General features: G+C 58.2%; 46 protein-coding genes (1 of these 46 only partly in view). 19 read left to right on the plus strand and 27 right to left on the minus strand.

Annotation, left to right across the window (positions count from 1 at the left end; genetic code table 11):
- The first annotated feature begins 82 nt into the window (after positions 1-82).
- Positions 83-280, plus strand: a complete 198-nt coding sequence (locus JAO29_RS11340) for a hypothetical protein (RefSeq protein ID WP_334268331.1) — start codon at positions 83-85, stop codon at positions 278-280.
- 34 nt (positions 281-314) lie between these two features.
- Complete coding sequence (locus JAO29_RS11345) at positions 315-707, plus strand: carboxypeptidase-like regulatory domain-containing protein (RefSeq protein ID WP_334268332.1); 393 nt, start codon at positions 315-317, stop codon at positions 705-707.
- An 85-nt stretch (positions 708-792) separates the two neighbouring features.
- Here JAO29_RS11345 and JAO29_RS11350 read toward each other — a convergent pair whose 3' ends face one another.
- The 5 genes from JAO29_RS11350 to JAO29_RS11370 all read right to left on the minus strand — a co-directional run bounded on the left by JAO29_RS11350 (position 793) and on the right by JAO29_RS11370 (position 9,771).
- Complete coding sequence (locus tag JAO29_RS11350; RefSeq protein ID WP_334268333.1) at positions 793-4,257, minus strand: carboxypeptidase regulatory-like domain-containing protein; 3,465 nt, start codon at positions 4,255-4,257, stop codon at positions 793-795.
- Between the two features lie 317 nt (positions 4,258-4,574).
- Complete coding sequence (locus JAO29_RS11355; protein ID WP_334268334.1) at positions 4,575-4,928, minus strand: cupin domain-containing protein; 354 nt, start codon at positions 4,926-4,928, stop codon at positions 4,575-4,577.
- A 41-nt stretch (positions 4,929-4,969) separates the two neighbouring features.
- The gene (locus JAO29_RS11360) at positions 4,970-6,622 is read right to left on the minus strand and encodes an acyl-CoA carboxylase subunit beta (protein ID WP_334268335.1); all 1,653 of its coding nucleotides are present in this window, start codon (positions 6,620-6,622) and stop codon (positions 4,970-4,972) included.
- An 88-nt stretch (positions 6,623-6,710) separates the two neighbouring features.
- Positions 6,711-8,462, minus strand: coding sequence for a L,D-transpeptidase family protein (locus tag JAO29_RS11365; protein WP_334268336.1), 1,752 nt, complete (start codon positions 8,460-8,462; stop codon positions 6,711-6,713).
- Between the two features lie 121 nt (positions 8,463-8,583).
- A complete protein-coding gene (locus JAO29_RS11370) occupies positions 8,584-9,771 on the minus strand; it encodes a hypothetical protein (protein WP_334268337.1) in 1,188 nt (395 codons plus the stop codon).
- An 89-nt stretch (positions 9,772-9,860) separates the two neighbouring features.
- Between JAO29_RS11370 and JAO29_RS11375 the strand changes: the two genes are divergently transcribed.
- Together JAO29_RS11375 and JAO29_RS11380 are read left to right on the plus strand one after the other, a co-directional pair.
- Complete coding sequence (locus tag JAO29_RS11375) at positions 9,861-10,325, plus strand: DUF2251 domain-containing protein (protein WP_334268338.1); 465 nt, start codon at positions 9,861-9,863, stop codon at positions 10,323-10,325.
- 251 nt (positions 10,326-10,576) lie between these two features.
- Complete coding sequence (locus JAO29_RS11380) at positions 10,577-11,773, plus strand: acyltransferase family protein (RefSeq protein ID WP_334268339.1); 1,197 nt, start codon at positions 10,577-10,579, stop codon at positions 11,771-11,773.
- A 33-nt stretch (positions 11,774-11,806) separates the two neighbouring features.
- Here the strand turns inward: JAO29_RS11380 and JAO29_RS11385 are convergent, their stop codons facing one another.
- Positions 11,807-12,322, minus strand: a complete 516-nt coding sequence (locus JAO29_RS11385) for a GNAT family N-acetyltransferase (RefSeq protein ID WP_334268340.1) — start codon at positions 12,320-12,322, stop codon at positions 11,807-11,809.
- A gap of 82 nt (positions 12,323-12,404) precedes the next feature.
- Here JAO29_RS11385 and JAO29_RS11390 point away from each other — a divergent pair, with 82 nt between their 5' ends.
- Positions 12,405-13,376, plus strand: a complete 972-nt coding sequence (locus JAO29_RS11390) for a LysR substrate-binding domain-containing protein (protein ID WP_334268341.1) — start codon at positions 12,405-12,407, stop codon at positions 13,374-13,376.
- Here JAO29_RS11390 and JAO29_RS11395 read toward each other — a convergent pair.
- The gene (locus JAO29_RS11395; protein ID WP_334268342.1) at positions 13,336-13,863 is read right to left on the minus strand and encodes a 5' nucleotidase, NT5C type; all 528 of its coding nucleotides are present in this window, start codon (positions 13,861-13,863) and stop codon (positions 13,336-13,338) included. The genes JAO29_RS11390 and JAO29_RS11395 overlap by 41 nt on opposite strands.
- Positions 13,860-14,618, minus strand: a complete 759-nt coding sequence (locus JAO29_RS11400; protein WP_334268343.1) for a zinc ribbon domain-containing protein — start codon at positions 14,616-14,618, stop codon at positions 13,860-13,862. Before JAO29_RS11400 ends, JAO29_RS11395 begins: the two co-directional genes overlap by 4 nt.
- Positions 14,619-14,954: 336 nt before the next feature.
- Here JAO29_RS11400 and JAO29_RS11405 point away from each other — a divergent pair, with 336 nt between their 5' ends.
- Positions 14,955-16,331 carry a protein kinase domain-containing protein gene (locus tag JAO29_RS11405; RefSeq protein ID WP_334268344.1) on the plus strand — a complete coding sequence of 459 codons (1,377 nt, stop codon included), beginning with the start codon at positions 14,955-14,957 and terminating at the stop codon, positions 16,329-16,331.
- Between the two features lie 225 nt (positions 16,332-16,556).
- Entirely contained in the window at positions 16,557-18,110 is a 1,554-nt protein-coding gene (locus JAO29_RS11410; protein ID WP_334268345.1) for a DHA2 family efflux MFS transporter permease subunit, read from the plus strand.
- A 56-nt stretch (positions 18,111-18,166) separates the two neighbouring features.
- Here the strand turns inward: JAO29_RS11410 and JAO29_RS11415 are convergent, their stop codons facing one another.
- The 6 genes from JAO29_RS11415 to JAO29_RS11440 form a co-directional block, all read right to left on the minus strand.
- Complete coding sequence (locus JAO29_RS11415) at positions 18,167-18,694, minus strand: YybH family protein (protein ID WP_334268346.1); 528 nt, start codon at positions 18,692-18,694, stop codon at positions 18,167-18,169.
- Positions 18,695-18,877: 183 nt separating this feature from the next.
- Positions 18,878-20,701: a glycoside hydrolase family 35 protein gene (locus tag JAO29_RS11420; protein ID WP_334268347.1), complete on the minus strand. Its 1,824-nt coding sequence runs from the start codon at positions 20,699-20,701 to the stop codon at positions 18,878-18,880.
- A 99-nt stretch (positions 20,702-20,800) separates the two neighbouring features.
- Positions 20,801-22,309: an outer membrane beta-barrel protein gene (locus JAO29_RS11425; protein WP_334268348.1), complete on the minus strand. Its 1,509-nt coding sequence runs from the start codon at positions 22,307-22,309 to the stop codon at positions 20,801-20,803.
- Between the two features lie 204 nt (positions 22,310-22,513).
- A complete protein-coding gene (locus JAO29_RS11430) occupies positions 22,514-23,551 on the minus strand; it encodes an aldo/keto reductase (protein ID WP_334268349.1) in 1,038 nt (345 codons plus the stop codon).
- 135 nt (positions 23,552-23,686) lie between these two features.
- Positions 23,687-25,330 carry an ATP-dependent DNA ligase gene (locus tag JAO29_RS11435; protein ID WP_334268350.1) on the minus strand — a complete coding sequence of 548 codons (1,644 nt, stop codon included), beginning with the start codon at positions 25,328-25,330 and terminating at the stop codon, positions 23,687-23,689.
- A 52-nt stretch (positions 25,331-25,382) separates the two neighbouring features.
- Complete coding sequence (locus JAO29_RS11440) at positions 25,383-25,754, minus strand: hypothetical protein (RefSeq protein WP_334268351.1); 372 nt, start codon at positions 25,752-25,754, stop codon at positions 25,383-25,385.
- Between the two features lie 118 nt (positions 25,755-25,872).
- Here JAO29_RS11440 and JAO29_RS11445 point away from each other — a divergent pair, with 118 nt between their 5' ends.
- Positions 25,873-26,931, plus strand: a complete 1,059-nt coding sequence (locus tag JAO29_RS11445) for a PLP-dependent cysteine synthase family protein (RefSeq protein WP_334268352.1) — start codon at positions 25,873-25,875, stop codon at positions 26,929-26,931.
- A gap of 102 nt (positions 26,932-27,033) precedes the next feature.
- On the opposite strand, the gene JAO29_RS11450 is transcribed toward JAO29_RS11445, so the two are convergent.
- Entirely contained in the window at positions 27,034-27,354 is a 321-nt protein-coding gene (locus JAO29_RS11450; protein ID WP_334268353.1) for a hypothetical protein, read from the minus strand.
- Positions 27,355-28,038: 684 nt separating this feature from the next.
- Here JAO29_RS11450 and prfA point away from each other — a divergent pair.
- The gene (gene prfA, locus JAO29_RS11455; protein ID WP_334268354.1) at positions 28,039-29,112 is read left to right on the plus strand and encodes a peptide chain release factor 1; all 1,074 of its coding nucleotides are present in this window, start codon (positions 28,039-28,041) and stop codon (positions 29,110-29,112) included.
- A 5-nt stretch (positions 29,113-29,117) separates the two neighbouring features.
- Here prfA and JAO29_RS11460 read toward each other — a convergent pair whose 3' ends face one another.
- A complete protein-coding gene (locus JAO29_RS11460) occupies positions 29,118-29,891 on the minus strand; it encodes a class I SAM-dependent methyltransferase (RefSeq protein WP_334268355.1) in 774 nt (257 codons plus the stop codon).
- A 68-nt stretch (positions 29,892-29,959) separates the two neighbouring features.
- On the opposite strand from JAO29_RS11460, the gene JAO29_RS11465 reads away from it, so the two are divergent.
- The 6 genes from JAO29_RS11465 (at position 29,960) to JAO29_RS11490 (ending at position 37,996) form a co-directional block, all read left to right on the plus strand.
- Positions 29,960-30,865 (plus strand): hypothetical protein, encoded by a 906-nt coding sequence (locus JAO29_RS11465; RefSeq protein ID WP_334268356.1) that lies wholly within the window; start codon positions 29,960-29,962, stop codon positions 30,863-30,865.
- Positions 30,866-30,970: 105 nt separating this feature from the next.
- A complete protein-coding gene (locus JAO29_RS11470; RefSeq protein WP_334268357.1) occupies positions 30,971-32,152 on the plus strand; it encodes a glycoside hydrolase family 27 protein in 1,182 nt (393 codons plus the stop codon).
- Between the two features lie 69 nt (positions 32,153-32,221).
- Positions 32,222-33,073, plus strand: coding sequence for a VOC family protein (locus tag JAO29_RS11475; protein ID WP_334268358.1), 852 nt, complete (start codon positions 32,222-32,224; stop codon positions 33,071-33,073).
- Between the two features lie 16 nt (positions 33,074-33,089).
- Positions 33,090-33,944 (plus strand): peptide chain release factor N(5)-glutamine methyltransferase, encoded by an 855-nt coding sequence (prmC, locus tag JAO29_RS11480; protein WP_334268359.1) that lies wholly within the window; start codon positions 33,090-33,092, stop codon positions 33,942-33,944.
- 195 nt (positions 33,945-34,139) lie between these two features.
- The gene (locus JAO29_RS11485) at positions 34,140-37,535 is read left to right on the plus strand and encodes a TonB-dependent receptor (RefSeq protein ID WP_334268360.1); all 3,396 of its coding nucleotides are present in this window, start codon (positions 34,140-34,142) and stop codon (positions 37,533-37,535) included.
- A gap of 110 nt (positions 37,536-37,645) precedes the next feature.
- The gene (locus tag JAO29_RS11490) at positions 37,646-37,996 is read left to right on the plus strand and encodes a nuclear transport factor 2 family protein (protein ID WP_334268361.1); all 351 of its coding nucleotides are present in this window, start codon (positions 37,646-37,648) and stop codon (positions 37,994-37,996) included.
- Between the two features lie 3 nt (positions 37,997-37,999).
- Here JAO29_RS11490 and JAO29_RS11495 read toward each other — a convergent pair whose 3' ends face one another.
- Genes JAO29_RS11495 through JAO29_RS11510 form a run of 4 tightly spaced genes read right to left on the minus strand, consistent with a single transcriptional unit; the run spans position 38,000 to position 41,105 of the window.
- Positions 38,000-38,134, minus strand: coding sequence for a hypothetical protein (locus JAO29_RS11495; protein WP_334268362.1), 135 nt, complete (start codon positions 38,132-38,134; stop codon positions 38,000-38,002).
- Between the two features lie 23 nt (positions 38,135-38,157).
- Positions 38,158-38,547, minus strand: a complete 390-nt coding sequence (locus JAO29_RS11500) for a hypothetical protein (protein WP_334268363.1) — start codon at positions 38,545-38,547, stop codon at positions 38,158-38,160.
- Between the two features lie 53 nt (positions 38,548-38,600).
- Positions 38,601-39,401 carry a DUF6454 family protein gene (locus JAO29_RS11505; protein ID WP_334268364.1) on the minus strand — a complete coding sequence of 267 codons (801 nt, stop codon included), beginning with the start codon at positions 39,399-39,401 and terminating at the stop codon, positions 38,601-38,603.
- 21 nt (positions 39,402-39,422) lie between these two features.
- Complete coding sequence (locus JAO29_RS11510; protein ID WP_334268365.1) at positions 39,423-41,105, minus strand: NAD(P)/FAD-dependent oxidoreductase; 1,683 nt, start codon at positions 41,103-41,105, stop codon at positions 39,423-39,425.
- Positions 41,106-41,258: 153 nt separating this feature from the next.
- Between JAO29_RS11510 and JAO29_RS11515 the strand changes: the two genes are divergently transcribed.
- Together JAO29_RS11515 and JAO29_RS11520 are read left to right on the plus strand one after the other, a co-directional pair.
- A complete protein-coding gene (locus tag JAO29_RS11515) occupies positions 41,259-42,302 on the plus strand; it encodes an NAD-dependent epimerase/dehydratase family protein (protein ID WP_334268366.1) in 1,044 nt (347 codons plus the stop codon).
- A gap of 205 nt (positions 42,303-42,507) precedes the next feature.
- On the plus strand, positions 42,508-44,277 hold the full coding sequence (locus tag JAO29_RS11520) for a glycosyltransferase family 39 protein (RefSeq protein WP_334268367.1): 1,770 nt from the start codon (positions 42,508-42,510) through the stop codon (positions 44,275-44,277).
- A gap of 75 nt (positions 44,278-44,352) precedes the next feature.
- Here JAO29_RS11520 and clpB read toward each other — a convergent pair whose 3' ends face one another.
- From clpB to JAO29_RS11535, 3 genes are all read right to left on the minus strand, one after another.
- Complete coding sequence (gene clpB / locus JAO29_RS11525) at positions 44,353-47,004, minus strand: ATP-dependent chaperone ClpB (protein ID WP_334268368.1); 2,652 nt, start codon at positions 47,002-47,004, stop codon at positions 44,353-44,355.
- 142 nt (positions 47,005-47,146) lie between these two features.
- Positions 47,147-47,674: an Hsp20/alpha crystallin family protein gene (locus JAO29_RS11530; RefSeq protein WP_334268369.1), complete on the minus strand. Its 528-nt coding sequence runs from the start codon at positions 47,672-47,674 to the stop codon at positions 47,147-47,149.
- 194 nt (positions 47,675-47,868) lie between these two features.
- Positions 47,869-49,053 carry a PP2C family protein-serine/threonine phosphatase gene (locus JAO29_RS11535; RefSeq protein ID WP_334268370.1) on the minus strand — a complete coding sequence of 395 codons (1,185 nt, stop codon included), beginning with the start codon at positions 49,051-49,053 and terminating at the stop codon, positions 47,869-47,871.
- A gap of 159 nt (positions 49,054-49,212) precedes the next feature.
- Here JAO29_RS11535 and JAO29_RS11540 point away from each other — a divergent pair, with 159 nt between their 5' ends.
- Positions 49,213-50,343 (plus strand): glycosyltransferase family 4 protein, encoded by a 1,131-nt coding sequence (locus tag JAO29_RS11540; RefSeq protein WP_334268371.1) that lies wholly within the window; start codon positions 49,213-49,215, stop codon positions 50,341-50,343.
- A gap of 48 nt (positions 50,344-50,391) precedes the next feature.
- On the opposite strand, the gene JAO29_RS11545 is transcribed toward JAO29_RS11540, so the two are convergent.
- The 3 genes from JAO29_RS11545 to JAO29_RS11555 all read right to left on the minus strand — a co-directional run bounded on the left by JAO29_RS11545 (position 50,392) and on the right by JAO29_RS11555 (position 55,433).
- Positions 50,392-50,913: a PEP-CTERM sorting domain-containing protein gene (locus tag JAO29_RS11545; protein ID WP_334268372.1), complete on the minus strand. Its 522-nt coding sequence runs from the start codon at positions 50,911-50,913 to the stop codon at positions 50,392-50,394.
- A gap of 56 nt (positions 50,914-50,969) precedes the next feature.
- Complete coding sequence (locus JAO29_RS11550; RefSeq protein WP_334268373.1) at positions 50,970-54,041, minus strand: lamin tail domain-containing protein; 3,072 nt, start codon at positions 54,039-54,041, stop codon at positions 50,970-50,972.
- 111 nt (positions 54,042-54,152) lie between these two features.
- Positions 54,153-55,433 carry a class I SAM-dependent rRNA methyltransferase gene (locus JAO29_RS11555; protein WP_334268374.1) on the minus strand — a complete coding sequence of 427 codons (1,281 nt, stop codon included), beginning with the start codon at positions 55,431-55,433 and terminating at the stop codon, positions 54,153-54,155.
- 130 nt (positions 55,434-55,563) lie between these two features.
- Between JAO29_RS11555 and JAO29_RS11560 the strand changes: the two genes are divergently transcribed.
- Positions 55,564-56,706 carry an NAD(P)/FAD-dependent oxidoreductase gene (locus JAO29_RS11560; RefSeq protein ID WP_442886375.1) on the plus strand — a complete coding sequence of 381 codons (1,143 nt, stop codon included), beginning with the start codon at positions 55,564-55,566 and terminating at the stop codon, positions 56,704-56,706.
- A 23-nt stretch (positions 56,707-56,729) separates the two neighbouring features.
- Here JAO29_RS11560 and JAO29_RS11565 read toward each other — a convergent pair whose 3' ends face one another.
- Positions 56,730-57,671, minus strand: the final stretch of a protein-coding gene (locus JAO29_RS11565; protein WP_334268376.1) for a choice-of-anchor D domain-containing protein. The gene runs 3,438 nt beyond the window's last position; the window shows 942 of its 4,380 coding nt (coding positions 3,439-4,380); its start codon lies off the right edge, out of view; its stop codon occupies positions 56,730-56,732.

Below are 57,671 nucleotides of genomic sequence, written 5' to 3' on the forward strand. Positions count from 1 at the left end.
GCGGTCGATAAATAAATGGATTGGCGGAATGGCCTGGGTTCATGCAATGCCCCGGACTTCCGAAACATGGGGGAGGCTTGTCATGGCTGTACTGTGTCCGGAATGCGATAACCCGATCGAGATTGACAACGAACTCGACGCAGGAGAGACGGTTGAATGTGGGGAGTGCGGTGCGGAGCTCGAGGTGGTTTCTACGGAGCCACTGGAGCTGGCTCTCGTCGAGCCCGCCGGCTACGATGACGAAGATTTAGCGAGTTTACCGGGCGAAGAGGATGAATGACTTCGCCTCGAGTAAAGGCGATCCGTATACTAGGATGATGAAAGGTTTTAAGCTGCTTCCCTCTTCGTTTGGCAAAGCTGCCCTCGCCTTCTCGCTGGTCTGCGCCTCCGGGATTGTTCCCACCACCTTTACCCTTTCCGCTGTCGCGCAGCAACGCGGCCCCGTGCAGCGAATTGTCGAGGGGAAGGTTACGAACGGTTCCTCCGGAGTTGTAAAGGGAGCAGTCGTTTATCTGAAGAACGGCCAGTCGGTAAAGAGCTTCATCGCGAATGATCAAGGGCAGTATCGCTTTGGCCAGCTGGCTCAGAATACCGACTACGAGATATGGGCTGAAGAAGACGGTAAAAAGAGCAGCGTAAAAACCATCAGCTCCTTCGACAGTAAAAATCACTTCTATATCGACCTGAAGATCGATACCGGTAAGTAACACTTCTGTCCAGATTTGCCCCATCGCTGAAAAGGAAACGAGGACTGCGTTTGCAGTCCTCGTTTTGTCTCTGGGGGAGTCCAATTTAGAAGACATAGGACACCTTGAGCTGAATCTGCCGGGCAGATTGGAAGAGCGCGGGCAAGCCATATCTGTTCGATAAGGTCTTTAGTTGAGGCACTGCATTGCCAGGGCCTCCTCCTGCGCTGTTGCTGACGGCTATGTAGTCCCAGCCTGATGTGAGGGACTTGTAGTCGTACGTGGTGGGATTAGACCGGTCGGTTGGAAATGTAGCAGTGGTGATGGGCAGGTTATAGATGGAAGTGACCGCATGCTGGTTGAGCAGGTTGAAGAAGTTGACTTCGCCTCCCAGCCTGCGGTTTTCGTGATCCCGGCTGATCTTTACATAGTGGGTGAGGTTGAGACTGGTTTGCGTATAGGCGGGAGTGCGTTTGTCATGCGTGATGCTGTCCAGAACCAGGTCACCACCGGAGGCTCGATGCAGATTGACGAAGTTGCCCTGATCCTCCACGAACTGGCAGCTGGAGGTTGAGGTTAGAGTTGGCCAGCAGGTTGAGACAGGAGTTCCCTGGAAGATGGACTGCGAGAGGCCGACGGTGGATTCGCCATGGAACCAGCTCTGCCGGTAGGCGCCAAAGAGCTGGAAGGCATTGGGGCGATCGGTTGGGAGAGGACCGCTGAATGGCTTGCCATGCGATGTGAACTGCATCTGAGGCTGATCGAAGGAGCGGTTGTTGTTGGGGCTTTGACGACCGCCGTTGCCGTCGGTGATGTTGGTGCTGGTGAGGCCGGGATAGTTCCCCCGGAGCCTGCTGTAGGTGTAAAAGGCATTAACGAACCACTTGCTGCCTAGTGTCTTCGTGACCCGTAGCTCGAGACCGTCATAGTTACGAGTTGCTTTGGGCTGGATGGGGCAGGACGAGCAGAGAGGCGTGGTGAGGCCGTCAGCATAGAGCGGACGGTGCAGCAGATCGCCGTACCCGGGGCCGGGATTTCCGATATAGAAGCCGAGAGCATCACTCGCGCCGATGTCTTCGATCGTGTTGTCGAGACGATTGCGTGCATAGCGAGCACTGAACGATAGGGATGGTGTGATGGCCCAATCGGTTCCCACAATTACTTCGTGCTTCTTCATGGGTTTTACGTTGGGATCGACGCCTGGGTCCTGCGGGTTGATGACGCTCTTGCGAAGGTCCAGATTCTCGATGAAGGTGCCCACGTTGACGCCGGGCGCGGGCCCGGAGGAGGGACAGCCATGTTTGTCGGGGGACGTGGGGAGAATCTTGTTGTAGTCATAGTCGTCCCAGGCGTACGCGCACTGGTGCCAGTACTGTCCGCCGAAGGAGCCTGAGGGCAGGGAGTATTTGATGATGTCGTAGAACCAGCCAAAGCTGGCGTAGGCCTTCAGTTTTCCGTTGTGGAGGACATCGTAGGCGCCTCCGATACGGGGAGCCACCTTATCGCCGAAGCCGAAGCGAATGCTGGATGCGCCGGGATTGTAGGGCGGCAGATACTCTGAATCGAAACGAACGCCCGCGTTGATCGTAAGGCCGGTGTGGGCCACCTGCCAGCCATCCTGGAAGTAGAAGGCTGAGTTGTTGCCTCGGGCGATTCCGGCGTTCTCCACACCATCATTGACGATGAAGTAGCCGTAGTTGCCGCGGCAGTGATTGCCGTTGGTCGGCCCATACTTTGCCACGTTGGCGGCGATGACGGCGTCGCAGGCAGAAGCACTGGTTCCGACGGGATAATCGGCGCCGTAGTAGAGCTGTACCTGTGCCGTGTTGTATCCGCTGAGGACGTCATTGATGACGTTGACGCGGGAGTATCCTCCTTTGAAGCTGTGGGACCCAACCCAGCCATTCTTCAGATACGAGGCGTCAACATTGAGCTGTTTACGGCTGAATTTGTTGTAGAGATTCTGCAGATTGCTCTGAATGTTCGAGAAGGGTGTGGACTGGAAGAACGCCGCGGGCACACCTGCCTGTGAGAAGGTCTGACCGGAGAGGGTTGTGGTTCCGGCCTTGCTCGGCGTATCGGCGACGGCGCTGGTCTGGTAGAGATACTGAATTCCTGTGGGTTTGCCGCGACCTCCTGAGTTGGAATACGTGTAACCGTACCGGGCGGACAGGAGCAGATTCGACGTAATGACGTAGTCACCGCCGAAGACGTATACGGAGGCTGGATTTACTGTTCCTGTGTCTGCACGGAAGCTCGTAGGATCGCTACCGGCGCTTGCGTTCACCTGGCCATTCTTGCTGTCCGGTTGAGGGAGCGTGTTGCCGATCACGCGAGCGAAGGAGTTCTCCCATCCCGCGAAGAGTGTGAGTTTGCTGAAAGGTGCATAGTCAAGCCGAGCGAACGCATAGTCCGTATCCTGCGTCGTATAAAAGTCCCTCGGGCCGGGACTGACCTTGGTGAAGTTTACGGTGCGCCGAGCGCGGTAGTACTGGGGAACGAAGCTGGCGAAGAGCGAGAGCTTGTCGGCGAGGAGAGGACCGCCAAGGGTGAAGCCAGGTTCGACGATCTTGTAGTGGTCCTGTTTCGCTATGTAGTACTGAGCGGCTCCATCGGTACGCTTCCCGGAGTTTGCGGGCGTGTTGGGATCGAGACGAAGGCCGCACATGGCCGTATAGCTAAAGGCGCACTGATCATTGGCATTCAACGCGCTGGAGCGGTAGTAGGTGAAGATGCTGCCGTGCCAGTTATTGAGGCCGCGTTGGCTGATGACATTGATAACGCCTCCCATCGCGCCACCGAATTCGGCTTCGAAGCTCGAACTCTTGACTGAGACCTCCTGAACAAATTCGGTTGGCACGTTGAAACCACCTGTACCTCCCGGCCCTGTGCCGGAGCCGCCACCCTGGATCCCGGTGATGTTGACGCCTTCCAGCAAATAGATATTTTCGGCATCGCTGGCTCCGTCGATCTGATAGCCGTTGGTGCGTGCACCATTCAGCAAGGGAGAGATAGTTGCGCCCGTGGCGTTCGGAGCCAGACTCTGCAAGGGCTCCTGCCGGGCGCCTGGCGCAAAGGCAATCACGGACTGGAAGGACCGGCCCTTGGGTATCTCCTGAAGGACTTCGTTGCTGATGGTGGTTTCGACCTTGCTCTGCGTGACGTCGACCATCGCGACCGACGAGCTGACGTCGATCACAGCCTCGGTGCCTGCAGCGGTCAGGGTGATGTTCAGCGTAGGCAGATCGCCGGCAGCTAATGTCAGGTTTGTCGCCTTTGCCGTCATTCCGGCACCGCTGACGGTGAGGACATAGGTTCCAGGGGGGAGCGCGTTGACACGATAGACACCGTGCGAATCGGTCCTGGTGACCACCGGCCGCATAAGGCTGGTGCCAGTAGCGGTAACTGTGGCGTTCGGTACGATGGCGCCTATCGGGTCCGTAACCACTCCCTGAACTGCTGCGGTGGTTTCCTGGGCCGGAGCCTTGATAAGGGATGCGGGGAAGAGAAACAGTGACAGACAAACGATTGTCGAGAATCGTCGACGCAGTCCTGCTAAAGTTTTCATCATTTCGTATGGCCTCTCGGAGTCGATCTACAAAGCGAAAAGTTTGTACGACCGGGTACTTCCTGGTCCCGATTTACAGGGGCACGCCTTCACCGCAGAGATGAGCGGGGGCATACAGACACAGCGAGGTGTCTGCCGGACGGGAGTCCGCGCGCAATTTTTGTAACGGGTGAAGCGATGGATATGCAGGAAAACGTATAAGCATACAAACGAAGGGTCAACACAAAAATGTGATGAGCCCCCGTTTTTGCGTGATGAATTCCCACGCTTGAGACGAAAGATAATCGGGAGTGCAGGAAACCAGCGAACCGTCTGGGGATTTACAGCTTCTCGTCGATGCGGTCCCCGTGGCTTGGCGGCTGACTGGTCACCATAATGCGGAGCGGGGCTTGGCTGCGATTCATCGCCTGATGCGATTGGCCGGGAGCGATCTCAACTCCCTCGCCTGAGCGGACGGTGAACTCGTGATGCTCGATCTCCATCGTCAACTCGCCTTCGAGCACGAAGAAGAACTGACGGGCGTGAACGTGGTGGTGTCGTGCCTCGCTTGTGCCGGGAGGCATTCGCTCTTCGATGATGTTGACCTGTGGCGTTCGCACGAGGAACCAACCATCGCACTGGTTCCCCCAGGTGTAGTGCTCCGCAGATGCGGTGGAGATAACTTTGGCAGGCATCTATCTACGATGTCGGGAGAAGTGCCGCCGATGCAGGAATTTCAGAGAGGGATATTTCCATGTTTCCGCGGGGGATTTTTTTCCCGCTTTGTGGCAAGCATGTCGAGTGCGGTATTCAGTCGTCGTCGAGTCTCGCTGGGGCGTATGACCGCGTCGATATATCCGCGCTCTGCAGCGATGTAGGGATTGGCAAATCTCTCACGGAACTCGTCCACCCTGGCAGTCCGCGCCTCGGCGAGCGCTTCGAGCTTTTGTTCCTCTGTCAGTGACACTCCCTGGGGCATGACTGCCTGGGCACGACGCACGACCGTATCCAGTTCGCGTTTGTAGACGATATTGACGGCACCCTCCGGCCCCATCACTGCGATCTCCGCGGTTGGCCACGCGAGGTTGACGTCTGTCCTGAGATGCTTGGAACTCATCACGCAATAGGCTCCGCCATATGCCTTGCGAGTGATGACGGTAAGTTTAGGCACGGTGGCTTCGGCGAAGGCATACAGCAGCTTTGCACCGTGGCGAATGATGCCGCCATGTTCCTGCCGCGTGCCGGGCATGAAGCCGGGAACATCCTCGAAGGTGATGAGTGGAATATTGAAGGCATCGCAGAAACGGACAAACCGCGCGCCCTTAACGCTGGCATCAATATCGAGGACACCGGCGAGAACTGCTGGCTGATTGGCGACGATTCCCGCGGGACGGCCGTTCATTCGAGCGAAGCCGACGACAAGATTGCGGGCAAAGTGTTCGTGCACCTGGAAGAGATACCCATCGTCGACGATGCGCGTGATGACATCAACCATGTCATAGGGTTGATTGCTCTCGTCGGGGATGATGGTGTCGAGAGAAGCGTCCGCGCGGGCCGCGTCATCATTCGTCGGGCGGAGTGGAGGATCGTCAAGGTTGTTCGAGGGGATGAAGCCGACCAACTCCCGGACCATGGCCAGGCACTCTCGATCATCGTGCGCCATGAAGTGCGCCACGCCTGAGATCTCGTTGTGAGTGGTAGCGCCGCCCAGGGCATCCTTGGTCACGTCTTCGTGCAGCACCGTCTTGATAACGTCTGGCCCGGTGACAAACATGTAACTTGTGCGCTCGGTCATGAGCGTGAAATCCGTGATGGCCGGCGAGTAGACAGCACCGCCTGCGCAAGGGCCAAGGATGGCGGAGATCTGGGGTATGACTCCGCTGGACAGTGTATTCCGGAGAAATATATCGGTATAGCCTGCCAGCGAGAGCACTCCCTCCTGGATGCGCGCACCGCCCGAATCGTTGAGCCCGATCATGGGGGCACCCACTTTGATGGCGAGGTCCATGATCTTTACGATCTTGGCTGCGTTTGCCTCAGACAGGGAGCCACCAAAGACTGTGAAGTCCTGCGCGAAGACGAAGACGACTCGTCCATCGATACGCCCGTGCCCTGTGATGAAGCCGTCTCCGGGGACACGCTGCTGATCCATGCCGAAGTCGCTGGCGCGATGAGTTACGAACTTGTCTGTCTCCTCGAAGGTCCCCTCATCGAGCAGCAACTCGATTCGCTCTCGCGCGGAGAGCTTGCCTGCGGCGGTCTCTCTCGCGCGGCGCTCGGGTCCGCCACCCTCTTCAGCGATGGCGTTGCGCGCTGCCAGTTCAGCCAGCCGAACCTGTTGGCGGTTAGGTTTCGCTTGCGAGGTACTACCCTGTTCCGTTGGCGTCATAGGCAGCGATTTTAGCAGTGTGGCAGGCGTTTCGCAGTGTGAGCGGAGAGGCGAGACAGGCTCGACCCGCACCTTGTTTGGAGTTCGCTCAGACTGTATCGCCGGGCTTCGGCTTAGGAACTGCGGGATCTGGACGCACGGGGTATGGAGGTCCCTTGGCGAGGACCTTCTGAAGGCTGTCATCGTATCCGTAGATATCGTCGAAGAAGTGGACGCGACCATCCTCTTCGACCTCCGCAGTGACGTAGAAGATAACGATCGGGACAGGAGACTTGAGGTTGACCTGGTGGTTGTCGGGGCCCGAGTTCATTGCCTCGTTGACCTTATCGAGATCCCATTCCTGGCCATCCTTGTCCTTCTGATCCTGCAGCAGCCAGGCCGCCAATTCAGCAGGTTGCTGCACCCGAACGCAGCCGTGGCTGAAGTCCCGCCGTGTGCGATTGAAGAGGCTGACCGCGGGGGTTGAGTGCAGATAGATGTCGTACTGGTTGGGAAACATGAACTTGACCAGCCCAAGAGAGTTTTTGGGTCCGGGCTTCTCACGAACGATCACACCGCCCTGTGCGACCTGCTTGACCGTGTAGTTTGGGACCAGCTTCCCCTTGCCATCGATGACCTCAAAGTTCTTTGTCTCCAGATACCCATGGTTCGTCTCCATATGGGGAACCAGTTCCTTGCGGGCGATATCTGTCGGCACATTCCAGAACGGCCTGAAGACGAGATAGCGCATCATGCGCGCGAAGACGGGGGTCTGATGGTCGCCAACGACCTTACCCACCACGACCTTCATCGTGAATTGGAGCTTATGGTCCGGGTCATATCCGCGAAGAACAAATTCAGGAAGATTAACGATCAGCCGGGGATTGAGATAGGGCTCGGGCAGCCAACGCCAGCGTTCGAGAGCATCCTGAAGCTGAGCGACGCGCTTTGACATGGGCACGTTGAGGCTCTTGACTGTATCGGGCGTCAGCTTGCCGTCGACCGTCAGACCGTGCCTCTCCTGGTAGTTTCGAAGACCTTTGCTGATCTCCTTGGTGATGACATGCGGCGTTGTTTGTTCGCTCTCAGTTGGTGCTTCGATGTCTTCTTCGAGAGCGAGTCTCTGTATAAGCTGACCAGCCTCCGGATAGGGATCACCTGCCGCAAGAGGCTTGGAGACCATCGGCAGAGGCTGTTCCGCAGTGTCGCCAGCCTGACGGCGAGCCAACTCTACATAGCGGGCGAGAGCCGCTTCGGTTTGGCGGTACTGTTCGGAGTCGGGCTGCACGGTTGAGAGAAGCTTGGACACATCGGTGACATCGACCGCTTTGTCTGAGACAAACTCGGCGAGATCATATTTCTTATCGGCCACGTTGAGGCCGAAGTTGAAGTGTTGAGGATTGACCCGCCCGATGCGCAGGTCGGAGATGAAGCGCATCACCGAGACAGTCATGGCGACGTCGAACTGGGCGATAGCGTCTTCATGCCGGCTGGACAGAGAACTGATACGCGCAGGCCAGCGGGAACTGTCATAGTCCTGGGGGTTAAGACCCTTGCTGTCTGCCGTGGTGAAGGCCTGGATGAAACCCAAAGCTGCGGGAGTGGGTTTGCTGTCGCGCGTCCACGCGATCTCGTAGTTGCGATCTTCGTAGAAGGTCTTCACGAAGGGCTGGTAGTCGGATACGTTGGGCCAGCGGAGGAAGGAAAGGCTCTTTGAAGCGACCAATGGCTGGAGGTCGTCGGAGTAGTCCGTCGTATTTGGAGCCGAGGTAGTTTTGCGATGTCGATGGCATCCAGAGAGTGAAACCAGGAGAGCCAGAATAGAGACAGCACCGGCAGAACGAAGAGCAGACTTATTCAATGAGGACCCGTCCCGAAGAGAGTTTCTTCTAACAGCTATTCGCTAAGTGGTGCAGGGTGGATGATCGAACGGTTTGTTTCCAGGTACGAACGCAACGAGAGAACGGCCGCACAGACGATTCCTAGGATTGACGAGAGATCGAGTTTAAAACTGTGATGCACAATGCGGCCTGTGTGACGAGGATGAGGCCGGTGAGAGTGAGAAACAGTTTACGGTAACGCGTCTCCAGGATATCGGCGAAGACTCCTCCGAGGAATGTGAACAGGAAGGGCAGTGCCCAGAGCCAGGGGCGAGCCACGGTCTGGGTTGTGACCAGCGGGAACAGGGCCATGGCCATCAGCAACGGAGCCGTGTTTCCGAAGTAGCGGCAACGAGGCACACCGACGAAGAGAACTGCCGCGACAAAAAACGCGATCGTAATGGCGGCATTGGCAGGTTGGGTGAAAAAGATCTTCATCGGGAGAAGCGAGAACCAGAAACGGGCGCTTCCGCCGGTAAAGACATAACTGAAGGCCTGGAGGCGGAATGCGTAAAACGCAAACAGGACGAAGAGCGAGCCGACAGCAGAGAAGATGAGGGTCTGCATCACATAGCTCCGCCGGCGCTCAGCCAGATACATCATGAATATGACCGCCGCGACGAAACCTACCATGGCCGCGAGCAGATGGGCAGCGGCGGTGAGCCCGAGCGCAATAATCAGCAGCGCAATGCGCGGCCGCCACTTATGCCTCGGCCCCTGCATGGCATGGGCGACCCCCATCGCCGTGTAGACGAGACCATAGAGACCCCACATGGCCAGCACATCGTTGTTCGGAGAGACAGAGTAGCGGACGATCTCGGGACAGAAACAGTAGAGTGCGAGGGCAAAAAACCCACCTTCGTTTCCGAACAGACGCCGGGCGACCCACCAAAGTCCTGCGCCCAGCCAGAGGGCAAAGAGAACAAAAGGAAGGTGCAGCAGAAACTTGACGCTCGAGAGCTCATGCCGGGCTTCCCAGGTCGAGCCATTCAAGCTTCCGGAGGCGTAGAGCCGGTTTTCGGGGCTGCGCAGCTTGTCGACCGCCAGCAGAACCAGTCGTTGTGCGGTCAGGGGCAGGCCTGCAACCCGATAGCCGAAGGTCCCGTCGCCGTTCAGATTCCCGCAGGATGTGAAGTATCCGGCTAAAGGGGAGGGATTCTCCCACATCTCGCGTCCGCATCGGGCAAAGCGATAGTCGTCCGTGGAAAGCTGCTGGCGCGAGATGACCCACGTACATTGTGCGAGGAAGAGTAAGAGCAGCAGCGCGGCGAGCCGCTGAGGCCAACCCATTTTAAATTCAGCAAGTTTCAACCGCGATCCGCCCTCTACTTCTTCGACCAGCTGCCCTAAGACCTTATTTCTATCGTATCGTGAGAGAGATGCAGTCGCTTACTTTTACCCCCGGTCTGGCCTTCCTCTCTGCCGATTCTCCGTCGCCGCCATGGACGGTAGTCTTCGAAGATGAGGGAATCGCGGGATATTTCTACGCCTGCGATCGGTCTCAGACAACGCACGAGGAGAGCATTCTGGACGCAATGCTCATCTATAACGTCGAGGCACTAGCCAGGAGCGACGAAGAGCACAAGCGTCCGGAACCGGAACGTATCGCAGCCGTCGAGTGGTCACGGGATGGCATGCAGGCGGTCCTTTATCTCGATGGGATCCCGCAGGCTCTTTACGACTTTCGCGAGAAGGCCGGCTACTGCCGTCTTAACTTCCCGAATTTCCTCGAAGAGCAGGGCGAAACCTGGCGCAAATCTTCGCATGCCTGGTCGGAGCCTGCGATCCAGCGATTCGAGGCGGAACTGTACGGAATGGCCGGATCGCAGGATCCAAACAGCTGATCTCTGGCGAGGCGAAACAATTGCCTCCGGTATCGACCGCACTCCCGCAAAGTGGGATTGCTATAAAATGAGGATGCGGTACCCTGAATCTCCAGTACAGGCGCGCACTCCCAATTTAGACTCGCGCACGATCAGCCAGATTATTTTTGTGTCGCACCGTTTCCGCAGGACGAAGGAATCAAAGGGTTGTCCTCTTTGGCTGGCGCAGAACCAGGCAGCATCAACTATCGCGGAATCTTCGGAGCGCAGATTTGAAGGCCCCTACCCTCCATAAACACTACACTGCTCTCGACGGTCTTCGCGGTCTGGCCATCCTGCTTGTCTTTATTCGCCACTCCTTCCTTACTACCCACCTCAACTCGCTGCCTGCGCAGATCCTGGCTTGGCTGGGAAGCGGCGGATGGTTGGGCGTCGACCTGTTTTTTGTGCTCTCCGGGTTTCTGATTACGGGCATTCTGATTGATTCACTCAATAAGCCCCGGTATTTCAAAGATTTTTACATTCGACGCTCGCTGAGGATCTTTCCTCTCTTTTATGGGGTTCTGCTGCTTTGCTGGATTCTGACGCCGGTGCTGCATCTGCAGTGGCAGCTCGGTCACCTGTCCTACCTTTTCTACTGCCAGAATATTGCGGTTGACCTCAATCCGAGTTTGAGCCATGTGCCTCCGGCATTGAACCTCGAACATTTCTGGTCGCTGGCCGTTGAAGAGCAGTTTTACATGCTGTGGCCACTCACGATCTTCCTTCTGCGGGATCCGAGAAAGATCATTCGCTCCAGTCTCTCGACGATCGCCGTCGGCCTGCTGGCGCGCTGCATCCTGTTGCTGGTCTTCCCCTCCGAGAAGATCATGGAGTGGATCTACAACGGACTTCCGACCCATGCCGACGGGCTGCTGATGGGAGCCGTCTTTGCCGCCTCTATCCGAATCTGGAGTCTCGACGAGATACTTCGGCGGATGCGCTGGCCCGTCTACTTCTGCGCCGCCATCGCGGTTGCGATCGTTGCCATCTCACACCGCCTGGACTTTCACACTTACTTGATGTCTTCCGTCGGTTATACCGTCTCGGCTATCCTCTTCGGCGGTCTTCTGCTGCGGTGCCTGGCACCCGGCAGTTCAGCCCAGGCGTTCTTCAGCACGAAGATCATGCGATTCTTCGGAAAATACAGCTACGGAATCTACGTCTATCACCTGCTCTTTACGCCTGTGCTGTCTCGTCTGCTTTACCGGCTGCAAGCGCTGCTGCACTCGCGCCTGCTGGGCGCCATGGCGTACCTGGTTCTCTGGTTTGCCCTCTCTATCGCCGTTGCGGTGGTGAGCTATAAGTTCTTCGAGTCACCCTTCCTGCGACTGAAAGATCGGTTCGCACCCCCTAAAGATAAAGACCCCGACGTGATCGCGAACGATCTTACAACCGTGACTTTGGTTGGGCAGTCGGCTGTTCGCTAACCATCGATCTTTGCCGCCACGCCGAGCCTCCAACTAGAACCGCATCTCCATAAACACGTCGGCACGAACATAGGGAGATTGCTTGGGTGGAAGGTGCTGGAAGCCTAGCGACTCATAAAGGTGAATCGCGTTGGATAGCTTCTTGTTCGTCTCCAGATACAGCGAAGCTGCCCCGAGTGAGCGAGCCTGCTGAATGGTATAGGCCAAAAGGCGCCGGCCGATGCCGCGGCCCTGCCAGGTTTCGGAGATAGCCATTTTGGCGACTTCATAGACGTCCGGCGACATGGCAATCAGCGCGCAGCATCCGATCGGCTTTTCGTCAGCGACAGCAAAAAAGATGTGGCCGCCTTTGGCCAGAACGTAGCCCTCCGGGTCTCCGAGCATCTCGTTGTCGTGATCCTCAAGCCCGAAGAACTTCCGGATCCAGGCCTCGTTGAGGAGGCGGAATGCCTCGGCGTCTCCGGGCTGGAAGGCACGCAGTTGAATGGAAGCTGTGATCCCGGAGTCCTCATTGGACGGTATATCGGCAAGGCAAAGAGTCGATGACATAACCAGCTCCTTAGAGAAGAGGCTAGAGCGAGCCAAACCATACGTCCAATATATTGTTCGTTTGGATTAGGATGTTCTAGATATGGATGACCGTGACCTTGAGCTTCGTCATCTGCGCTACTTCGTTGCTGTCGCGGAAGAGCTGCACTTCGGACGGGCTGCTGCGCGGCTCCATCTCGCTCAGCCACCCCTGTCCCAACAGATTCGCAGACTTGAGGAGATCCTCGGATATCCGCTGTTTCTACGGACTTCACGCGCGGTCAGGCTGACCGCGGCCGGAGAGGTTCTGCTGGAACGGGCACGGCGAACCCTGGGAAACGTGCGCGAGGACATGGAAGAGGCTCGGAGCGTCGGGCGCGGAGATGAAGGTTTACTGAGGGTCGGGTTTATCGGGTCGGGGATGTTGACTCCGCTGCCCGCGATGCTGGGAAGTTATCGCGGCCTCTACCCGAAGGTACAGTTGCGTCTTTCCGAGTCGTACACGGCGGGGATAGCCCAGTCTCTCAGCCGCGGCACACTCGATGCGGGATTTCTGCGGGACGGCGGCCCGATAGAGGGGCTGCACGTGGAAGCGTTATTCTCTGAGCCGTTTGTGGCCGTGTTGCCGGTCACCCACAGGCTTGCCGAACGGAGCGTGATCTCCCCCGCTGATCTCCGCGATGAACCGTTCGTCTTCTTCGCTCAGGCTGCCGGAGCGCTGGCTTACGAGAAGCCGATCTCGGTGTGCGAAGAAAATGGATTCAGGCCGCGCATCGTCCAGGAAGCGCCGCAGTGGCTGACCATTCTGCGGCTGGTGGGCGCCGGACTCGGGGTTTCGATCGCACCGGCCTGTGTTCGCCAGATTGCAGGGACGGATGTCTCCTGCCCCGGTCTGCAGGGCGCGAAGGTGGTGAGCGACATCGAGCTCTCCTTCCGAAGAGGCGAAGACCGCGCGGTCGTCAATGCATTTGCCTCGGTTGCGAGAGAGAGCTTCCGAACATCCGCGCGTGCGCGGATGGATGCATCCGCCGAAATCAGCCGAGAAAAAGCTTTTCGACGTCGAGCCAGTCGTTGACGCGGCGAAAGCCCTTGACCGAGATGTTGTGCGGCGAGGTAAAGAGAATGCCCTCGCCCTGGAAGCGTCGCAGCTGCCGCGGATTGTCGTCAATCAGATAGTCAGCACGGATGATGCTCTTGTCGCCGCAATAGACGATGCGCGATGGCGGGATGAAGGGGAAGTGACGCTCAAGCCACCGGTACTTCTGGTGGAAGGAGGTCGGTACTTCCATGGCGGCCGTCGCGATGAAGATCTCGTAGCCTTGCTGCAGGCGACGCATGACGCGCTGCGCCTCCGGCATCACGGTGAGACCTTCGAAGAAGTCTTCGGAGCGAAGATACCTCTCCAGAGCGTTGTGACGATCGATGGAGACGACATCCCACAGCTTCTTGCCGTGAAGATCCTTAACTGTGAGGTTTTCGTTGTGGTCGCGGTTATAGCGCAGCAGATGCTCTGCCAGTGCATCTGCCATCACCTCATCCATGTCGACTGCGATTCGTTTCACAGCGCTCTCACGATGGAAGCGGCGATACTCTCGTTTTTGCTCGGCTTCTTCTGAGGAGCATCGCGTGCCGGGTCCCAATAGAGCAGCCGCCCGCAGGTTTCGCACGTCAGCATGGTCTCATCGTTGCTTCGATCCCGTAGATCGTTCCAACGCTGTGGCCGAACGACCATCTGGCAGGCTGAGCACTTATGGTCCACGCCTTCGGCCAGCGCTGTCCCGCGCGACTTCGCAATCCTGTCATACATTGAGAGAGCACTCTCTTCGATGGTGGAGCGCAGCTCGTTGCGCCGTGCATTTACATCCACAAGCAGAGCGCGGTGGCTCTCGGTAACCTCAGCGGCCCGGGCTTTGTCGGCGGCGTGTGCGCGAGCGAGATTTGCTACCGTCTCTTCCGCTTCGGCCTTCTGAGCTTCCAGTTGCTCGCTGCGCTCCATGCTTTCGAGCTCCGCATCTTCCAGCCTGGTGATTTCGGCCTCGGCAAAGTTGATCTCGTGCTCGAGCGCGGAGGCCTGGGTGGTAGTAGTCACCACATCCATCTGCTTGCGGAGACGAGCTGCCTTCTGCTGGTGATCTTTTACATCGAGTTCCTGCCGTCGACGGAGCGCCTCTTCTTTGCCAAGACTCTCGGTGATGGAAGCAAGGTGCTTCTGGGCCTTCTCAAGGTCTGCGGCCCGGTTTGCGACCCGCTTGGGCCACTCAGCGATCTCTTCCGTCAGCCGGCGCACCTCGAGATCAAGGCTCTGGAGAGAAATCATTTTTTCAAGATCCGGATGCATGACACCTCCCGTTTTTCGGGCCCCGGGATGTGCAGCAGACACGAAGGCCGAAAAATCGCAGTCTAGCACGCTCAGAGGAGCCGAACCAATTCAGGAACATGCAAAGCTCTGCGCCGTTGAGATGCCTGGGCGCATTGGAGGATAATTGGAGACGTTGCGAGCCGCCGCCAGCCGTGTGCACGTCCCGGGCCTTTCGGCGGCCGATGTTTCACTTGCCCTTTGGGCATCCTCCTGCACACATCCCTCTCAGGACCGGTCAGTTATATGCAACTCTGGAATGATTACGAAGGAAGAACGATTGCTGAAGCGTACCCGTTGAAGAAACTGGTTCGCCCTGAGGGAAGAAGTGCCTTCTTCCTGACTACGAACGGTACTGGCACACCGTCGATGGTCCGGCTGATTGAAGCGCACTATGACGAACCTGAGATTCTTGCCCGCTGGCGGATGGTCTCGGAGATCAACCAGGAAAATCTTGTCGCTATGCGGAAGTATGGCGAGACCGAGCTGGATGGTACGCCGTTGGTCTACGCCGTCATGGAACCGACGGAGATGAGCCTGGCGGAGCTCCTGCAGAACCGCACTCTCACGGTGGACGAGGCAAAACAGCTGGCCTCCAGCCTGATCCGGGCGCTTACCGCGCTTCACGCCCACGGTCTGGTGCATGAGCACGTTGAACCGGCAAATATTCTGGCTGCGGGGGAGACGATCAAGCTGCGGAGCGATTGTGTCCGAGAGGCCAATTCTCCGGATGATGAAGCCGAATCGAATCGCCGCAAGGCGGCGGACGCGCAAAATGTGGCCGCCGTGTTGCTGGAGGCGATGACCGGACGCCGCACGCTTCAGGGGTCGGCGACCCTTCTGCCGGCGCCCTTTGACGGCATCATTCGCAATGGCTTGAGCGGGAAATGGGGGCTCAGCGAGATGGCCGCAGCCCTCGGCCCTGTCGCCTCGCCTCAGCCTCCCGCAGCGACTCCGCGACCGATTGCCACGAAAGAGGAGCCCAAGAAGGCGGATATCGCCGCTCCGACGACTGGGTCATCAGAGACCGTAAAGGCCGCGGCCACGGCCGCAGGACCGCTGTTTGAGAGTGCGGAAAAAGCAAGGATTCCAGCAGCGCCCACGGCTTCAGAGCCGAGAGCCCCCGCGGCAGCGATTCCGGCCAGTCGGGTGGTTCCGCCTGCGCAGGCTCCAGATGTCAGGCACCGGATCGTGAAGCCTGTCGAGAAGGATCCGCGAAAGATTCAGCTCGTGGTGGTCGCGGGGCTCGTGGCTTTGTTGCTCATCTTTGTGGGATGGCGGATGATGCGAAGCTCGGAAGCCCCAAGTCCGGCAGAAAAGACGCACACGACAACAAGCGCATCCCAGCCTGCACCTGCACCAAGGGCAGCTACACCTGCCGCGACTGCTCCTGCAGGGGCGGCAAGTGCAGCTGAAGCGCCTCTCTCCGGCCGAACCCAATGGCATGTGGTCGCCTACACCTATAACCATCAGGACCAGGCGCAACAGAAGGCTGCGGAGCTGAAGCAGAGACATCCTTCGTTCAATCCGGAGGTCTTTTCTCCAACGGGGCGCGCACCCTACCTGGTTACCGTGGGGGGAGCCATGACCCGGGATCAGGCAATCGCGCTCAGGCGCAAGGCGAGGGCCGCCGGTTTGCCCCGTGACATTTACGCGCGGAACTATTCTCGCTAGACCTGCATGGGTGGGGTGCAGGCAGTTGGTCAGGCCTGCACCATGCATGAGGCAACTGCCACAAAAAAGGCGAAAAACTGAATCTCATGGCTTTGAGCGGGAATCGAACAGTCACCCATGGCGTCGAGCACCTTAGATCTACCTAACTCTCAGATAGGCAAGCAGAAGCAGAACCGGACCTCAGCTCAAGCCTGGCGGCCGAGCGTGAATCCGTGGATCGTCGCGATGACCGTTACGCTCGCGACCTTCATGGAGGTTCTCGACTCCTCGATCGCAAACGTCGCATTGCCCCATATCGCGGGAGGCCTGGGATCGACCCAGGACGAAGCGACATGGGTCCTGACGGCCTATCTGGTTGCAAATGCTGTGATTCTGCCGGCCGGCGCGTACATGACGACCTTCATAGGGCGCAAGAAGTTCTACATGATCTGCGTCGTCCTATTTGGCATCAGTTCGGCTTTGTGCGGCCTTGCCCCTTCACTCCCACTGCTTGTGTTCTTCCGCATTCTGCAGGGCATCGGCGGTGGCGGATTGGCGCCGTCGGAGCAGGCCATCCTGGCGGACACCTTCCCGCCGGAGAAGCGTGGTCAGGCATTCGCCATGTACGGTCTTGCCGTGGTGGTTGCCCCGGCTATCGGCCCTACTCTTGGCGGCTGGATCACCGATAACTACGACTGGCGCTGGATCTTCTTCCTAAACGTTCCGATCTGCCTGCTGTCCCTGTTCCTGACGTCGCGTATTGTGGAAGATCCGCCGTGGGTTTCGGAACAGGTGAAGGAGTCGCAGAAGGGTGGGATTCGTCTCGACCTGCTGGGTTTTGCGCTGCTGGGTCTTACCTTCGGCTCGCTTGAGTTCATTCTCGACAAGGGGCAGGAAGATGACTGGTTCGCCTCGAAGCTGATCACCTTCTTCATCGTCACGATGGTGGTTGCTTTCGTGGTAATGATCTGGTGGGAGCTACGGCAGCTGCGAATAGGCAATCGGCCCATCCTCAACCTGACACTATTCAAGCGACGAAACTTCGCAATCTCGTTTGGGCTGATGTTCGTTCTCGGTTTCTCTCTATATGGCACAACGATTTTAATTCCGCAGTTTGTGCAGACGCTGCTGGGTTATACGGCCGAGCTCGCGGGCATGGTGCTGTCTCCAGCGGGCTTTATGATGATGGCGATGATGCCGGTGGTGGGTATTCTTTCGAGCAAGGTGGACCCACGCAAGCTGATCGGCTACGGTTTCGCGATGCTCACGCTCTCGCTGGTGACGATGCACACGATGGACCTGGGCATAAGCTACCATCGGCTGGTCTTCCTGCGTGTCTTCCAGGCTTCCGGACTGGCGTTCCTGTTCATTCCGATCAATACGATCGCTTATATCGGGGTTAAGCAGTCGGAGAATAACGATGTCTCCGGCCTGACCAACCTGGCACGAAATATCGGAGGGTCGTGCGGTACGGCCTTCATTGCGACCATGCTGACGCGCCTGACGGCGGCCCATGAGACGAACATGGTGCGTAACCTTACGTCTGGAAATCAAGCCTTTGTCGAACAGGTGAAGCGATTGAAAGGGATGTTCGGCGGACATGCGGGTGGAAATCCCATGGTCGGACAGGCCTCACATACCGCGCAAGCATACATCTATAACCAGATGCACCGGCAGGCAGGCATGCTTGCGTACCTCGACATCATTCAGTACCTAGCGATCTTCTGCGCCTGCATGCTTCCGCTGCTCTTCTTTATCCCGAAGCCGCCGAAGCATCTGGACCCCGGGGCGGGTCACTAGATTGCGACATCAACCTACAAGGCCCGGCACATTGCCGGGCCTTCTTCTTTGCACGATCATCGCGCAGCAGGCAGGGGAAGATCGGAGTTCCAGGTGTCGACGATGCACTTCCACTTGCCGTCCGGCTGTCTCTTCCAGATCTCGAGAATCTTGCCGATATCGTGTACCGGCTGGCCCTTATCGTCGTTCATCGACATCTGGTAGGTGCCGTAGAGATAGCCAAGGTCGCTGGATTTCGCGACTTCGACCCGGGTGGGGTGCCAGGTCAGGGAGAGACCGGGGAGAGCTAGCAGACCCGCGATGCTACGGCGGATAGCAGCACTATCGTTGGCGATTGGCTGGTTGGGCGGCAGCAAGACTGCGTTGTTGGCGTAGAAGGCGTCCCAGCTGTCAATGTTCTTCGCCGCAGCGGTTTTAACCCAGTCGGCATCGAGCTGACGAATCGTTGCCTCGTCCTCGGCCCGCGCCTTAGCGATCGCGCTGGCATCGGGCGCGGCTGGCTGGCAGCCAGCAATGGTGAACAACAGCGTCATGCTCAGAAATAGAGGTCCCGTTGGTAAGGCCGTCTTGGAAGGCTTCCGCATGAAGATCCTCCGACTGGTATTTGTTCCAGTCGGAGGACTATATCGCACGAACTGAGATTGCAACACGCCTTTTCCTTGAGTTGGTCTACTTCCTCCTGCTGAGATCTGATCGGTCGGGGTAGTCAATGTCGACCCATTTCGATCCGTGAGTTAGGCCAGTCGCACGGAGTGTTAGCGAACCCGTTATTTCGATGAACCAAGTTCCAGGTGGTCGACACCTTTGAGCGTTGCTCCCATCTTGCCCTGCACGTCAAAGACGATCACCTGATTCTGTCCTTTGGAGAGCCACGGTGCAGGAGCATAGAGCGCCTTTTGAGGGCCGATGTTCCAGATTCTCCCCAGCGCGTGGTCGTTCAGCCACAGCTGCCCTTTCGTGAACGCGGAGGTGTCGAGGAACGTATCTGCCGTGTTCGTAAGATCGAAGTTGCCGCGATAGAAGCACGGTCCCTCGCAGGGCTTCTTCATAAACGGAAGCTTGTCAACATGGGTTATGGTCAGCGGGTAGATCTCCCAGTCAAGAAGCGGCTTACCGGCGAGAGTAACCTGATGGGTGATACCTGCGCTCTCTCCGCCGATCGTCTTGCCGAAGTTCACGCGGCCAGTGTTCTCCACGAGGATATCGAGCTGGGCACCCGCACTCGCATGCACTGAGACACGGTCCTGTTTCAGGCGGCGGTCGATTGTTCCCTGCAGCTTCTTATTCACGTAGATCTGTGCGTAGCTGTGCAACTGATCGAGCACCAACTCGCCCGCAGCATCTCCGGTGAGATGTGTGCGATAGAGGATGTAGCCGTAAGCTTGCCCGATCTCTTCCATGCTCTTAATCTGTTCTGACGAGATGGCGAGGGGCAGGTTGTCCCACAGCGATGCCGTTTCGGGCATGTCAATCGCAGGCACCGTCATCGCAGGCGCGACGTTGGGAACAGGCGGAGGTGTAATGCCGGTCGCCTTCGCAATGACGTCGCGCATGGCGAAGTACTTCGGAGTAGGACGCCCGCTCTCGTCCAGCGCAGAATCGTAGTCGTAGCTGGTTACGTCAGGCTCGTAGCTTCCCTTGCCATCGGTGTTAGCCCCGTTCATCCAGCCGAAGCTGGTCCCCCCATGGAACATATAGATACTTAATGAATATCCCTGGTCGAGCGTCCACTTCAGATTGGCGAGCTGCGCGTCGGTGTTGGTATGAGCGTGCTTGCCTCCCCAGTGATCGAACCATCCTGCCCAGTACTCGCTGTTGAAAAAAGGTCCATTGGGGCGATACTTCTTCAAGGTCGCAAACGCATCCTTCGCGTCTCCATCTTTCTCGCCACCGAAGTTAATGCCAACCGGCAGGTCGGGCAAGGAACCATCGGGAACCTGAACCGGCCCGTCGGCTGTATAGAGCTGTGACTTCGTGAATCCCGCATGCACCAGCATTTCGTGTATCTGCTGCATGTATTGATGGTCATCTCCGAACGATCCATACTCGTTCTCGACCTGCGTGAGGATGATAGGTCCCCCATTGCCGATCTGCAACGGAGCCAGCTCATTTCCGAGACGCTCAATCCATCGAGCAGCAGGCTTCATAAACTTCGGGTCAGTAGTACGTACGACTGTTGACGGATCCTTCAGCAGCCATGCAGGATAGCCTCCCCATTCCCACTCTGCGCATGCATATGGTCCCGGGCGGAGGATTACATAAAGGCCCTCCTGCTGGGCTTCGCGAACGAATTCAGCGACATCATTGTTGCCGGTGAAGTCGTAGACTCCCGGCTGCGGCTCGTGAACGTTCCAGAAGACGTAGGTCGTGATTGTGTTCAGGCCCATCGCCTTCGCCATGCGAAGCCGATCGCGCCAGTAAGCACGCGGAATCCGTGGATAGTGCATCTCGCCTGAGATGACACGAAAGGGCTTTCCATCAAGATTGAATTGCCCATTGCTGACAGCGAAAGAATGACCGGTCGCCGGTTGCGCCGCGGCGACGGAAACAAATCCGAGAAGAAGAACTAAAGCGAGAAGTTGCTGACGCAAAACGATCACCCCATAACGAGGCTTGCATCCATGGCGTTCGCGATATGGCGCCTGAGCCTCGATTTTTTATACAACACGGATGCGATCTGGTTCTTTTCGCTAGAACTTATAGACGAGGTCTACTCCAAAGAAGAGCTGGTTTCTTGCCTTGCCCCCGTTATAGCCCGGTCGATCCCACGAATGATCGAAGCGGAGTTCTGGCCGAAGCATGACGGTCGTTCCGAAGGTTTTGGTGGCATAGAGGGTGTTCTCCGTGTATTTGCCGGCAATTCCTGTGCGCTGTCCTTTCTTGTCGTTCAAAAGGCCGGATCGCATCCCGATAAACAACTTTGAATTCACCTTGCGGTTCAGATAGTTCATCGCGGCATACTCGGGTGCGAAGCAGGTCAGCTGCCCTGGAGCACAGAAGGCACCATTGGCTCCTGTCTCCGGAAGCATGGGCCGAGCCACATTGTGAGCGACGTTGGGCACGTCCCTCTCGTACATTCCCCATGCCTCGGTCGAGGTGTTCCAGCTGGCGTTGAAGCGATGGTTCCAGGTGACGTCATATTGCTGCACGTTGTTATAGGCGTACTTGCCGTCGTTGATTCCGCTCGCGCAAAGATACAGATTGTCGTGATTGGTCGAGGTGGAATAATCCACGCAGGCGATCGCTGACGGCTTGCGGTCCTCCGTCCAGGGCGCAACATCGTGACCTGCGGAGATACCCAGCTGCACCATCCATTGCGGAGTCAGCTTGAGCGTCGCAATGGCTCCTGTCTCGGTTGAAGGGGCCGCCGAGAACACAAGCGAGTGGCTGATCGTGTAGTTGCTCGGCGCAAGCTGCGTTTCGATACCGGGGAGAGCAGGGAAGCGGCCAATCCGGATGACCAGACCTTCCTTAACAGGAAGGTAGAGATCCAGAGACTCCCACAGAGGATCGAAGCCATACTGGCGGTTGTCCTCCAGCAGGAGGCTGCTTCCGTAACCCTTCGCGATGGTGTATCGATAGTCCGCGCCGAAGAAAGCCGAAAGGTGAAATCCCCAATCGAAGTGAGAGCGCTGCAGCGTATCGGGTTGGCGCTCGAACGTAAGGACGGCCTGATTCATAACCAGGCGATTGGGAACAAAGCCATACGTCAATGGATAGTTTGTATCACCAGATGTGGTGGCGTTTGCGGAGGCTTCAATCCATCCATAGAGAGCCGTTCGGCTGTTTTCCTGTTTGAGCGCAGCCATCGTCGGATACACATTTCCGTCGGGAAGCCCGATCGCGGTCGCTCCGCCGTAGGCCCAGTCCGACGACGGAAATGGAGGCGACTCAAGGGGAGCGTCCAATCCCCTGCGGGCGACCGGGGCGTCGGCGACGGGTGAGGAGGTCCAGTCGGCGATGTAAAAACTACTAAGCCGTCGCCACAGACTCGTAGTTTGCTCGAGACTGTTTCGGGATGTCGCGGTTGTGGAAGTAGGAGAGGGCACAAGGAGAGCTTCTTCCCCTGAGGCGAGGACTACAGTGCCGCGACCTGTGTCGGGGCGGTCTGCAATCTTATCCTGCGCTCGAGCGTGTTCACACCCGAACCAAAGAGTCAGGCCAAGGCAGATCGCCCAGCCGATCCAACAGCTGTTCAAGTAAATCTTCTCCGTGGTTCTGCGGCATCACCTGAAGAGTTCCTACAGCGGAACCTGAGCCTGATTCAGAAACGGAGAAAGTCTAACAGCTAGGACATTTGTCGTAATAGCGTGGAAAAATCTGTATAGACAATCAGTCTGCAAAAAGAGGCCACAGTGTCTCTCGATGTACACTGCAGCCCCTTCGAACAATTCACGTCTGTCCTACACAACCGGCAGTGGATTTCGCTCAGTGAACTGAACCTGATGCCAGTAGGGATAGGCACGCTGAACATCGCTGGCCGCATTAAGTTTGGCCATGTGCTCAGGAGAAAGCTTCCATCCCACAGCTCCCAGATTCTGTTTCAGCTGCTCTTCATTCCGTGCTCCGATGATCAGCGTGGAGATAGTTGGCCGCTGCAGCAGCCAGTTCAAGGCAATCTGTGGAATCGTTTTGCCTGTCTCCTTCGAGACTTCATCCAGTGCATCGACGACATTGTAAAGATACTCGTCATTGGGTTGCGGTCCACTGTCCACAACGACCTTCGCTTGCAGGCGGCTATCCTTCGGAAGCGGCTGACCACGGCGAATCTTGCCAGTCAGACGGCCCCAGCCCAGGGGAGACCAGACCAGAGCACCGACCCCTTGATCCAGCGCCAGTGGCATCAATTCCCATTCGTAATCGCGCCCAACAAGCGAGTAGTACACCTGGTGGCCTACATAGCGCGCCCACCCGTAACGCTCACTCACGCTGAGGGATTTCATGAGATGCCATCCGGAGAAGTTTGAGCAGGCGATGTAACGCACCTTGCCTTGGCGTACAAACTGATCGAGCGTGTTCAACGTCTCCTCGACGGGAGTCGTGGCGTCGAAAGCATGCATATGGTAGACATCGACGTAGTCGGTTCCCAGCCGCTTCAGACTTCCTTCCAACTGCTGGATCATGTGATAACGGCTGGAACCTACGTTGTTCGGCCCCTCTCCGAATCGGAAGGTAGTCTTGGTCGAGATCAGAACATCTTCCCGCTTATACGCCTTGAGTGTCTGTCCGAGAGCCGTTTCGCTGCTGCCGTTGGAGTACACATCGGCTGTATCGAAGAAGTTGAGGCCCGCATCCATACAGATGCCCACGATGCGGTCGGCCTCCTGCTGTGTCGTCTCCGACCATGCCTTAAAGAACTCGTTGTTTGCTCCCAACGTTCCCGCTCCGAAGCATAGCTCCGGCACCTTCAATCCTGATCTTCCAAGCTGTCTAAATTCCATTCCTTTAGGATGCACCCGTGCTGGCAGACGCTTCAATTGCTATCGCCGCAGTCCTGCAGGATTTACCGACGCGAACCATCTTCGGAGCTTGCGAATGAAGAATATCGGTCCTGCGACCGCCATCCACTCAGACGCTCAAGCCTCGTCATTTAATAGCTCGACAGGTTTGTCGACCTGAGATTGATAGATCTCTTCGACACGATCGACGGTATCGATCTCACTGACCGGCTTATCATCGCGGATTCGGACGATCCGGGGAAATCGCAGAGCGAATCCGCTGGAGTGCCGGTCGCTGCGCATCACGTTATTGAAGGCTACCTCGAGGACTCTCAATGGCTCGACGGTGCGGAAGTAGCCATGGTCTTCGAGGGTGTGCTCCATCATCCATTCGCTCAAGCTCGCAATCTCAGCGTCGATCAAGCCGGAGTATGCTTTGCCCACGTTCAGCAGTTCGCCGGTAGTTCCATGTTGAGAGCCGCGAACCGCGAAGGTGTAGTCGCTGAGGATTCCCGCACGCTTGCCATGCCCAAACTCCGCCCCCGTGACGACCACATCAAGGGTGGCAAGCTCTCGTTTGAGCTTCAGCCATGCCAGCCCCCGCCGCCCGGGCTGATAGATGGAGTCCGCCGCCTTCAGCATCACTCCTTCGTTGGCGCGGGCCCGAGCATCTGCGTAGGCGCGATCGATGTCTTCGGCCGATTCCACCAGGCGAGACGGTGCGAGCATCAGTCTCTCCAGTCCCTCGCTTTCAGGCTCGGCGAACATTACCTCCTGCGCTCCCTTCTTTCGCTCGTCTACGCTGAGGGGTGAGCGCACCGTCGCGACAAGCTGCTCCAGCACCGCCTCCAGTCGATTGCGTCGTTCGCGCAGCGGAAGGTGAAGCAGAAGCTGGCCATCAGCGAAGATCAGATCGAAGGCCATAAAGATTACCGGGACCTGCTCTCTCCACGCGTTCGAGACACGCTTGCGGCCGATTCGCTGGCCAAGTACGGCGAAGGGCAGGGCTCGGCCTTCCCTGAAATCCCAGCCAAGGATCTCTCCGTCAAAGATCAGCGGTCCCACGCCAGTCGAGCTCACTTCAGCAAAGGCTTCTGCAAGGTCGGGATAACTCTCAGTCACATCTTCCCGGTTGCGCGAGTAGATAGAGACACGGCCCGGCTGCGTCGGATCGCCGCAATGCACCTGGGCACGCATGCCGTCATACTTGTCTTCGAGGAACGCGGCGATATGGGCGCTGACTCCAGCCTGCGGAAGAGCCTCCACCTTCTCGGCCACACTCTCGGGCAACTCCTTCGTGTCTACCTTCTTCGAATTTCGCCTTGGATTTCCGGTTCTTACGACGGGGGGTTTGCTCGTGAACCTCTCCACCGCCTCTTCGGGACTGTCGACAGGCGATGCCAACATGAAACCCAGGGGATGGAACAGCCGCATCCTGGCTTCCTCCAGGGTTCCGGCGAAGGCGCGTTGCACCGCCGAGACGAGATCTGCCTCCAGCATGACCGCGTGTCGAACGTCTGCGACGGGGACATTAGCTGCTACCCCGATAGCCTCTTCCACCAGGCTTTGCTTCACGCCGATGCGCATATCTCCGAGCATCAGTTTGAGCAGATATTTCGCTTCGAGCGGGGTGGCCCGCCGCAGTAATCCCTCTACCAGTGCCGCGCGCTGGGCTGTAGTTCGCGCAACGGCTATCGCTGCGAAGGCTTCTGCGACCTCTTCGAGCGTTAGTCCTGAATCGGTCTCCCGGCCTTCCTCCGTGGCTTCGGCGGGTGTCTTCATTTGATCTCCGAAAGGTTACAAGTCAGCTACAGCGCGATGCGAATTCTCTCGCTTACTCCACGTCCTGTTCGTCAGTTGGTGCGTTGGTTGAGTTCGAACTCTTACGGGCAGACAGCAGGTCAAAGGCTGCGGCACCGAGATCGCCGTGCCTGCGATACGCGGCGGTGAGTTCGATCTGGGTAGCCCCGCTCACTTCCAGCAGGGTCTTGGTCAGGAGTGATCCCCCGGTGTTCAGCTTTCGCGGGTCGGCCTCGGCGAACGGCGTTCCGGCCAGGTACAGGGCAAAGCGCCCAGCGCTTTCACTCCCGGGTTCCGTTGCGTGCAACCGTGAGATCACCTCTGCGATAGCAGCACGTTTCTTCAACCAGCTAGACTCACCGGCCAGGTATTCCGCCAACTCCGCAAGCTCACGAAAGGGTGCCATCGGTGATCGTCCCTGAGTAGATCTACAGTAATGGATGCAGGAAATGCCGTCGCAATCTAGAATCATCCCGTAGGGAATCAGCAGGATATGGGCCCCATCTCCATTCAAGGAGCTATTCGTGGGAAAAACATACGCCAACATCCTCGAGACGGTCGGAAACACCCCTGCCGTAAGGATCAATCGGCTCGCGCCGCCGGATGTCAATCTTTTCGTGAAGGTGGAAGCCTTCAACCCGCTTGGCTCCGTAAAAGACCGGCTGGCCGTCGGAGTGATCGAGGAGGCCGAACGCACTGGCGAGCTGAAGCCGGGCCAGACCGTGGTCGAAGCTACAAGTGGAAACACCGGAATCGGGCTTGCCATGGTCTGCGCCCAGAAGGGTTATCCGCTCGTAGTCGTGATGGCCGATACCTTCTCCATCGAACGGCGCAAGCTGATGCGCTTCCTCGGAGCAAAGGTCGTTCTTAGCCCCGCTGCAAGCCGAGGCACCGGAATGGCCGCAAAGGCAAAAGAACTGGCAGAGAAGCACGGCTGGTTCTATACCCATCAGTTTACGAACGAGGCCAACGCCGACTTTCATTCACGGACGACCGCAGTAGAGATTCTGGATGACTTTCCAAACGGCTCACTCGATTATTGGGTTACGGGCTTCGGCACGGGTGGCACGCTCAAGGGTGTAGCCCGCGTGCTCGCAAAGGAATCTCCCAACACGAAGATCATCGTATGCGAACCGGCTGACGCCCCCATGGCTACCAGCGGGATCCCGCAGCCTCGCGATGCTGAGGGCGATCCCACGGCGGGTCACCCGGCCTGGAAGCCGCACCCTCAGCAGGGGTGGAGTCCGGATTTCATCCCCAAGCTCGCGGGCGACGGACTGGCCGACAACAGGATCGACGAGATTCTCACCATCGAGAATGCCGAAGCCATGAAGTGGAGCCGGGAGCTGGCTCGCAAGGAAGGCATCTTCTGCGGTATCAGCTCCGGCGCAACCTTCGCTGGGGCGCTCCGTGTGGCCGAAAAAGCCCCGAAGGGCGCAACCATCCTCTGCATGCTGCCGGATACGGGGGAGCGCTATCTCTCGACGCCTCTCTTCGGCGATATCGCTCTCGATATGACGGACGAGGAGCTTGCAATCTCACGTTCAACCCCAAGTGCACAGATGCCAGCTGCACAGGTCTAGGAGACCATCTCTTGCCGTGATGCAGCAACATCCTGAAGCGATTTGGTGATTTCGGAGAAATCGGGATGGCGACCGCTTCTTCCATTCCCGGTTCATCTCCGGTCACTTGATAAATGTGGTGAGGCGATCGATCGGCAGCCCTCGCCGAATCTTCTGTGCCTGGCGGTGCAGATGGCGCACCGGGTCGTCTGCACCGCATGCGTCGTCCTCCTCCGATTCCTCGTCGAGCTTCTCCTCGATGACGTACTGGATCTGCGGCTCAGCGATGGCCTGCAGCTGATGCAGTGCATTGCCCAGCATGGCTCCGCTGGGGCGAAAGCCGCGACCTCTTTTGCGCCACCGATAACGTTTCCAGGTGAAGGTGAGAGCGACAAAGCACACGAATCCATAAAGACCCAGAGCAAATAGCTGGTCCAGAGACACACAGATCTCCTCATTGAGTGAAAAGCATCTCTGCCCGCGCTCGTACAGAGAGCGGCGCATATGCCAGCGCTAAGGTCTCTCGCCGGCAGCCGCAGGAGATTACGTCAGGTCAATGAAGGCGGAGGCCGCTGGAAGAGCGCCGTCCTTACAGGTCCCGCGAGCCGCAGTGTCGCCGGCGACAGGAAAGTAGCCCGTTCTCTCGTGACGGGAGCTGCAAATAGAAAGAGCGGAACAAGTATGAAGCAGATGAGGCTGGGAAGGTGATGGCTGCTCACTATCAATGTGGTTAGCAGCAGGAGCAATGTCAGCGCTGTAAAAAATCGAATGCAGGCGGAGAGCCTCGACCGCTGGTATTTGCCCATCACAGTGAGCACAGTATATGCCGGCAGGCTGAGTGTTAGGTTTACAGCAGTTTCTTCATCGCCCGTTACAGTCCTCAACGATGAAATCCGCATGGACCGATCGGCGGTGGACCGGCCCATGCGGGTGGCTGGATCTCCCGTTCTGCTACCTGTTTCCCCGCATCCGCTTATCAGGAGTAACATCTATATAGATAGCGTGCGAATCGCAGCTGCCATCCCGGTGAGCTTTCCCGGCGTGACCCACTCCCGTCACGACTTTGCCTAGCTGCGCAGACTCGCTCCTCCCGCCATCCCCCTCATTTTCATAAGCTTAGGAGTCCCCATGTTTGACCGCTTAGACCAGATGGAAGCGCGTTACGAAGAGCTTGGCCAGCAGCTTGCCGACCCATCCCTCATCTCTGACCAGAAGAAGTTTTCCGCGACAGCCAAGGCGCATCGTGAGCTCGAGCCTGTAATCGAGAAGTTCCGGGAGTATCGCAGCGTGAAGCAGGGTGTCGCGGACGCCAAAGCGATGCTCAATGAGCAGGATGAAGATATCCGGGCTATGGCCGAGGAAGAGCTGCTGACGCTCGAGCCGCGAATGGCCGAGATGGAGGAGGAGCTCAAGATCATGCTCCTTCCCAAAGACCCCAACGACGAGAAGAACATCGTCATCGAGGTTCGGGCCGGCACCGGCGGCGACGAGGCCTCGCTCTTCGCTGCGGAGGTCTTCCGTATGTATCTCCGCTTCGCGGAACAGCACCGCTGGAAGGTCGAGGTGCTCAGCGAGTCCCCGTCCGATGTGGGCGGACTAAAGGAAGTGACCGCCATCTTCGAGGGAGACAAGGTCTACTCGCAGATGAAGTACGAGTCGGGCGTTCACCGGGTGCAGCGAGTTCCGGCCACCGAAACTCAGGGCCGAGTCCACACTTCGGCCATCACTGTGGCCGTTCTGCCTGAGGCCGAGGAGGTCGACGTCAAGGTGGAGCAGAAGGACCTTCGCGTCGATACCTTCTGCTCATCTGGTCCCGGCGGACAGTCAGTCAACACGACTTACTCGGCTGTGCGTATCACCCACATCCCTACCAATACCGTCGTCAGCTGCCAGGATGAAAAATCGCAGATCAAGAATCGCGAGAAGGCAATGCGCGTCCTCCGGTCACGCCTTTACGAGGTTGAGATGGAGCGGCAACACCAGGCTCAGGCCGCCGCACGCAAATCCCAGGTGGGTTCCGGTGACCGGTCGGAGAAGATTCGCACCTATAATTTCCCGCAAAATCGTCTGACCGACCATCGCATCGGTCTGACGACCCACCAGCTGAACATGGTGATGGAAGGCATGCTGCAGCCGACGATCGACGCTCTGGTTGCGCACGATATCGCCGAAAAGATGAAGGCAGAGACCACCGCCGCCTGAGCAGATCAGTTCTTTGTGAGCCGGAGGTCCATCTGGTAGAACCGGAACGTCCGATCATCTCCTGCGATATGACTGTAACGGCTTAATACATCCAGAATGAACTCGGGCTTCGCCTCATCCGGGAGCCCCCGTGTCCACTCGACGAAGGTAACGGAGCCAAAAGCAGCGAAGCCCTCTCGAGAACCGAAGTCCCAGGACTTGTCCGTCACGTTGACGCTCGCGACTCCCAGGCCGCAGCGCTCTGCCAGGGATGCGTATTCTTCTGCGGTCAGGTGCAGATAGGGATCCACATACCCGTCGTAGTACCTCTTCCATCTCTCAGACTTGCGGGTCTCCTCGAGAACATCCTCAAGGCTCTGACGCTCGCCCTTAGGGACCAGGCGCAGTTGCGCTCTTCCCGACGGCTGGAGTGCCCCATGGATAGCGCGCAGAGCCCGATCCTGTTCCGGTATCCAATGGAGCGCGTTAAATGAGACCACCAGGTCGAACTCTTCCCTGAAATCGATCCGCCGGATGTCGCAGACTTCGAACCTCAGTCTGGAAGAGCCTGACGCGTAGTGATCGCGAGCGAAGGTGATCATGTCCGCCGAGGCATCCACCCCTACAACTGAGCCGTCGGGGATGCGGGCGGCGATCTCGGCAGTTATCTTTCCGTTTCCACAGCCGAGGTCCAGGATATGGTTCGCGTCCTGAAGATCCAGCAAGGACAGGACCTCGGCTGCCATTGCCTGTTGCAGCGCAGATATACGGTCGTAACCAGAAGCATTCCACTCCGTCATGCGCTCCGCTCCTGACCTGTTTTCTTCCGACCAGATCGTAGCATTCCACACTCGAAGCAAGACAGCCCTTGCAGGATGCTTCTTCCTCGGAGAGAATCCATGCCACCACGTTTCGGGGGCATCACGTGCGCTCTGTCGCGTTTGCAAACCGTCTTGCAGTCATCTTCCTGCTCATCGTGCTCCAGGAAACGCCGGCGCGCTCGCAACAGCCGCAGCAATCGAGCGGTACTTCAACGCAAGGCGAGCTACAGGACATTCTGCTGCACCTCCAGGATAATCTCTGGGATTATCTGGGCAATGTCCCAAACTTTTTCGCCGATGAGCATGTCGTCTCTGACCTGAAGCAGGACGGAGCCCCCGGTATGAGGACTATCACCGATTCCACCTTCCGACTGACGCGCTCGGAGGTTATCGGCGAAGCCCCCACGCTAAACGAGAGCCGCGAGATCAAGCTCGTGAATCACAAGACTCCCAGGACGAAAAATATCCAGGGCCCGGCGATCCTGAGCGGAGTCTTCATCTCGGGAGTCAGCACGGTCTCTCTCGAGATGTCGCGGTGCTTCGATTACATGCTGGAGCCGTCTACACAGCTCAGAAATGAGACCGTGATTCCCATCGCTTTTGTGTTGAAGCATGATGTTCTTGATGATCCGTCCTGCCCCGGTCCGGAACCCCAATCGGGACGGGCCTGGATTGAGCAGGGCAGCTATCATCCTCTCCGGGTTGAGATGGCGATCCCGAATCACCTCGACGACAAAGGATTTCGCGTCCTGTGGACGTGGTCCGTGGATTACGCTCCGGTCAACTTTGATTCGCGGCAGTTCTGGATGCCAAAGACAATTATCTCGAAGGCCGTGGATACTCAGGCCTCCGCAGTATGGTCGTTTACGGCAACGTACAGCAACTATCACAAGCTCACGGTGAAGTCCCGGATTATCACCGATCCAGATGAAATGCCGGCCCAGCCGCAGTGACGAAGGGCGTACGTGGTAAGAATCGCACCCTCAGGAAGTTGACAAGCGCTCGAACACTCAGTCTTATGGAGTTCTCTGAAAATTCTCTGGAGGTCTATCATCTGCATGCGTCGTTATCTCCTGCCCCTCGTCGCCCTCGTCCTTACATCTCTTCCTCTCTCCGCACAGAAGCTTGCTGCAACTCCGCCCATGGGCTGGAACAGTTGGAACTGGTTCGCAGGTAAGGTCACAGACGCGGACATTCGCAAGGCTGCCGATCTGATCGTGTCGAGCGGCATGCGCGATGCCGGTTACGTCTACGTCAACATCGATGACACCTGGCAGGGTAAGCGCGACGCGAGTGGAGTGATCCACGCAAACGAGAAGTTCCCGGACATGGAAGCTCTGGCGGACTACGTTCACTCGAAGGGTTTGAAGATCGGTATCTACTCTTCGCCCGGCCCGCAGACGTGCGCTCACTACGAGGGCTCCTATGGGCATGAGGAGCAGGATGCAAAGACCTATGCTGCATGGGGAATGGACTATCTCAAGTACGATCTCTGCAGCTTTCGTAACAACATGCGACAGGACCACCCGAATGATATTCCCGCGCAAAACAAAATGATGCGGGATGCCTACGAGAAGATGCACCAGGCGCTGCTCAAGGCTGGTCGCCCTGTCGTCTACAGCCTGTGTCAGTATGGCTTCGATCAGTCGTGGCAGTGGGCACCGAAGGTCGGTGGCAACCTGTGGCGCACGACAGATGATATCCGGGCGAACTACGACAGCATGATTCTCATCGGCCTGTCGCAAGCGGGCTTGTCGAAGTATGCAGGCCCTGGACACTGGAACGATCCCGATATGCTCGAAGTAGGGAACGGAAAGATGACGCATGAAGAGGACGTCTCGCATATGACCATGTGGTCCATGCTCGCCGCTCCTCTCATTGCGGGAAACAACCTTACTCAGATGAACGATGATGTGCGTTCTGTTCTTACGAACAAAGAGGTCGTCGCTGTCGATCAGGACAAACTTGGAAAGCAGGGCGACCGCATCTTCTCTGGCGATGAGACTGAGATCTGGTCGCGTCCTCTGTCAGACGGCTCGGTCGCCCTGGCGATCTTCAACCTCTCGCACGATCAGAATGTAATGCGTGGTCTGCGTCTTCACCTCAAAGAGGCTGGCTTTCCCGCCGGAACAGCGCATGCGCGCGATCTGTGGGCAGGCAAAGATCTCGGCATGCTCAAGGACACCGATGTCTTTACGCTGCCGCGTCACGGAGCAGTGCTGCTGAAGCTTTCGAAGTAAATTGCTTTCACAGCGCAGAACCTGATCTGAGAGAATCGATCTAAGGGATTTTCCAAGGACCTCACGCCCATGTTTCAGAGCAACAAACGCACGTTCCTGTGCCGCATCACATCCTTCGCCTTGATCGCTCTTCTAAGCCCGCTCATGCGGGCGCAGCAGAAGACCCCACCGCTGGCCGGCATTGCACATATAGCGATCCGGGTGCGGTCGTTGGATGCCTCCCGCAACTTTTATGAGAGTCTCGGCTTCGAGCAGGCGTTTGCCCTGAGCGGAAAGGACGGGAAAGTCCGGGAGAGCTTCATCAAGATCAACGATCATCAATTCCTGGAGCTGTATCCTGCAAATCCTGACGTCCCCAGCGAAGCGAAGATTGGCTTTCTTCATGTTTGCTTCGAAGGCGATGATCTCCAGGCGATTCATGACGATTATGTCGATCACGGACTCACCCCGAAGGCGGTCCGCAAGGCCGGTGCCGGGAATCTTCTCTTCACCTTGGCTGGCCCCATCGATGCCAACGGTGTAGCCCAGAACCTCGAGTACACCCAATACGAGCCGGGGTCGCTTCACTCAAACGACCAGGGCAAGCATATCGGAGAGGATCGCGTCGCAGAATCCATCGCTTCGGTTTCCATAGCGGTACGCGATCCATCTGCCGCTCGCGACTTCTACTTGAATCAGCTCTCGTTCCGATCGATCGCAGGAGATCCTATGTTCCTGCACATGCCAGGCAGCTCCGGTCAGGAGATCGAGATCACAACTGCCGCCTCGCTTGGCGCGAAGGCACGCTTCGTCCTTCGCAGTTCGAATCTCTCGCGATCCGCTCGCCTGCTGCGCAAGGCTCACATCGATGCGCTTAAGTCGAAGGACACTCTGACGATCTCGGATCCGGATGGGAACGTCATCATGATCAGGAGCCTGTAGCGCGGGCGGTGTATCGATGACTCTCCAACAGGCGCTCCAGGCCGCAACCCAACGGCTGGCTGTAGACCCTCTGCTCTCAGGGACCGCAAGACGGGATGCCGAGATACTGTTGCTTCGCGCTCTCGGCATCTCGCGAGCCGCGGTATTCTCGAATCCTTCCCAGCCTCTTACCTCGGAACAGAGTCGTACCTACGACATGTTTGTTGACCGTAGACTGTGCCACGAGCCGGTCCAGTACATTCTTGGCGAGCAGGAGTTCTATGGTCTCCCTCTCCGTGTCACGCCCGCGGTACTAATCCCGCGGCCCGAGACGGAGCACCTGGTAGAAGCGGTTCTGGAACGCCTGCCGCAGGACCGCTCGCTTTCGGTCGCCGATATCGGGACCGGCTCCGGTGCGATTGCTATTGCGCTGGCCCGGCATCTCCCCCTTGCAGAATTCACGGCACTCGACCTCTCTCCTGCAGCTCTTGAGATAGCGCGTGCAAACGCTACCTCGCTCGATGTGGCGTCTCGAGTCCAGTTCCTTGTCTCCAATCTGCTGGCTGGCCTGCCGCCGGAACGAAGGCAGAACCACTTCGACGCAGTTGTCAGTAACCCGCCCTACGTTCCCCTGAGGGACGCGGCAGAGATGCATCCTCAGGTTCGCGAACATGAGCCCGCGACGGCGCTCTTTGCCGGACTGGATGGCCTCGACATCTTCAAGCGCTTCATTCCACAAGCTCAGCAGGCGCTCAAATCCGGGGGGCTGCTTGCTCTCGAGATCGGCCATGGACAGCAGGAGGCGGTGGCGGATCTTCTTTCCAGATGGAAAGACGTCGAGTTCGTCAGCGATCTTCAGTCCATCCCTCGCGTAGCACTCGCCAGAAAATAGCTCTTCCTCGCATCTTCCTATTTTGGTCTGACCAAGTGCCTTGCGCGGCAACCCAGAAAGTTCAAAGAGTGAACTATTTTGGGTTGACAGTTGAGAAAACGTATCCATATAGTCCTGTCGCGCGGTTCACATGGTTTTTCCATGGCGTGAATCGGGCCCAAGAGTCGAACTGAAGCTATTTTCGAGGCCATTACCATGCAAAGAAAACATTTAAGTGGACTATCCAATCTCCTGTTCCTTGCCTTGCTCCCGTTTGTGCTGCTTCCCCATGCCTTGGGGCAGGCTGCGGGTACTGCTAGTGTTCAGGGAACCGTTTCCGATTCCACCGGCGCCGCCATTCCCAGCGCGACCGTTGAACTGAAACAGACGGCCACGAGTGTAACTCGTACCACGTCCAGCGACGGTGCGGGCGTCTATGCTATCCCGAACTTTCCCGTCGGAGCCTATACGCTCACCGTGACCGCGCCGGGCTTTCAGGGCTTCACCCAGACCGGCACACTCGAGGTCGGCAACAGCATCCAGATCAACCCACACCTTCAGGTCGGCTCAGCCAGCGAGCATATCGAAGTGCAGTCCTCCGGCGCCGCCCTCGAGACCCAAAGTTCCACCTTCAAGCAGGTCATTGACCAGACCCGCATCACCGAGATGCCCTTGAATGGTCGCCAGGCCACCCAGCTTGTTCTCGTCTCTGGAGGTGCCGTTACTGCGCCAGTGGCCGACATCCAGACCAGCAAGAACTACCTCACTTCCACCGTCATCGCCGTCGCCGGAAGCCAGGGCAACTACAACAACTACATCCTCGACGGCGGCTATCACACCGACAACTTCACCAACACCAACCTTCCCTATCCCTTCCCCGACGCCCTGCACGAGTTCTCGGTCGAGTCCAACTCCCTGCCCGCCCGCAACGGCGTCCATCCCGGATCGCTCGTCAACGTCGTCACCAACTCCGGCTCCAACCAGTGGCATGGAACGGTGTTCGACTTCCTCCGCAATAACATCATCAACTCCACGAACTTCTTCTCGACCGCGAAAGACACGGTCAAGCGGAACCAGTTCGGCGGAACCTTGGGAGGGAAGATCATCTCTGACAAGCTCTTCTTCTTCGGAGGCTATCAGGGCACACGGGAGCACAAGACAGGCAACTCCACCAGCTACTGCCTGCCCACCCCGGCTATGCTCAATGGCGACTTCAGCCAGATGCCCACCAGCGGAAACTGCGCTTCCACCGGCGCCGCATTCAAGGATCCGATCACCGGCGTGGCCACACCCAGCCGGAAGATCCCCACCTCCGAGTTCAGCACCGCGGCAAAGAATCTCCTGCAGTACCTTCCTCTGTCTCAGGCAGACGCCGTAGGTCGCGTCAACATCGCGCTTCCCGGCAATAACACCGAGGACCAGTACATCGGCCGCATCGACTTTACTTGGAGCCCGCGGCACTCTCTCTTCGGCCGCTACTTCCTCACCAACTACAATCTGCCCTCCTACTACTCGCCTACCAACATCCTGCTCACTACGGTCCCTGGCAACGACCAGCGCGTCCAGAGCTTCACCCTCGGCGATACCTTTCTGATCACGCCTAAGCTGGTCAACACCTTCCACGGAACCTACTCCCGCCGCCGTAACAACCGCGGTCCGACGGCAGGAGGCATCAACGCCAACACCATCGGCGTCAACATCTACACTTACACTCCCGTCGACCTCCGCATCCAGATGAACGGCGGCTTCAACACAGGCTGCGGAACCTGTTCCCCTGGCTTCTTCAACGTCAACACCGAGGACTTCGCTGACGACATCGACTGGCTCGTCGGCAAGCACCAGCTCGCGCTCGGCGGCGAGATCATCCGCACCGGCGACAACACCCGCGCCGGTTATTTATTCAACGGAAGTTACTCCTTCGGCGGCGCCGCTTCGGGCGAGATTCTCGCCGACTTCCTCACCGGCCAGATGACCACCTACGGAACCTCCTTCGCCTTCAGCCAGAGCCGTGCCCAGGACACCACCTACCGCCAAACCGTCTTCGGCATCTACGCCCAAGACACATGGCATCCCATTCCCAACCTCACCATCAACTACGGGCTGCGCTGGGAGCCCAACCTCTACCAGACCGACAAGTTTGGCCGCGGTTCCATCTTCGATCAGGCTGCCTTCAACGCCAACCAGCACTCCGCCCGCTTTCCCAACGCCCCCGCCGGCAGCTTCTATTATGGAGACGCCGGGGTGAGAAAATCCTTCACTAACAATCAGCTTGGAAACGTCTCCCCGCGCGTGGGCGTTACCTTGGATCCGTACGGCACCGGCAAGACCGTCTTCCGTGTGGGCGGGGCACTGATGTACGACACGCCGTCGCTCTACACATCGCAGCGTGTCGCCTCCAACCCTCCCTTCGTCAATGAGATCGACCTCAACGGCCAGACCGCCTTCGACAACCCGTGGGGCGGATACCCTGGCGGCAACCCCTTCCCCGGCGTCTATCCTCCCGACGCGAGCGCCGTCTTTCCCACCAACACTCTGTGGGTGCTGCTGCAGAAGACAATGAAGACGCCGGTCATCTACCAATGGAACGCCAGCCTCCAGCAGGACCTCGGCCGGGGATGGATGTTCTCGGTCAACTACCTCGGCAATCAGCAGGCTCATCAGTGGGTCGGGAACGGCATCAACCCCGCCGTCTTTGTTCCGGGCAGCTGGAGCGGACCTGGTTCGTGCCAGGGCATGCCCCAGATCGTCGTCGGTACGGCTCTCTACCCTTCCAAGATCGGAGACCCCTGCTCCACCACCGGTAACCCTAATGCCCGCACCCCGCTGACGCTGGCCAATCACATCCAGGGTGTCGGTTACTCACCCACGATGACCCTGATCACCGATGGAGGCACCACCAGCTACAACGGCGTTATCGCCGCGGTGCAGCACCGCATGTCCGAAAGCTTCAGCTTGTTGACGAACTACACCTGGTCGAAGTGCAGTGCCGTCGCCGATAACCCGGGAGATATCGCCGGCCCGGCCTTCGAGCACACAAGCAACCCGCGGCTCGATCGCGGACCCTGCGGCTTCGACGCGCGCCACATCTTCAACACCACGCTCGTCGCTGCCAGTCACTTCAACTCGCTCCACGGTATCTCGGGATCTCTGGTCAACAACTGGCAGATCGCACCCCTCATCCGCATCCTCAGCGGTCTGCCACTCAACGTGACCTCCGGCACCGACAACTCCCGTACCGGCATCGGTCTTGACCGGCCTAACCTGGTCTCCGGAGCCAACCCGTATAGCGGCCAGAAGATCTTCCAGAAGTCGCCCGGCAACCTGGCCTATCTTAATAAGGCGGCCTTCGCCCAGAACGCCGTCGGAACGTACGGCAATCTTACCCGCAACGCCTTCCGCCAGCCCAGCTACTACAACGTGGACGTCGCCGTCAGCCGCATCTTCCCCGTGCATGAGCAGCTCAACTTCCAGCTCCGCATGGAGGCCTTCAACGTCTTGAATCACCCCAACCTGAACACCTTCTCTACTACCCTGAGCTCCGGAACCTTCGGCAATGCCACAGGTGCTGCCGATCCCCGTATTTTCCAGTTGGCAGGAAAGTTCAACTTCTAACCTCAACAGACTGAAACAAAAAAGAAGGGCCGTCCCAGTTCGGTACGGTCCTTCTTTTTTGCTACCCTTATGAAACTTCTCGAAAGGAGCAAGACGTCAAAATATTCACTATGACATCTGCGCAGTTACAGCAACACCTGCATTCTCTTGAGGAACGGCTGCTTCATCCTGACCGCGAGGCCAACCGTTCTGAACTGAACGCCCTGCTTGCTCCCGAGTTCAAGGAATTCTGCACCTCTGGCCGTATCTTCAATACCAACCAGCTGATGCAGGCACTCTCCAATAGCTCCGCCCGCAACGCCAGTATGAGCCACTTCTATGTCACGCCACTGGGCGAGGAAGCGGCTCTGGCCACGTATCACATCTCCACCGCCAACTCCACCTCGCATCACTCCTCCATCTGGGTCAAGCGTGGTGATAATTGGCAGATGCTCTTCCACCAGGGAACGATCGCCGCCTGAGTGTCAGGAGGGCTCCCTCCCCCGGTCCTCCCACTCCCGCTCACGGTAAGGACGATCCTTTCCCTGCCGGAATCTCTCCTCTTCTTCCCACTTTCGACGCTGCTCCTGCTCTTCCCGCTCTTCGCGTCCATCGCTCATCTGTTTCGCCCTCCCGTCTACCTCTAGCGTAAAGTGACTCTGATTGTGCTGCTGTCTCCCTGACGGAACGTCACCTCGCGGTCACTCATCGTCGTGGACGGGGCGGGATCCCCCTTCGCCAAAGGGACCAGCGTTGCGTGGTCATGATCCGTCCAACAGACCATTCCGCGCAGGCATTTAAGCTCCTGAGGAAACCCCGGCGACTCATTCCAGTGCTGCACCATATACAGAGGCGCACCGCCTGAATCTTGCACCAGAATATCGTTAGAGTAGTTGATATAGACGCGCAGACCTTCTTGCCGGACCCCGTTCCGATACACCTTGGCCAGAGGGTCGCGCAAAAACAACCTCTCCCGATAGATCGCCACCAACACGATCAGAATTATCCCGGACAATACAATAAATCGCTTCATCTTTGCTCCGTAATACCCGTAGCATCAGACTGATCTGGCCGTTCCATCATCACCTACGGCTTGTTCAGGAGGAACTCGAAGACACGGCTGGGGCCATCCTCGGGAATCAGAAAGAGATGGTTTCCCTTGAGGGCCATAGCCTCTCCCGTGAGAGGTCTTCCGCGGTCCGTCTCTCCCGCGTGCACGGTGCGCAGCAGCTTCATGGATGGCCACCGATACCAGTCCACAGCTCCGCTCGTATGACTTAGATTTCCGGACGCCACCAGGTTGCCGTCCACGTATTTGATGTCCTGATACTGGTTCGGCGAGGCATTGTCCACAACGCGAAGCTGCTTTCCATCATGATTGAAGACATAGAACTGGCGGCTTCCCCAATTTCCGGCGATCAGCGCATCGGGAGTCACCGCGACGCAACCAATGTGGTCACCGACAACAATCTTTCGCTTCACCGTGAGAGTCCGCTTATCCAGCTCCACAAGTTCGGCGGAGCTGTGGGGCTTATATTCAGCTACGGGAACCCAGATGGAGTCGCCATCGATCGAGAGACCTCCCGGGTGGAAACGAACGCCATCCGTCAGCTCCACCTGGCGTTCAAACTTCGCCGTGGCGCGGCTGAACTGATGAAGATATCCCTTTCGGCTCGCTATATCGACCGAGGTAATCCAGATATGCTGGTCATCCAGATCCATACCCTGCACGTGGTAGAGGGTCCCCTTCAGTTCCCACATCTTCGCAAGCTGAGCACCTTCCACGCCACCCAACAGATTCGCTGCAGAAGCTCTGGGCGGCTGTGCCATCAGGAGCGGACCCCACAACAGTCCAGCTATCAACAGGGCAACGTGTCGTAATCTCATCGCCACTCCAGGGCACACCGCTTACTTCTTCTCTTCGTGATATTCCTGCTCGGTATTGATGTCCCACAAAGAACTTTTGTCCACTTTCCCGGCTACCAGGCCATCCACGACCGCCATCGCTGTAAGCATGCTGTGGTCCTGATTGTTGTACTTGTGCATCCCGTTCCTGCCGACGAGGAACAGGTTCTCGAACGAATCCGTGAAGGATCGCAGTTCGTCAAACCGGTCATAGGTTCCGAAGTACGCAGGGTAAGTCTTGGGTACGCGCACGACATGGCCATCGCTCACATCTTCGGCGCGCAGGATGCCGATCTTTGCAACCTCGCCAATCGCGAACTGCTTCAGCTCGTCATCCTGCATCTTCCACAAAGGATCCGTGTCATAGCAGAAGTATTCGAGACCGATCCAGACCTTGGAAGGGTCGGCAACAAGATAGGGACTCCAGTTGTTGAAGATCTGCAAACGACCCAGCAAAACGTCTGGCTCCTGCACGTAGATCCAGGTGTCCTTCAGAAGACCGCCATCTGGCTCCCGAACCTTCAAACGGTCTGCCAGCAGACCAACGGTGATGAAGTCGCGATATTCCAGGCCTTCACTTACATCTCGAACATTCGCCGGCACAGGAGCATCCATGGCGCGAACGAGATCCCGCATCGGCATCGTCGAGAAGAAATAATCGCCGGAGAAGGTGCGTCGCTCGCCAGTCTCATCCACGGCTTCGACCGAGACAACCTTCTCTCCCTGGCAGTGAATGCGTTCGACACGCCAGCCCATGTGAATCTCACCGCCACCCCCGCGCACGAGATCGGCCACGTGCTCCCACAACTGCCCTGGACCGAACTTCGGGTACATGAACCGCTCAATCAGGCTGGTATCCGTATTCTTCTGCTGCAGGTCTTTAGATTGTCGAGCGAAGGTCTTTTTTACAAAGTGCTTCACCGCCGTCGTAAGACTCAGCCCTTTGATCCTCTGCGCACCCCACTCAGCAGAGATCTTGTCGCAGGGAGTTCCCCAGACTTTCTCGGTATAGCTCTTGAAGAAGGTCAGGTACAGCTCACGGCCAAATCGGTTGATCAGAAAGTCTTCAAGGCTCTTCTCCGGACTGATCTGCGTCACGCGCGATTTCAGGTAACTCAACCCGACTCTGAGTGTCCGTACCGGTCCAAGATTGCCCAGGGTTGTTGCCGTCAGAGTAATCGGATAATCGAAGAACCTGCGCAGGTAGTAGATGCGGCTCTTGCGCGGCCGTATCAACATCACCAGGTCTCTGTCGGCAGGCTCGTGTAGGACAAAGGTTTCAGTATGGCCATGCTGTTCCAGGTTCTCGTGGCCGGTGGCGTCGGTCTCTTCCGTCTCCGTATCGATCTCGAGCGGCCCCATGCCGCGCAGGGGAGGCTCTTCCGCCTGGTCAAGTGGAATGGATACAATGCGCTCCTTGCCCTGATAGCTGATGACCGTATCCGTTTCTGCATCTGGTGGCATCAGGTCAATCCACCACTGCATCACCCGGTCGCTCTTCGAAAAGAATCGATGCCCACCGATATCCATTCGATAGCCCTTGTAGCGAATGGTTCGTGAAATACCGCCGATCTCCTGACTACCTTCCAGAACGATCGGCTTGATCCCAGTGCGGCGAAGGAGCTCCAGCGCAGCCGTTAGACCAGCCGGTCCTGCGCCAATAATTACTGCTTGTTGCATGGACATCCTTCGAGGGCCCTCTGGAAAGTTCAATTTCGCCAGTTTATACGTAGCTTCTTGCGTTAGACGCGGCCACCTGAGCTTCGACACGCTCCGATCACCCTAAAATAGAAGATAGATCAGGCTGCCTTCATACTCCTGCTCTGCGGGTTCATCTCTATGTCTCATTATCTCGTTACGGGAGCCTCCGGCTTCTTCGGTGGAGTTCTCAAGCGTCGCCTTCTGCGGGAAGGACATACAGTCGTCAACATCGACCTCGAGAAGGATGAGGATGCGCTTCCGGGCCTTACCAGCATCCAGGGAGACCTTCGCGAGCCCGTGCTTATGAAGCGCGTCTTCGACGAGCATCGTTTCGATGCGGTCTTTCACGTTGCCGCCCAGCTTGCTCATGGCATGAAGATGGACGAGCATCTCCTCTGGACCTCCAATGTCGACGCGACGAGGCTGCTTGCCGAAAGTGCCCGCAATGCCGGTGTCCGACCTTTCGTCTTTGTCTCAACGAATTGCTTGTGGGCGTCGAATCTCGGCCATCCTGTTCACGAAGAGCGCGACACCCCAGCTCCCGTGGAGCTCTACGGCAAGTCGAAGCTCGCTGGTGAAAGATTGCTGGAGGACTTCACAGGCGACCTCGATATCGTCACTATCCGTTGTCCGACCATCATGGATGCAGGACGGCTTGGCTTGCTGGCGATCCTTTACGAGTTCATCGATGATCACAAAAAGCTCTGGGTGGTGGGCGACGGGTCCAACTGCTACCAGTTCATCTATGCTGAGGATCTCGCCACGGCCTGCATCCTTGGTGCAAAGTATGGCAAGTCGGACCTCTTCCACATCGGCTCCGACAACGTGAGATCCATGCGCGAGGTCTACGAGGCCGTCATCCGGGCTTCGGGAAGCAGGTCAAAGGTCCGTTCGCTTCCAAAAACTCCCACGATCGCCGCCATGATGGCCGCCCATAAACTCCGCATCTCACCGCTGGGGCCATATCACTACAAGATGATCGCCGAGAGCTTCGTCTTCGACACCGATCGCATCAAGCAGCGGCTCGGCTGGAGGCCCACTCTCACCAACGAAGAGATGCTGCTGAAATCCTACGAGTACTACGCAAAGAATCGCAACGAGATCAGCTCCCGGACGAATGTCTCCACCCATCGCAAGCCTGCATCGATGGGAGTCATCCGCCTTCTCAAGTGGATCTCCTGAGTGATTCAGGTACTTGCAGCCATCAGTCCATTTTTTTCTTCAGAGTCGCCGGCTGAAGAGCGTTTAGATTCTGGAAAGTCTGCAACGACCCCTCGGGTCTCCCATGGAAATCGGAGCCCTGAAGCAAAGGAGTCCCTCTCCCCCGCATCAAACAACCCATTGAACGCCGAACGCCGATCCCTCCCTCGCCGTTGGAGCTGTTGCTGTGGATTTACTCGTAGCCGTTGTACCCTCTACCAGGGCCCTCCCCCGTCTCTCCTCTTCGTGCTTCAAAGGCCATAACCCTCTTGAGGAGTTCGTTGAACGACATGCCGCCTTTTCGTTCGCGATGCTGTCGCTTTTCTATCTTGCAGTAGTTGCTGCGCTCTCGCACGCAAAGCTTCTCTGGCTGGACGAGCTGATCACGCTGCACATCGCCCAGCTTGGCAGCGCATCTTCCATATGGCATGCACTGGGCCAGGCTGCTGACCCTAATCCACCGCTGACGCATCTCGCCGTGCTCGCCTCGCTACGCCTCTTCGGCAACCACGAGTTCGCTCTACGTCTGCCTGCCATACTCGGCTACTGGTGCGGGCTGCTCTCGTTGTTTCTTTTTTTGCGGAGGCGATTGCCTGCAAGCTGGGCGCTCGCAGGAACTATTCTGTCGATGGCGAATGCTGCCTTCGACTACAGCTACGAGTCGCGCTCATACGGCATCTTCTACGGGCTCGCAATGCTTGCAGTCTTCTGCTGGAGCTGCGCCGTCGATCCCGCCGCGTCAACCACCCGCCGCCTGTACCTGTGCGGCATGGTTCTCGCGCTCGCGGCAGGTATCTGCACCAACTACTTTGCCGTGCTCGCCTTCTTTCCCATCGCCGGAGGTGAGTTCGTCCGCGGCCTGCAACGCCGCCGCTTCAACCGCCGCATCTGGATTGCGCTGGCGCTTGCCGCTACACCGCTGCTTGCGTTTCATTCGCTCATCCAGGTCTCCATCCATCGCTTCGCCCCGCACGCGTGGAACAAGGTCTCTATCGACCAGGCCTTCGACTCCTACACCGAGATGGTCGAGGTCATCCTCTTCCCTGTAGTGGCATTGCTGCTTGTGGCAGCAATTGTCTATTTCCTCTCGGGGCTGTGTCCTCATTGCAGAAGCAGGCTGCGCCCAGCGTGGCTGGCCAGATTGGCCGACGCTCATAATCAGAAGAACGACTTTGCCTTTCCACGCCATGAAGTTGCTGCAGCGTTCCTCCTCATGCTCTATCCCTTCCTTGGCTATCTGGTGGCGTCGATTCACGGAGGCATGCTGTCTCCGCGGTTCGTCATACCGGTGTGCCTCGGCTTTGCGATCGCTGGCGTCGCCGCTGCACACCACGTCTTTGGACGTGTCCCGCATGCCGGTTCCTTCGCGCTAGTCCTGGTCTTCGCAACATTCGTCGGACGCGTCTGCGCGGTAGGTGAGGCTTACAAAAGCCAGAAGCAATGCTTCTACCAGGTTATGCAGCGACTCTCCTCTTCGCCCGGCAATCAGCCCATCGCTGTGCCGGACCCCCTGATGGTCCTCACTCTCGCGCACTATGCACCGCCGTCCATCGCATCGCGCATCGTCTTTCCCGTCGACTTTCCCGCTATTCGGCTCTTCCGTGGCGAGGACTCTCCGGAAGAAAATCTGTGGGCAGGCCGAAGTCTCTACCATCTTCCAATCGTTCCGTTGGCAGACTTTCAGCGCAGCACCGGCGATTATCTGATCCTCGCCAGCGATGGCAACTGGATGGTACGCGACTTGTGGAACCACAGCTATCCCGTAAACCGGCTGCCCGCCGTATTTCCTCGAGGAGCGATCAAAGGATTCACCCCGCTCGATCACGGCGATCCAGCGTTCTTCGTCGGCTCCGGCGATCGTTCCCTTCGCGCGCAGAGCCGACCGGCACCTGTACCTTTTCGAACACAGTCCAATCTTCCCGACTCACCCTCGCTCAACCCCAGTGGTCAGTTGTGATCGGCGATGGATAAGGCAAAAAAAAATGCCGGGCGTAATCATTACGCCCGGCACTCGCATTCCGCTTGCATCAATTTATGCTGCTACTCGCTCTTTTACCTTGAAGGTAAGGCCGTCGCTGCCCGCATCCACAACGACATGGTCGCCGTGCAGCACCGTGCCGTCGAGAATCTTTACGGCCAGCTTGTCCTGCACCAGCCGCTGGATCGCCCTCTTCAGCGGACGCGCACCGTACGCGCGGTCGTAGCCCGCCTTGAAGATCGCCTTCCTTGCAGCATCGGTAAGCTCGAGCGTGATCCTGCGATCCGCCAGCAGCTCCTCCAGATCCTTCAGCCGCAGATCCACGATGTGCGTCAGCTGCGCATCGTCCAGCGGATGGAAGACCACGATGTCGTCCACGCGGTTCAGGAACTCCGGACGGAACGTCTGCTTGAGAGCATCGATCACGCGCTCCTTTGCCTCTTCAAAGCCGTCTTCGCCCTGAGCCCACGCACTCGTCAGCTTGTCCGCACCCGTGTTCGAGGTCATGATCAGCACCGTGTTCTTGAAGTCCACCGTGCGACCCTTCGAGTCCGTCAGGCGTCCATCATCCAGCACCTGCAGCAGAACGTTGAAGACATCTGGGTGCGCCTTCTCGATCTCGTCGAACAGAATCACAGAGTAGGGCCTGCGACGAACGGCTTCGGTCAGCTGACCGCCCTCATCGTATCCCACGTAGCCTGGAGGCGCGCCGATCAGTCGAGCCACGGCGTGCTTCTCCATGTATTCGCTCATGTCGATGCGTACCATCGCCTGCTCGTCATCGAACAGGAACTCCGCCAGCGCACGCGCCGTCTCCGTCTTTCCAACGCCCGTAGGCCCAAGGAAGATGAACGAACCGATGGGTCGCTTCGGATCCGACAGGCCCGCACGCGAGCGGCGAATTGCATTCGCGACCGCGGACAAGGCTTCGTCCTGCCCCACAACCCTCTCGCGCAGACGGTCCTCCATCTGCACCAGCTTCTGGGTCTCGCCCTCCAGCATCTTCGACACAGGGATGCCCGTCCATTTGGAGACGATCGCCGCGATGTCCTCCTCGTCGACCTCCTCCTTCAGCATCCTCGAAGGCTTCTTCGATACTCCCGTCGCCGCGTCGGCCTTGTCCTCGCGGACAGCCTCCTCCTGCAGCGCCGTCAGCTCCTTCAGCTCGGCTTCCTTCTTCGGAATCTCGCCGTACTGCAGCTCGGCGGCGCGCTGTAGATTGCCCTTGCGGGTCTCCTCCTGCATCTGGAAGCGCAGAGCCTCCAGCTCTTCCTTTAGCTCGGCAATACGGCCGATCGCACCACGCTCCTTCTGCCAGCGAGCGCGCAGTGCAGCCGCCTGCTCCTTAATCTCCGCAAGCTCCTTCTCGACGGCTTCCAGGCGCTCCTGCGAGTTCGGATCCTTCTCGCGCTGCAGCGCCGCACGCTCAATCTCAAGCGAGGTTGCCCGACGCTCAAGATCGTCGATCTCTACCGGTACCGAGCCAATCTGGATTGCCAGGGCAGATGCGGCCTCATCCACAAGATCGATCGCCTTATCAGGAAGGAAACGGTCCGAGATATAGCGGTGCGACAGCGTCGCCGCCGCCACAATCGCGGAATCCTTGATGCGAACCTTGTGGTGCGCCTCGTACTTCTCCTTCAGGCCGCGGAGAATCGCAATCGTGTCCTCCACGTTAGGCTCGCCGACGTACACCTGCTGGAAGCGCCGCTCGAGCGCGGCGTCCTTCTCGATGTACTTGCGATACTCGTTCAGCGTCGTCGCACCTATCGCACGCAGTTCGCCGCGAGCGAGCGCGGGTTTGAGCATGTTGCTCGCATCCATTGCTCCTTCGGCTGCGCCGGCGCCCACAAGGGTATGCAGCTCGTCGATGAACAGGATGATCTCGCCGTTCGACGCTTCAATATCCTTCAGCAGAGCCTTCAGGCGCTCCTCAAACTCGCCGCGGAACTTCGCGCCTGCGACCATCGACGCCAGGTCGAGCGCCACCACGCGCTTGTTCTTGAGAATCTCCGGAACGTCGCCCTGCACGATGCGTCGCGCCAGCCCTTCCACGATCGCGGTCTTACCCACGCCGGGTTCGCCAATCAGGACAGGATTGTTCTTCGTCCGGCGGCTCAGCACCTGGATGACACGGCGAATCTCATCGTCGCGCCCGATCACCGGGTCCAGCTTGCCCTTGCGCGCCAGCTCCGTAAGGTCTTTCGCGTACTTCTCGAGCGCCTGGAACTTGCCCTCGGGGTTCTGGTCGGTTACGCGCTGCGACCCGCGAACCTCCGCCAACGCCTTCAGGATTGCGTCGTGCGTCGCGCCATACTGCGACAGCGCGGCCTGCACCGCATCGCCCTTCTGCCTGGCCAGAGCCAGTAGCAGGTGCTCGGTCGACACATACTCGTCCTTGAAGTTTTCGGCTTCTTTGAACGCCTGCTCCAAAACCTTCTGGGTCGTCTGCGCGAGCCCCGGCTGATTCCCGCCCTGCACCTTCGGCAGCTTCTGGATCGCGGAGTTCACCGCACTCAACAGCTGCTGGACCGGCACTCCAATCTTGTCGAGCACCGGAAGTACGACACCTTCTTTGTCCTCCAGCAGCGCCGCCATCAGGTGCAGCGGCAACACCTCCGGATTTCCGTTCTCAGATGCGTGCGAGACTGCACCCTGCACCGCCTCCTGAGACTTAACTGTTAACTTCTCCCACTTAATCGCCATTCAATACCCCCCAAACTAAATCTGCCTGGAGAACCCATCTCCAGAATCCTAATCCCACTTTGGCCCGACTATCGCCCACATACACACAAAGGCGGGAGACTGGTTCGTCTCCCGCCTCAGATTTCACAGCAGAGACATATTCTTAGGCCGCAGACGACTCCTTCGGCTTGCTGGAAGCTTCCACCTGCTTTGGCGCCGACCCGGAGGTCGAACCCACCCCGATCTTGACCTGCTTCGGTTTCGCCTCCGCCTTCTTCGCCAGCGTGATGGTAAGCACTCCGGCGTCATAGTTCGCGGTTATCGACTCAGTGTCGACCGTCTGCGGAACCGTGAAGGTGCGAACGAAGCTGCCAAACCTGCGCTCGATGCGATGGAAGTTTTCCTCTTTTTCCTCTGTCTCAAACTTCCTCTCGCCCCTGACCGTCAGGGTCTGGTTTTCGAGGCGTATGTCGAGGTCGTCCTGCTTGATCCCGGGAACCTCGACCTTAACCAATACCTTGTGAGCATCCTCATAGATATCGACTGCCGGCACAAAGCCTGCTGCTGCAAGAGACTCACCCTGACCGTTTGCCGGCACGGCGAAGTCCTGGAATATCGAGTTCAACCGATTCTGCAACAGGGCTACATCGCTGAGTGGGCTGCGGAACGGAGCAAATCGAGTGATAGTCATGATCCAACTTCCTCCAATGTGAGATATCTGTCGCGGTCCGTTTTACGAATCCGCTACGTATATGACGTATATATCATGGCAAGGGATGCAAATAATCTTATGCAAGTTGACTCATATATTTCTTGGTAATTCTCTACTGTGATGGGCTTCAATGAGAAGTACCGTAGACATTTTCAAGGAAATAAAGGACTTACCTATAGCCGACGAATCAGGAGTAATGTCTGGTCATCTTGCTGTCGTCCGAAGTGATTTACCGCGTCCAGAATCGCGTTGGCCAGAACCGGGAGCTCGGCTGTAGAGAGGGTGGAAACTAACTCCTCCAGGCGGGAATACCCGAAGTCTTCCCCCTTTCGGCTGCACGTTTCGAAAATCCCATCCGTCACCACCACTAGAAGGTCGCCGGGTGCCACTTGTACCGCTTCTGCGGTAAATCCGGTTACTGGAAGAAGACCGATCGGGTACTGTTCTGAAGAGACACGGTCGATACACCGGCGACTGCGATAGTGCAGAAAGGGTGGGTGTCCGGCCAAGGCATAAAAAACAGTTCCGGCAGGGTCGAGGGAGAAAGCGGCGAGTGTCGCATACATCTGAGATTCCTTCACACCCGGAAGTACCCGGTTCAACTGTTCCATAAGCGAGCACAGGACCTCCTTCGAGCAGTAGGAGTGCCCATCCAGCAAAGCAGTCCTCGCAGCAGTCTTTACCATTCCCATCAGAATGCCTGCCTGTAGACCATGACCTGCGATGTCGGCCAGGTATGCCAACGTGGTTCTGTCCGCCAGGGTGACTGCATCCACGAGATCGCCTCCCACTTTGTCGCTCGGATTGGACTGGCCATACACCTCGAACCCTGCGGTGCTGATCGCAATCGGAGGAACCAGCGTCTTCTGAATCCCATGCGCCAGTTCGAGCTCATTACGAAGGCGGAACGCCTCCTGTCCTTCCCCACGCAGAAATCGCACGAACAGGGAATAAGAGACCATAACCAGTCCGATCGTGATGATCGCTGCGACACGAATACCAGAGCTTGTGCTCACCGGCTGCAGATGAAAGTGAGCGGTTAGAAATGAAGCTGCTCCGCTAAATCCAATCCACAAAGGGATCTGGATCACCGTTGCAAGTACAAAGTAATTAGGAGTGAGGCGTATACCGACATGTAAGTACATGATCGCGACGAGGCCACTGAATATTGCATTGAGGATCGCAATGACATAAGGAGTCCTGCCAAGGTTCACCAGATCTCCGAAGAAGCCGGTAATTGCGAACAGGCTAAACACTGCAGCATAGAGGGACCAAAGTCTGCTAAAAGGAACATCCCGGTAGTACTGCCACTTCTGTGAGAATCTTCTGTCCCATTGCAGCCACATCGGCAAGGGCATCGTCAGAACTCCTTCTCAGATCGTGCTGATTGCGTAAAGCACGACATGGATCGCATCACGTCCGTCTCTGGGTACAGATGCCTGCGTGTAAATGCCGGAAGGTCTGGAGATGGAATCCGCGCCGCAGGATCGCGTCGGGTTGTATGCTACCCTTTGCCCATGCGCGAAGTCACCGTCTTCGTTGGCGGTTCTACAGGTTCTGATCCTTATTCCCCCAAAACCTGGTCCGGTACTGCACCTCGATTGCTCAAGGCCATGGAGGCAGATGATCTGCTCGACAGGGCAGTCGGAATTCGCGTGCCCCGGATAATCAACAGTCTCCTTCTGGCAAAGAACTTTACTCCCGATCGAGGAGTCTGGCGCAAGCACTTCTACTTCGACCCCGCCTATCGTAAGGCTCTCACCCGGGCTGCGGGCCGGGTTTCGGTTACCAGCCCGATATTGATGCAGATCGGGCACATGTTCTCGCTGCCAGACCCCTTTCCCGCCCACAAGAACGTCTCCTATCACGATGGCAATCTGGCTGAGCTTCTGGCCAGCGGCTACGGGATGGAGGGTGTCTCTCATCGGCGTGTCGAACAGGCTCTCAACTATGAGAAGCAGGTCGCCAGGCGAATGACCGCCATCTTTACCTTCAGCGAATACCTGCGCCAGTCCTTTATCCGGAACTATGACGTGCCTGCCGAGAAGGTCTTCAACGTCGGCGGTGCCATCAACCTCGACATTATTCCGGACGCCGCACCCGGCAAAAGCTATCGCGGAGCTCGAATCCTCTTCATAGGAACCGAGTTCACCCGCAAAGGTGGGCCGCAGTTGCTGCAGGCCTTCCGGATCGTGCGCCAGTCCATACCCTCCGCTGAGCTGCATATCGTCGGCCCAACGCAGGTCAGCGATCTGCCGGCAGGAGCTTTCCTGCACGGGCATCTCTCCAAGTCCGATCCCGAACAGAGTGCGAAGCTCGATTCGCTCTTCCGGGACGCCAGCCTCTTCGTCCTGCCCTCGCTGTATGAGCCTTACGGGATCGCTCCCCTTGAGGCGATGCTGTACCAGCTTCCTGCCGTGGTCACCAACGCATGGGCGCTCCGGGAGTTTGTCACGACCGGGGTGACTGGAGCCGTGGTCGAGAGGGGTTCGGTCGAAGATCTCGCCGTCAAGCTCACGCAGTTGCTTTCGAGCCCGGAGCTTCTGGCGACGATGGGCCGCAATGGGCGAGAGATGGTTCTCACCCAGTACACATGGCCGGCTGTCGTCCGCCGTATGGGTGAGGTCTTGCGCTCACTCGCAGATTAAAAGACTAAGGGACCCCGAAGGGTCCCTTAGCTTTGACATCTCTTTCCCTTAGGCAGCGCGATTGAGCGAGATCTGCCGCCTTCTGGAGTAACCCATCAGCCCCAGTGCTCCAACGCCTGTCATCAGCAGAACCCAGGTCCCCGGCTCAGGCACCGGGCTGGCCGCCGCCTGCGCGTTGATCTGGAAGTCAATCTCCGCCAGAGTCTCCTGATCGTTCGGATCGAATCCTCCCAGGATGAAGTAGGTGCCGTTATAGAGTCCGGGAGTCAGGCTGCTCGGGAGGTCAACCGTGAACAGCGTTCCAAGGATGTCAACGCCGGGATCGATGCTGGGTGGAAAATTCGCAAACAGTAGATCGTTCAGAACCAGTGGGCTGTCGATGGTGAAATTGCTTCCGTTGAGAAAGAGGGTAGCTCCATTCTCAATGGGGTTTTGAAGATCGATGTCGAAGGACACCGTAGTTCCTACCAGGCCATCCAGAACGACGGGGTCTGCCGACGCGCGCGGGGTCAAACCAAGCAGAACTACGAATGCAAATACACAAAGCGAAAGGTACTTCTTCTTTGTCATTATTTCTCTCCAGTTGAATGTTTTCGTGTCGTTTCATCTGTGTTTCTAAAACACCCTCACTGGCTTACAGGAAGCGTTGCGCGAAGATTTCCGCCAAAGCTTCCTCCGGTGTAGGTTCCTGCAAATTTCTCTACCGTGGTCGATCCCGGGGCTCCCGCAGAAGAGGGGAAGCTGAGCGTGAGAACCGTGGATCCTCCCGGCTGAAGATCGCCAAGGTTCGCAGGCAGAGGCGATCCCGTGGCGCTTCCCAGGGTCGCGGATGTAAGCACCACATTCTGTGCCGTACCCGTACCGCTGTTGGTCACCTTTAGCGCAACCTGGTAGCCGTTCTCCGCTCCTGTCACGGTCGTGGTCAGGTTCAGCTTTACGGTTCCTTGAATCGCAGGAACCGAGAAGTAGGCGACTGCAGGGTCGTGATCGCTGATCCGGGTCGGGCTGGTGGCGTCGTTCAGGTTCACCAGCGGGAAGTCGGAGTCGATATGCGCGTACACCAGCCTCGTGTTCGTGGGAACCAGATCCTCTGTCACGAGGACATGATCGAGCACCTGCGCGCTACCGGTCTCCACATAGCTCTGGCGCTGGTCCGCAGGAAGCAGGGTCACCAGGTCAACAAGGGGAGGATTCACCAGCCCAGCCACCGGCGGTGTCACTACCTGGTCTGCGGGAACCGGGGTCCCCTTGGTCACGCCGATCGTGTCGACAAAGCCGTCGGAGAACTCAAAGGCGTTGTAGTCGCCCACGGTCACCACATGCTCGCCCGCGGCCTGGTAGCCCTGGATCAGTTTGGCCAGGAACTCGGCCTGCGCCTCTCGCTTCAGCCGCACCGTCGCTCCCGTGCTCGTCGGATCGTCGACGTTGATCAGAGAGCGCTGGTGAACCGAGATTACCGTGACCGGATAGTCCGGAGCTGAACCGCCACGCTTGATCCCGGCATGCAGCACCAGAGGAGTCCTATCGTTCAGGATTGCCTGATTGCCCACCGAGTTCGTGAAGGTCGTCGTCAACCCGACCTGTTCCACGTTGATCGTGTCCACGTGCGTGCTCTTCACCAGGAAACCCGTATTGATAGCGGTTCCGTCGTTGGCAAGGAAGAGATACGGCACATAGACCGGGTTCGGCTGTCCCGCCGCGACCGAGTCGGAGTTGATCTTGTCCGCCAGATCTGTCAGAACCGCAAGGTTCTCGATCTCCTGGGTGCCGATGATGTCGGGCGAGTTCAGCACCGTGCGAACGGCCAGCGACGCCTTCGTGAGCCTGCGCTGATACGCCTCCGGGGTCACCACTACAGCAGTGCTGCCCGGGTTGTCGGCATCGGCCTTGTCGTTGTAGAAGCGCTCCATATTGAAGCTGGCCACCGTGAACTCATTGGCCGCCTCGACCGGAACCGGTTCGACCGTCATACCGCCGGTCGCCGTGGGGCGAGTGGAGGCATCGAGCAGAATCTCCGGCGATCCGAAGGAAAAGTCCATCACACCGAGCAAACCGGTTAGAGTCGTTTTGCTGGTTACGTCTATCGGGGCCCCTCCGAGCACCTTGCTGTCTATATAGAGAAGCTCCGGATTGGAGTCCCAGCGTGGTACTCCAGCCGGTACCGGACCAAATGCGGTGTCGGTCACGGCGACTCCGGGCTCGCGGAAGGGTCGTGGAATGCCGGTGACTACGCCATAGAAGCGGCCGTTGGAGGTGTTGGTTTCGGTGGCCTCGTTGAGCGAGGCATCGGTTCCGCTGGTCGTGGTGAAGGAGCTTATCGCGACCCGCATGCCCTCAAAGCGCGTGAACTGGTAGACCCCACCCGAGGGTGAATCCATCGCAGCGGTGATGGTGACAGGCGCCGGAAGCGGCTGGTTGGTGGCGAGCAGAGTAAATGTCTGGGGACCGTCGATCTCTGTTCCCGGAGTGAGACCGGTGGTCGGATAGGTGCTGATGATCCCGGTCACCTCGACCTTGTTGCCGACTGCGATGAAGGGCGGCTTGGCGGTCGAGCCGGTGTAGACCAGGATGCCCTCCGGTGTAACAGGGTTCGTATCTGCATCCGCGGCTTCCAGATAGAAGCCGTTGGACTTGACCCCGACAACGATGCCATTGGTTGTAACGGTCTGAGAGGCGTATGCAGAAGGCTTGGCCGCCTGAATCGCTTTGATGGAGACCGACGGTGGCGGTGTGGCTACCGTCAGCGCGATGGTGGTCTGGGTGGTGCGAAGCTGGGAGTCGGTCACCGTCACTGGGAGCGTGAAGCTGCCGGTCGCCGAGACGGGTGCATTGTAGGAGAAGGTGTTATCGCCCGCCGTTACGTCGCCGTGGGTTCCGTCGTCGAAGAAGGGCTGGGCGGCGGAGCCGCCGATTGCGCTTAGATCGGCTGCCACGGTGATTCCGCTGCTGCCGGGCTGCGTCGCCGGAGTGACCGCGACCGTCAGCAGGGTCGAGTTGCCGGAGAAGACGGTAGCGGGATTAGCCAGGCCGCTGGCCGCCAATGGCGTAGGTGCGCCGCAGACAAAGGGAGCGGAGGCCTGGTTGTGGGGTGCAGGGTCGGTCGCCGCGAACTCCAATCCGCTGTTGTTCGAGATGGTGCAGACGTTGGTTCGAACATCCGCCTTGGTCGTGCTGGGTGCGGGAGCGGGAGAGCCCAGCGAGCAGTTGGTTCCGCTGCCGTAGGCGACGAAGTCCACCAGCGTGGGATCCGACAGGCTGCAGGCCGTGGCGAGGCGGCTGGTCGAGCTGACCAGAGCGACCTTCCCGGCGGTGGCTCCAAATGCGATGTTGGTGTCGGGTGCGTCGGCTGCGACCGGCAACGCGGAACCGTTGGCGCCGGTGGAACCTGCGATCAGGTAATACTGCCCTGGAGCCAGTGTGATGGCCGCCGGAAGTACGGTGACGGTGGAGATCGACGCTCCACCCGCGCTCGCGTACTGGATGCTGTAGTTATTGAGCGTCAGCGTGTTACCGGTCGGATTGAAGAGCTCGACGTAATCCGCATTGAGCACCGCGCCGTTGTTGCCGCCGGCTGCGTAGATCTGCGAGATGATCACGTGGGTGTTGTTCTGGGCGAACCCGACTCCACAGAGCAGGGCCATGCCCAGGAATGACATGACGGCTGCAAGCCTACGGCGCACAACAACTTGGAGTAACATGCGAACGATCTTAGCCGAATTTCAAGAATTTTCGGCTAAGATCCTGCAAATTATTTTTATGCAAACCATTGCAGTGTAATAACTTGCAACGTGTGAGGACTGCCGGAGGTGCTAAGAAACCCGGCAGATCAGGCACTTGAGATAGGCGGTCTCAGGCAGAGTCAGAACCTCGGGATGGTCGGGTGCTGCTCCTCTGGTCTCGAGCACCTGCACTCTCCGTCTGGAGTCGGAAGCTGCAGCTGCTACAACACTTACGAACTCCTCGCGACCCATGTGGTGGGAGCAGGAGCAGGTAATGAGCATTCCTCCGGGCTGCAACATCTTCAGAGCGCGCAGGTTCATCTCCTTATATCCGCGGAGCGCACCCTCGAGGGCACGTTTCGATTTCGCGAAGGCAGGAGGGTCGAGCACGATCGTGTCGAAGCGTTGGTTGCTGGCGTCATAGTCGCGAAGCAGGTCGAAGGCGTCCGCCTCGATCCAGTCGACATCGGCCTTGAGGGAAGGATTGAGGAGCAGGTTGCGATCGGCAACCTCGAGTGCAGCCCTGCTTACGTCGACTCCGGTGACGTGATCGCAACGCTGAGCCAGATGGAGGGCAAATCCCCCCTGATAGGTGCAGATGTCCAACGCCTTCCCATGCGCATGGCGTGCGGCTGCGGCGTAGTTGAGCCGCTGATCGAGAAAAGCGCCGGTCTTTTGTCCCGCGGAGGCGTCGTAGTGGAATCGCAATCCGTTGATGGTGAAGACGGTCGTCAGCTTTACTCCGTCGCTGGCCCATAAGGGCTCCGTAGAGGGAGCGGCGAGCTGTTCGAGCTCACGGATTCGTGGATCCGGTCGTTCGACAATTGCGGCGACGGAAGAGCCGAAGTGCTGCCGGATTGCGGTGACCAATACTTCGCGCAGATCGGGCTGGGCCGTTCCCTGGGCCAGAAGCTGCAGGATGACGAGCTCGCCATAGCGATCCACGACAATGCCCGGTAGAGCATCGGCTTCGGCGAAGACCAGCCGGCAGGAGTCATCCTCGCTTGAGAGAGGTGCGAGATTGTCCCGCAGGGAGAATGCCTCGATCAGGCGATGCCGCACGTCGTCCAGATACGTTTCCCGCGCTATTCCGGGTTCGCCGCTTACCATCCGGACGGCAATCTGGGAGCTGTCGCTGTACAGTCCGGTACCCAGTGGAATTCCACGACCATCAACAACTGTCACCAGTGCCCCGGCAGTCAGATCCGTCTCGTCTTCGCGGGGAATCAGTGACTCTGTATCGGACCGGTAGACCCATAGATGTCCGCCACACAGGCGGTCTGCCGCCCTGCGGGTAATCACGACCGCAGGGCCGTTGGGCTGCCCCGGCAGGACTTTCGGAGCCCGTTCCACTCTCTCTTTTGCCATCATTCAGGATCTCTCTTTCGCTCAGTCTTTAATGGTCGCATAACGGAGCGCCAGCCGGATTGATAGCATCAGTGCTGAGGACTCTGTGCAGAGCGTTGATGTCGTGGTTTTGGGAGCGGGCGCTGCCGGTCTGATGTGCGCCATCGAGGCAGGAAGGCGTGGGCGCCGGGTCGTTATGCTGGACCACGCTGAACGCATCGGCAAAAAAATTCTCATCTCAGGCGGCGGGCGGTGCAACTTCACGAATCTGCATTGCCGCCCGGAGAGCTTTCTCTCCAACAACCCTCACTTTGCTAAGTCAGCGCTGGCGCGTTACACGCCTGCCGACTTTATTGCCCTCTTGGAAAAACATGGCATTCCGTATCACGAGAAGACGCTGGGCCAGCTGTTTTGCGATCGTTCCGCGCACGACATCGTCAACATGCTCGAGCGTGAGTGCAAGGATGCGGGTGTGCGCATCCTGAGCGGGGTAAAGATCGAACGCGTCGCGGCAGCTTGTGAGAGTGCGAGCGAACGCTTCAGCATTGAGACCTCCGCCGGGACGTTGCACGCTGCTTCCGTCGTCGTTGCCACCGGAGGCCTGTCCATCCCGAAGATGGGTGCGACCGACCTGGGATACGCAATTGCCGAGCAGTTCGGCCTCTCTGTAGTTCCATGCCGCCCGGCACTGGTGCCGCTGGTCTTCAACGCCGACGATCGGGAGCGATGGTGTGATCTGTCCGGTCTCTCGGCGGAGGCCATCGCCACGTCTATGGGAGGGAGACACCCGGTAAGATTTCGCGAGAAGATACTGATCACCCACAGGGGTTTGAGCGGTCCGGCGATACTGCAGGTCTCTTCCTACTGGAAGGCGGGCCAGGAGATCGAACTTGATGCGGCACCGGGGATGAACGTGTTTGCTCCGCTGTTCGAGAAAAACGCTCGACGGGACCATGGCGCCGCCTTGGCCGCCCTTCGGACCGTGTTGCCGATCCGGCTGGCGGAGCGGTGGCTTCATAGCTTTCCTCCGCAGGCCTGGACCAATCATGCGCTTGAGAATCTGGAGCGCGATCTGCACGCCTGGCGTGTCAGTCCTGCGGGAACGGAGGGCTACGCCAAGGCCGAGGTCACCGCAGGCGGAGTGGATACCGGCGAGCTGGATGCCCGAACCATGGAGAGCCGCAGGGTTCCTGGGCTCTACTTCGTCGGTGAGGTCGTGGACGTGACCGGCTGGCTGGGCGGATACAACTTCCAGTGGGCCTGGGCGTCCGGAGCGAGTGCGGGACAGGATGCGTAGCGACTACCGCGCGACCGTAACGATTACTGCACGACCAGGGTCAGATTGAGCGTGCGTGTGAGTCCGGCGCTTGAACCGGTGACGACGATGTTGTAGGTGCCGACCGGCGTGACCGAGTTGGTGCTCCCGCTGCCTGAACCCGGCCCTCCTGAGGCAGGGATAAGGCGTCCAGCGCCGCATCCGGAAGTTGCAAGGAGAAAGCACGCCAGCGCAGCCACAGCCAGACGCCGGCGCCGTAGCCCAAAGAGACCCACAGGTAAGAGAAGGGCAAGCCAGAGAGAACGGGGCGGGCCATGCAGCAGGGTGAGGTTCGGAACTCCCGTAAGAATCGTCACCGATACGGTGGTGGCATTGCCGTCGACGGCGATGGTCGAAGGCGTGATGTTGCAGGTGGAGTTGATGGGAGCGCCGGTACAGGTGAGCGCAATTTTGGCTCCGGCAACGGCAGGTCCGGACGTCAAGAGGAGGGGAAACACTGCGTTCTGGCCGCTGGAGGTCGTGACCGATGCATTGCCGTCGAATGCCAGCGAGAAGTCCACACCGGAGCCGGTCAGGGGCAGCGCCTGCGGAGAGCTGAGCGCGCTGTCGCTGATGATGAGGGTGCCCTTACGCGTGCCTCCAGCAGTGGGTTTGAAGAGGATCTGCATGGTGCAGGCGGAACCGATCCGGAGAGTGTCAGCGCAGGTGTTGCTGCCGGGTGCGATGGCGAAGTCTCCGCTTACAGCGATGGTGTCGATCGCGAGCGGACTGCCACCGTTATTGGTAAGGGTGACGGTCTGCGGAGAGGAGCCGAGACCGACGCCAGTCGCAGGGAAGCTCATGCCGAAGAGAGGCGAGAGCGAGACTCCCGGAGGTGCAATGCCGGTCCCGGTGAGGGCTACAGTTTGCGCTCGATATTGGTCGGAGACGGTCAGGGTTCCGGCACCTGGCCCCAGAACCGTGGGCTGGAAGATGACCCCGATGGT

This window comes from Edaphobacter sp. HDX4 (assembly GCF_036877565.1).
Classification (GTDB): Bacteria; Acidobacteriota; Terriglobia; order Terriglobales; family Acidobacteriaceae; genus Edaphobacter.

Bases quoted from the DNA above. Each gene is read 5' to 3' on its own strand.
- JAO29_RS11385 (WP_334268340.1), bottom strand. From the start codon at position 12,322: ATGTCATCGACTCTTTGCCTTGCCGATATACCGTCCAATGAGGACTCC.
- JAO29_RS11475 (WP_334268358.1), top strand. From the start codon at position 32,222: ATGTTTCAGAGCAACAAACGCACGTTCCTGTGCCGCATCACATCCTTC.
- JAO29_RS11410 (WP_334268345.1), top strand. From the start codon at position 16,557: ATGACCGTTACGCTCGCGACCTTCATGGAGGTTCTCGACTCCTCGATC.
- JAO29_RS11535 (WP_334268370.1), bottom strand. From the start codon at position 49,053: ATGCCCTTGCCGATGTGGCTGCAATGGGACAGAAGATTCTCACAGAAG.
- JAO29_RS11485 (WP_334268360.1), top strand. From the start codon at position 34,140: ATGCAAAGAAAACATTTAAGTGGACTATCCAATCTCCTGTTCCTTGCC.
- JAO29_RS11505 (WP_334268364.1), bottom strand. From the start codon at position 39,401: ATGAGATTACGACACGTTGCCCTGTTGATAGCTGGACTGTTGTGGGGT.
- JAO29_RS11345 (WP_334268332.1), top strand. From the start codon at position 315: ATGATGAAAGGTTTTAAGCTGCTTCCCTCTTCGTTTGGCAAAGCTGCC.
- JAO29_RS11355 (WP_334268334.1), bottom strand. From the start codon at position 4,928: ATGCCTGCCAAAGTTATCTCCACCGCATCTGCGGAGCACTACACCTGG.
- clpB (WP_334268368.1), bottom strand. From the start codon at position 47,004: ATGGCGATTAAGTGGGAGAAGTTAACAGTTAAGTCTCAGGAGGCGGTG.
- JAO29_RS11490 (WP_334268361.1), top strand. From the start codon at position 37,646: ATGACATCTGCGCAGTTACAGCAACACCTGCATTCTCTTGAGGAACGG.
- JAO29_RS11375 (WP_334268338.1), top strand. From the start codon at position 9,861: ATGCAGTCGCTTACTTTTACCCCCGGTCTGGCCTTCCTCTCTGCCGAT.
- JAO29_RS11540 (WP_334268371.1), top strand. From the start codon at position 49,213: ATGCGCGAAGTCACCGTCTTCGTTGGCGGTTCTACAGGTTCTGATCCT.
- JAO29_RS11370 (WP_334268337.1), bottom strand. From the start codon at position 9,771: ATGGGTTGGCCTCAGCGGCTCGCCGCGCTGCTGCTCTTACTCTTCCTC.
- JAO29_RS11545 (WP_334268372.1), bottom strand. From the start codon at position 50,913: ATGACAAAGAAGAAGTACCTTTCGCTTTGTGTATTTGCATTCGTAGTT.
- JAO29_RS11430 (WP_334268349.1), bottom strand. From the start codon at position 23,551: ATGGAATTTAGACAGCTTGGAAGATCAGGATTGAAGGTGCCGGAGCTA.
- JAO29_RS11550 (WP_334268373.1), bottom strand. From the start codon at position 54,041: ATGTTACTCCAAGTTGTTGTGCGCCGTAGGCTTGCAGCCGTCATGTCA.
- JAO29_RS11515 (WP_334268366.1), top strand. From the start codon at position 41,259: ATGTCTCATTATCTCGTTACGGGAGCCTCCGGCTTCTTCGGTGGAGTT.
- JAO29_RS11390 (WP_334268341.1), top strand. From the start codon at position 12,405: ATGGATGACCGTGACCTTGAGCTTCGTCATCTGCGCTACTTCGTTGCT.
- JAO29_RS11560 (WP_442886375.1), top strand. From the start codon at position 55,564: ATGTGCGCCATCGAGGCAGGAAGGCGTGGGCGCCGGGTCGTTATGCTG.
- JAO29_RS11360 (WP_334268335.1), bottom strand. From the start codon at position 6,622: ATGACGCCAACGGAACAGGGTAGTACCTCGCAAGCGAAACCTAACCGC.
- JAO29_RS11350 (WP_334268333.1), bottom strand. From the start codon at position 4,257: ATGATGAAAACTTTAGCAGGACTGCGTCGACGATTCTCGACAATCGTT.
- prmC (WP_334268359.1), top strand. From the start codon at position 33,090: ATGACTCTCCAACAGGCGCTCCAGGCCGCAACCCAACGGCTGGCTGTA.
- JAO29_RS11555 (WP_334268374.1), bottom strand. From the start codon at position 55,433: ATGATGGCAAAAGAGAGAGTGGAACGGGCTCCGAAAGTCCTGCCGGGG.
- JAO29_RS11530 (WP_334268369.1), bottom strand. From the start codon at position 47,674: ATGACTATCACTCGATTTGCTCCGTTCCGCAGCCCACTCAGCGATGTA.
- JAO29_RS11470 (WP_334268357.1), top strand. From the start codon at position 30,971: ATGCGTCGTTATCTCCTGCCCCTCGTCGCCCTCGTCCTTACATCTCTT.
- JAO29_RS11340 (WP_334268331.1), top strand. From the start codon at position 83: ATGGCTGTACTGTGTCCGGAATGCGATAACCCGATCGAGATTGACAAC.
- JAO29_RS11510 (WP_334268365.1), bottom strand. From the start codon at position 41,105: ATGTCCATGCAACAAGCAGTAATTATTGGCGCAGGACCGGCTGGTCTA.
- JAO29_RS11440 (WP_334268351.1), bottom strand. From the start codon at position 25,754: ATGGCACCCTTTCGTGAGCTTGCGGAGTTGGCGGAATACCTGGCCGGT.
- JAO29_RS11460 (WP_334268355.1), bottom strand. From the start codon at position 29,891: ATGACGGAGTGGAATGCTTCTGGTTACGACCGTATATCTGCGCTGCAA.
- JAO29_RS11415 (WP_334268346.1), bottom strand. From the start codon at position 18,694: ATGCGGAAGCCTTCCAAGACGGCCTTACCAACGGGACCTCTATTTCTG.
- JAO29_RS11435 (WP_334268350.1), bottom strand. From the start codon at position 25,330: ATGAAGACACCCGCCGAAGCCACGGAGGAAGGCCGGGAGACCGATTCA.
- JAO29_RS11500 (WP_334268363.1), bottom strand. From the start codon at position 38,547: ATGAAGCGATTTATTGTATTGTCCGGGATAATTCTGATCGTGTTGGTG.
- JAO29_RS11400 (WP_334268343.1), bottom strand. From the start codon at position 14,618: ATGATTTCTCTCCAGAGCCTTGATCTCGAGGTGCGCCGGCTGACGGAA.
- JAO29_RS11495 (WP_334268362.1), bottom strand. From the start codon at position 38,134: ATGAGCGATGGACGCGAAGAGCGGGAAGAGCAGGAGCAGCGTCGAAAG.
- prfA (WP_334268354.1), top strand. From the start codon at position 28,039: ATGTTTGACCGCTTAGACCAGATGGAAGCGCGTTACGAAGAGCTTGGC.